The sequence below is a fragment of the Sphaerisporangium perillae genome (assembly GCF_023276435.1).
GTDB lineage: Bacteria > Actinomycetota > Actinomycetes > Streptosporangiales > Streptosporangiaceae > Sphaerisporangium > Sphaerisporangium perillae.
In genome coordinates, this window is the sequence record NZ_JALLPO010000055.1 from 1 (window position 1) to 49,176 (window position 49,176).

45 protein-coding genes and 2 pseudogenes are annotated in these 49,176 nt (G+C 70.6%); 12 read left to right on the forward strand and 35 right to left on the reverse strand.

All coding sequences use genetic code 11. The annotated features are described in order from the left end of the window. From MYF83_RS36980 to MYF83_RS37005, 6 genes are all read right to left on the reverse strand, one after another. The coding region (locus MYF83_RS36980; RefSeq protein WP_248965464.1) for a DUF222 domain-containing protein at nt 1–1,716 on the reverse strand (1,716 nt) is incomplete at its 3' end. Nucleotides 1,717–2,262: 546 nt separating this feature from the next. Next, complete coding sequence (locus MYF83_RS36985) at nt 2,263–2,883, reverse strand: hypothetical protein (protein WP_248965465.1); 621 nt, start codon at nt 2,881–2,883, stop codon at nt 2,263–2,265. A gap of 268 nt (nt 2,884–3,151) precedes the next feature. Then, the gene (locus tag MYF83_RS36990) at nt 3,152–4,228 is read right to left on the reverse strand and encodes an adenosine deaminase (protein WP_248965466.1); all 1,077 of its coding nucleotides are present in this window, start codon (nt 4,226–4,228) and stop codon (nt 3,152–3,154) included. 99 nt (nt 4,229–4,327) lie between these two features. After that, nucleotides 4,328–4,681, reverse strand: a complete 354-nt coding sequence (locus tag MYF83_RS36995; RefSeq protein ID WP_248965467.1) for a cupin domain-containing protein — start codon at nt 4,679–4,681, stop codon at nt 4,328–4,330. Between the two features lie 60 nt (nt 4,682–4,741). Next, nucleotides 4,742–5,452 (reverse strand): AMIN-like domain-containing (lipo)protein, encoded by a 711-nt coding sequence (locus tag MYF83_RS37000; protein ID WP_248965468.1) that lies wholly within the window; start codon nt 5,450–5,452, stop codon nt 4,742–4,744. A 274-nt stretch (nt 5,453–5,726) separates the two neighbouring features. Next, a complete protein-coding gene (locus MYF83_RS37005) occupies nt 5,727–7,199 on the reverse strand; it encodes an MFS transporter (protein WP_248965469.1) in 1,473 nt (490 codons plus the stop codon). A gap of 59 nt (nt 7,200–7,258) precedes the next feature. On the opposite strand from MYF83_RS37005, the gene MYF83_RS37010 reads away from it, so the two are divergent. Then, the gene (locus tag MYF83_RS37010) at nt 7,259–7,639 is read left to right on the forward strand and encodes a MarR family winged helix-turn-helix transcriptional regulator (protein ID WP_248965470.1); all 381 of its coding nucleotides are present in this window, start codon (nt 7,259–7,261) and stop codon (nt 7,637–7,639) included. A gap of 46 nt (nt 7,640–7,685) precedes the next feature. Here MYF83_RS37010 and MYF83_RS37015 read toward each other — a convergent pair whose 3' ends face one another. From MYF83_RS37015 to MYF83_RS37055, 9 genes are all read right to left on the reverse strand, one after another. Next, nucleotides 7,686–8,963 carry a thymidine phosphorylase gene (locus MYF83_RS37015; protein ID WP_248965471.1) on the reverse strand — a complete coding sequence of 426 codons (1,278 nt, stop codon included), beginning with the start codon at nt 8,961–8,963 and terminating at the stop codon, nt 7,686–7,688. Nucleotides 8,964–9,061: 98 nt separating this feature from the next. Beyond that, entirely contained in the window at nt 9,062–9,529 is a 468-nt protein-coding gene (locus MYF83_RS37020) for a cytidine deaminase (RefSeq protein WP_279340589.1), read from the reverse strand. A gap of 49 nt (nt 9,530–9,578) precedes the next feature. Then, a complete protein-coding gene (locus MYF83_RS37025) occupies nt 9,579–10,856 on the reverse strand; it encodes an ABC transporter permease (RefSeq protein ID WP_248965472.1) in 1,278 nt (425 codons plus the stop codon). Beyond that, nucleotides 10,853–11,995, reverse strand: a complete 1,143-nt coding sequence (locus MYF83_RS37030) for an ABC transporter permease (RefSeq protein WP_248965473.1) — start codon at nt 11,993–11,995, stop codon at nt 10,853–10,855. The genes MYF83_RS37025 and MYF83_RS37030 overlap by 4 nt, the downstream gene beginning before the upstream one ends. After that, complete coding sequence (locus MYF83_RS37035) at nt 11,992–13,647, reverse strand: ABC transporter ATP-binding protein (protein WP_248965507.1); 1,656 nt, start codon at nt 13,645–13,647, stop codon at nt 11,992–11,994. The genes MYF83_RS37030 and MYF83_RS37035 overlap by 4 nt, the downstream gene beginning before the upstream one ends. Before the next feature lie 195 nt (nt 13,648–13,842). Further along, nucleotides 13,843–14,916: a BMP family lipoprotein gene (locus tag MYF83_RS37040; protein ID WP_248965474.1), complete on the reverse strand. Its 1,074-nt coding sequence runs from the start codon at nt 14,914–14,916 to the stop codon at nt 13,843–13,845. Nucleotides 14,917–15,137: 221 nt separating this feature from the next. Further along, nucleotides 15,138–16,379 carry a M20 family metallopeptidase gene (locus tag MYF83_RS37045; protein ID WP_248965475.1) on the reverse strand — a complete coding sequence of 414 codons (1,242 nt, stop codon included), beginning with the start codon at nt 16,377–16,379 and terminating at the stop codon, nt 15,138–15,140. Further along, the gene (locus tag MYF83_RS37050; RefSeq protein ID WP_248965476.1) at nt 16,366–17,547 is read right to left on the reverse strand and encodes a glutamate--cysteine ligase; all 1,182 of its coding nucleotides are present in this window, start codon (nt 17,545–17,547) and stop codon (nt 16,366–16,368) included. The genes MYF83_RS37045 and MYF83_RS37050 overlap by 14 nt, the downstream gene beginning before the upstream one ends. A gap of 205 nt (nt 17,548–17,752) precedes the next feature. Then, nucleotides 17,753–17,977, reverse strand: a complete 225-nt coding sequence (locus MYF83_RS37055) for an SCO4848 family membrane protein (RefSeq protein ID WP_248965477.1) — start codon at nt 17,975–17,977, stop codon at nt 17,753–17,755. A gap of 111 nt (nt 17,978–18,088) precedes the next feature. On the opposite strand from MYF83_RS37055, the gene MYF83_RS37060 reads away from it, so the two are divergent. After that, nucleotides 18,089–19,213, forward strand: a complete 1,125-nt coding sequence (locus MYF83_RS37060) for a D-alanyl-D-alanine carboxypeptidase family protein (RefSeq protein WP_248965478.1) — start codon at nt 18,089–18,091, stop codon at nt 19,211–19,213. Nucleotides 19,214–19,258: 45 nt separating this feature from the next. On the opposite strand, the gene MYF83_RS37065 is transcribed toward MYF83_RS37060, so the two are convergent. The 6 genes from MYF83_RS37065 to MYF83_RS37090 form a co-directional block, all read right to left on the reverse strand. Next, nucleotides 19,259–20,200, reverse strand: coding sequence for a YihY/virulence factor BrkB family protein (locus MYF83_RS37065; RefSeq protein ID WP_248965479.1), 942 nt, complete (start codon nt 20,198–20,200; stop codon nt 19,259–19,261). 94 nt (nt 20,201–20,294) lie between these two features. Beyond that, on the reverse strand, nt 20,295–21,299 hold the full coding sequence (gene trpS / locus MYF83_RS37070) for a tryptophan--tRNA ligase (RefSeq protein WP_248965480.1): 1,005 nt from the start codon (nt 21,297–21,299) through the stop codon (nt 20,295–20,297). A 117-nt stretch (nt 21,300–21,416) separates the two neighbouring features. Continuing rightward, the gene (locus tag MYF83_RS37075) at nt 21,417–22,694 is read right to left on the reverse strand and encodes an SGNH/GDSL hydrolase family protein (RefSeq protein WP_248965481.1); all 1,278 of its coding nucleotides are present in this window, start codon (nt 22,692–22,694) and stop codon (nt 21,417–21,419) included. Between the two features lie 96 nt (nt 22,695–22,790). Continuing rightward, nucleotides 22,791–23,621: an SRPBCC family protein gene (locus MYF83_RS37080; protein ID WP_248965482.1), complete on the reverse strand. Its 831-nt coding sequence runs from the start codon at nt 23,619–23,621 to the stop codon at nt 22,791–22,793. Then, a complete protein-coding gene (locus MYF83_RS37085) occupies nt 23,614–24,171 on the reverse strand; it encodes an ArsR/SmtB family transcription factor (RefSeq protein ID WP_248965483.1) in 558 nt (185 codons plus the stop codon). Before MYF83_RS37085 ends, MYF83_RS37080 begins: the two co-directional genes overlap by 8 nt. A 96-nt stretch (nt 24,172–24,267) precedes the next feature. Next, nucleotides 24,268–25,617 (reverse strand): hemolysin family protein, encoded by a 1,350-nt coding sequence (locus MYF83_RS37090; RefSeq protein WP_248965484.1) that lies wholly within the window; start codon nt 25,615–25,617, stop codon nt 24,268–24,270. A gap of 120 nt (nt 25,618–25,737) precedes the next feature. Between MYF83_RS37090 and galE the strand changes: the two genes are divergently transcribed. Then, the gene (gene galE, locus MYF83_RS37095) at nt 25,738–26,700 is read left to right on the forward strand and encodes a UDP-glucose 4-epimerase GalE (RefSeq protein ID WP_248965485.1); all 963 of its coding nucleotides are present in this window, start codon (nt 25,738–25,740) and stop codon (nt 26,698–26,700) included. Between the two features lie 231 nt (nt 26,701–26,931). On the opposite strand, the gene MYF83_RS37100 is transcribed toward galE, so the two are convergent. Together MYF83_RS37100 and MYF83_RS37105 are read right to left on the reverse strand one after the other, a co-directional pair. Beyond that, on the reverse strand, nt 26,932–27,783 hold the full coding sequence (locus MYF83_RS37100; protein ID WP_248965486.1) for a DUF11 domain-containing protein: 852 nt from the start codon (nt 27,781–27,783) through the stop codon (nt 26,932–26,934). Nucleotides 27,784–27,896: 113 nt separating this feature from the next. Continuing rightward, nucleotides 27,897–29,348 carry an MDR family MFS transporter gene (locus tag MYF83_RS37105; RefSeq protein ID WP_248965487.1) on the reverse strand — a complete coding sequence of 484 codons (1,452 nt, stop codon included), beginning with the start codon at nt 29,346–29,348 and terminating at the stop codon, nt 27,897–27,899. 127 nt (nt 29,349–29,475) lie between these two features. On the opposite strand from MYF83_RS37105, the gene MYF83_RS37110 reads away from it, so the two are divergent. Then, nucleotides 29,476–30,012, forward strand: coding sequence for a PadR family transcriptional regulator (locus MYF83_RS37110; RefSeq protein WP_248965488.1), 537 nt, complete (start codon nt 29,476–29,478; stop codon nt 30,010–30,012). Nucleotides 30,013–30,019: 7 nt separating this feature from the next. Here the strand turns inward: MYF83_RS37110 and MYF83_RS37115 are convergent, their stop codons facing one another. The 4 genes from MYF83_RS37115 to MYF83_RS37130 form a co-directional block, all read right to left on the reverse strand. Next, nucleotides 30,020–31,894, reverse strand: coding sequence for a serine/threonine-protein kinase (locus MYF83_RS37115; protein WP_248965489.1), 1,875 nt, complete (start codon nt 31,892–31,894; stop codon nt 30,020–30,022). 172 nt (nt 31,895–32,066) lie between these two features. Then, nucleotides 32,067–33,284: an NADP-dependent isocitrate dehydrogenase gene (locus MYF83_RS37120; RefSeq protein WP_248965490.1), complete on the reverse strand. Its 1,218-nt coding sequence runs from the start codon at nt 33,282–33,284 to the stop codon at nt 32,067–32,069. A gap of 103 nt (nt 33,285–33,387) precedes the next feature. Further along, nucleotides 33,388–33,669 carry a DUF3017 domain-containing protein gene (locus MYF83_RS37125; protein ID WP_248965491.1) on the reverse strand — a complete coding sequence of 94 codons (282 nt, stop codon included), beginning with the start codon at nt 33,667–33,669 and terminating at the stop codon, nt 33,388–33,390. After that, nucleotides 33,656–34,777 carry a citrate/2-methylcitrate synthase gene (locus tag MYF83_RS37130; protein WP_248965492.1) on the reverse strand — a complete coding sequence of 374 codons (1,122 nt, stop codon included), beginning with the start codon at nt 34,775–34,777 and terminating at the stop codon, nt 33,656–33,658. Before MYF83_RS37130 ends, MYF83_RS37125 begins: the two co-directional genes overlap by 14 nt. A 182-nt stretch (nt 34,778–34,959) precedes the next feature. Here MYF83_RS37130 and MYF83_RS37135 point away from each other — a divergent pair, with 182 nt between their 5' ends. Then, entirely contained in the window at nt 34,960–35,610 is a 651-nt protein-coding gene (locus MYF83_RS37135; protein WP_248965493.1) for an FHA domain-containing protein, read from the forward strand. 188 nt (nt 35,611–35,798) lie between these two features. Continuing rightward, entirely contained in the window at nt 35,799–36,377 is a 579-nt protein-coding gene (locus MYF83_RS37140) for a Uma2 family endonuclease (RefSeq protein WP_248965494.1), read from the forward strand. Nucleotides 36,378–36,485: 108 nt separating this feature from the next. On the opposite strand, the gene MYF83_RS37145 is transcribed toward MYF83_RS37140, so the two are convergent. From MYF83_RS37145 to MYF83_RS37155, 3 genes are read right to left on the reverse strand one after another with little or no spacing between them, the layout of a single operon-like run. Next, the gene (locus tag MYF83_RS37145) at nt 36,486–37,535 is read right to left on the reverse strand and encodes an ABC transporter substrate-binding protein (protein ID WP_248965495.1); all 1,050 of its coding nucleotides are present in this window, start codon (nt 37,533–37,535) and stop codon (nt 36,486–36,488) included. 17 nt (nt 37,536–37,552) lie between these two features. Next, a complete protein-coding gene (locus MYF83_RS37150; protein WP_248965496.1) occupies nt 37,553–38,431 on the reverse strand; it encodes an ABC transporter permease in 879 nt (292 codons plus the stop codon). Next, the gene (locus tag MYF83_RS37155; RefSeq protein WP_248965497.1) at nt 38,421–39,311 is read right to left on the reverse strand and encodes an ABC transporter ATP-binding protein; all 891 of its coding nucleotides are present in this window, start codon (nt 39,309–39,311) and stop codon (nt 38,421–38,423) included. Before MYF83_RS37155 ends, MYF83_RS37150 begins: the two co-directional genes overlap by 11 nt. Nucleotides 39,312–39,525: 214 nt before the next feature. On the opposite strand from MYF83_RS37155, the gene MYF83_RS37160 reads away from it, so the two are divergent. Beyond that, nucleotides 39,526–41,208 carry a sensor histidine kinase gene (locus MYF83_RS37160; RefSeq protein ID WP_248965498.1) on the forward strand — a complete coding sequence of 561 codons (1,683 nt, stop codon included), beginning with the start codon at nt 39,526–39,528 and terminating at the stop codon, nt 41,206–41,208. After that, complete coding sequence (locus MYF83_RS37165; protein WP_248965499.1) at nt 41,205–41,885, forward strand: response regulator; 681 nt, start codon at nt 41,205–41,207, stop codon at nt 41,883–41,885. Before MYF83_RS37160 ends, MYF83_RS37165 begins: the two co-directional genes overlap by 4 nt. A 34-nt stretch (nt 41,886–41,919) precedes the next feature. Here the strand turns inward: MYF83_RS37165 and MYF83_RS37170 are convergent, their stop codons facing one another. Further along, entirely contained in the window at nt 41,920–42,771 is an 852-nt protein-coding gene (locus MYF83_RS37170) for a bifunctional methylenetetrahydrofolate dehydrogenase/methenyltetrahydrofolate cyclohydrolase (protein WP_248965500.1), read from the reverse strand. Nucleotides 42,772–42,867: 96 nt separating this feature from the next. Here MYF83_RS37170 and MYF83_RS37175 point away from each other — a divergent pair, with 96 nt between their 5' ends. Next, nucleotides 42,868–43,347, forward strand: a complete 480-nt coding sequence (locus MYF83_RS37175; protein WP_248965501.1) for a sensor histidine kinase — start codon at nt 42,868–42,870, stop codon at nt 43,345–43,347. Beyond that, nucleotides 43,335–43,547, forward strand: a pseudogene (locus MYF83_RS37180) (response regulator transcription factor); the annotation flags it as partial. The gene MYF83_RS37175 and the pseudogene MYF83_RS37180, both read left to right, overlap by 13 nt. A gap of 93 nt (nt 43,548–43,640) precedes the next feature. Here the strand turns inward: MYF83_RS37180 and purH are convergent. Further along, nucleotides 43,641–45,188 (reverse strand): bifunctional phosphoribosylaminoimidazolecarboxamide formyltransferase/IMP cyclohydrolase, encoded by a 1,548-nt coding sequence (purH, locus tag MYF83_RS37185; protein ID WP_248965502.1) that lies wholly within the window; start codon nt 45,186–45,188, stop codon nt 43,641–43,643. After that, entirely contained in the window at nt 45,185–45,865 is a 681-nt protein-coding gene (gene purN, locus MYF83_RS37190) for a phosphoribosylglycinamide formyltransferase (protein ID WP_248965508.1), read from the reverse strand. The genes purH and purN overlap by 4 nt, the downstream gene beginning before the upstream one ends. A gap of 81 nt (nt 45,866–45,946) precedes the next feature. Between purN and MYF83_RS37195 the strand changes: the two genes are divergently transcribed. Beyond that, on the forward strand, nt 45,947–46,354 hold the full coding sequence (locus tag MYF83_RS37195) for a hypothetical protein (protein WP_248965503.1): 408 nt from the start codon (nt 45,947–45,949) through the stop codon (nt 46,352–46,354). A gap of 125 nt (nt 46,355–46,479) precedes the next feature. Then, entirely contained in the window at nt 46,480–46,776 is a 297-nt protein-coding gene (locus MYF83_RS37200; RefSeq protein ID WP_248965504.1) for a UBP-type zinc finger domain-containing protein, read from the forward strand. 81 nt (nt 46,777–46,857) lie between these two features. Here MYF83_RS37200 and MYF83_RS37205 read toward each other — a convergent pair whose 3' ends face one another. After that, entirely contained in the window at nt 46,858–48,564 is a 1,707-nt protein-coding gene (locus MYF83_RS37205; RefSeq protein WP_248965505.1) for a cell division protein PerM, read from the reverse strand. Between the two features lie 499 nt (nt 48,565–49,063). Next, a pseudogene (locus MYF83_RS37210) lies at nt 49,064–49,176 on the reverse strand (succinate--CoA ligase subunit alpha); the annotation flags it as partial.

Sequence of the window (49,176 nt, forward strand, 5' to 3'; positions counted from 1 at the left end):
CACCTGCCCCTCGGCGTCCATCACGATCCGCACCAAAGTGGAAGTGCGCGCCAGCCGGTGCACATCGCCTACCGGCAGCAGCTGCCCGGTGGCGGCCAGCAGCCCGGGAAACCACCGATCAGCCCGATGCCCACACCTGCCACAGCCATCATCAACCTCCCTGGCAGCTTCGGCCGGCTCCGCAGCTCCAGCAGGTGCCCCTACCGGCTCGTTACCTTCGACCCGCCCCCCGAAAGGTTCGGCCCGTCCTTCGGGTGCTTCGGCCCGTCCTTCGTATGCTTCGGCCGGCTCCGCAGCTCCAGCAGGTGCCCCTACCGGCTCGTTACCTTCGACCCGCCCCCCGAAAGGTTCGCCCCGTCCTTCGTGTGCTTCGGCCCGTCCTTCGTGTGCTTTGGTTCGTCCCTCAGGAAGTACGACCCGTCCTCCCGGCGATTCGACCCGTCCTCCCGGCGATTCGACCCGTCCTCCGGATGGTTCGAGAGCTTCGGTGGGTTCCGCGATCTTGGCATGCTGGGCAGGTTGACCGGGGCGCCCCACACCCGCGGCGCACGCTGCAGCAGGGCCGGCGCCTTGAAGCGGAGTGGGGCAAGTGGGGCCGGGGATGTCGTCGGGCAGGGAACCGGCGTTGACCAGCACCAGCAGCTCGGTGCTGATCTCCTTCTCCAGAAACCCGATCAACGCATCGGCGTTGCGTACACGCAGCGGACGGTCATCCCCCTCGGCACGAGGCTTGGCATAGGCGTCCAGCAACGCCCGCAACCGGCCCGCGGCCTCACGCGGCAGCCGGAACTCCCCCTCCACCCCACCCGAACAGCTCTCTCGCACGATCAGAAAACGCCCCGCATAATCGGCATCCGCCTCCCCGGCGAGCCCACCAGGGCACAACACCTCACGCAGGTAACGGCCGGCCCGAGTGACCTCCGCCACCGTCGCCTCATCGGCCAGAGCCACCAGGATCGGCTCGGCCAGCTCTGTCTGCCGGTCGGTCAACGGCGCGGTGGCCGCGCAGATCGCCGACACCATCCCCTCAGCCAGAGCTCCCGACGCGAACCGACCGCGTACCACCGGCAGACGCGCCAACTCCACCGCCATACCCACCAGACGCCCCGCCCCGGCCATGCTCATCCCGCACGCCGACCGCAGCCACGTCTTCGTCGAAGCATGCCCGCCGCTTTTGACCTCACCAGTCGCATGCACCCGACCCACCCGCGCCGCGATCGCCGAACTCAGCCGATCCCGCGCCCAAACCAGATCCTCCACCTCGGCCATACAAATCGCCGCCGACTCCGGCACCCCCGCCACAGCCAACTCCCCAGCAGCCTCCCGCACCCGCCCCACCAACACCCACGATGCCCGGCCACCCACCCCGGGACCGGGACCACTCGAGCCGGTCTCGCTGGTCGCGTCATCACCCGGAGCTATGCCGTCGCAGGGAGCTGAACTGTCTTCGGCGCCTGCGCTGCCACGGGGATCCCACATGTGAGGATCCCGTACATGGGGTTGCGCGTCACGTGGATCCGGGTCATGGGGATCCGGGTCATGGGGATCGCAGGCATGGGCGTAATCCAGCGGATCGATGTCGCGGGCGGCCGAGCCGTCGCTGGAGTATCCGGAGGAACGCGCGACGACCGCTGCCCACCAGTCCGGGCCGAGCACGTCCCGAGCCGGTGGCCGCGACCGGCCGCGCATCGACAGGTCGGCCGCGTCCGCCTTCATTCCTCCCCCACTCCTTCAATGATTCGAAAGTCTGTACGAATCATTTCATGCGCCCAAGCTGATCGCAACTCGAATTCCGTTAGTAATAAATGCCTGCAATGTGAAATTGAATCCATACGCCGCGAGCAAGTTAATTGTCGGAAATTGGCGGTATCCGGGTGGACACAGCCCCTGCTGCGGCCGATTCCAAGGGTGGCGGCAAGGACGGGGCGAGGCCGGCCAAAAGGGGCAGCGCCCGGCTATCGACGCACACACGCAGCGCGAGTGCGCCCGTTGCCCGTTGCCCGTTGCCCGTTGCCCCTACGACAGCCCCGCCTGGCCCGCCGCCCTGTCGGCGTGGATGGCGTTCACCCGGCCACCCTGCCACCGGCTCTCCCACACGAAGGACACATGGCCGTCCAAGGGCGCTATCCGAGGCCCCAACTGGGCGGCGTACGCGAAGTGGCCGGCAACCACCGGTGAACCGAACCGCCGGTGGAGATACCCCCCGACCAGGCTGCCGGCGAGCCGGAACCTGTCAGGGGACCGCGGAGTCGTCGGTGGGCGTCAGGAGAGGATCAGGGCGGCGATCACCAGGGTTAGGGCGGCGGCCAGGGCGACCAGGGCTGAGGGGGACCAGGTGGCGATCAGGGGGCGCTTCTCGCCGGCCTCGCGGGACTTCTTCTCGGCCATCTCGGTGAGCTGCTGGGCGACCCAGTCGGCGTGCGTTCGGCCCGCCATGGCCTCCGCCGCCTTCTGCTCCGCCTTGGAGACCTGCGGCTGAGTGGTCGGGTAGCGGCTGGAGCCGGCGGGGACGTTCGGAGTGCCGCGTCGCACCGCCTTGGCCCGTTCGCGCGCCGACGCCTGGGGCGTCCAGCAGCGGACGCTGTCGTCGCCCGACTCGATGATGATCGCGTGGGAGACGTGGATGCCGTCGACGGCCTTCCAGGGCACGAGGACGTTGCGCAGCGGGTTGCGCACCATGATGCCGTCCTCGCGGGGCAGGATGCCGGGGCGCAGGCAGCCGACGAACACGGCCGCCGTCAGCACGGCGAGCACGGCGCCGGCGACCAGAGCGGACGGGATCGTGCCGTTGGCGACCAGGTCGACGGCATTGAATGCGGCGAACACCATCCACACCCAGCCGAGCACCCAAGCCGTCTTGGACCGGAAGACTTGTGGCTTCACCGCTCGCTCACCGCTACCTCTCCGTTCACCTGGCGGTCACCACGGTAACGCCTCCGGCGCTGTGCTCAAGCCTGCCACTCAGGAGAGCTCGAACCGCAGCCCAGCAACGTTCTCAACCTGCGCTCACCAGAGCGCGGACCGCACCGGCGAACGACTCAAGCCTGCCGGTGGCCAATGCTCACACCCCGGACCCGCGGCACTCAAGGGTGCCGGTCAGAAACCGCCGCTCACACCCCGGGCCCAGTAGGGGGCGAGGCTGTCGGGGTGGTCAGGCCTGCCATTTCAGTTGGGCGAAGCCTGGCTTGATCACGCCGTTGATCAGTGCCAGCCGTTCGTCGAACGGGATGAAGGCCGACTTCATGGCGTTGACCGTGAACCACTGCAGATCGTCCCACCCGTAGCCGAAGGTTTCGACGAGGTTGGCGAATTCCTGGGAGACGCTGGTGTCGCTCATCAACCTGTTGTCGGTGTTGACGGTCACCCGGAAGTGCAGGCGGCGAAGCAGGCCGATGGGGTGCTCGGCGAGCGAGGAGGCCGCGCCGGTCTGGAGGTTGGACGTGGGGCACATCTCCAGCGGGATGCGCTTGTCGCGCACGTACGCCGCGAGCCGCCCCAGCTTGGCGGTGCCGTCCGAGGCGACCTGGATGTCGTCGATGATGCGCACGCCGTGGCCGAGCCGGTCGGCGCCGCACCACTGGATGGCCTGCCAGATCGACGGGAGCCCGAAGCCCTCGCCCGCGTGGATGGTGAAGTGGGCGTTCTCCCGCTGGAGGTACTCGAAGGCGTCCAGGTGACGGGTGGGAGGGTACCCGGCCTCGGCGCCGGCGATGTCGAACCCGGCGACGCCCACGTCGCGGTAGCGGACGGCCAGCTCGGCGATCTCCATGGAGCGTGCCTGATGGCGCATCGCGGTGAGCAGCGTTCCGACCCGGATGTCGCGCCCCTCGGAGCCGACCCGGAAGCCTTCCAGGACGGCCTCGACCGCCTCGTCGAGCGTGAGCCCGCCGGAGGTGTGCTGTTCGGGCGCGTACCGGACCTCGGCGTAGACGACCCCGTCGTTGGCCAGGTCCTCCGCGCATTCGGCGGCGACCCGGATCAGGGACTCGCGGGTCTGCATGACCCCGACGGTGTGGTCGAAGGTCTCGAGGTAGCGCTCCAGCGACCCGGAGTCGGACGCCTCGCGGAACCAGGTGCGCAGGTTGCCGGCGTCCGTGCTGGGCAGCCTGTCGTAGCCGGTCTCGCGGGCCAGGTCGATGATCGTCTCAGGTCGCAGGCCACCGTCGAGATGGTCGTGGAGGAGGACCTTGGGAGCTTTGCGGATCTCGTCACGTGTGGGCTGCGTCATCGGAACATCCTAAGCAGTCGTGCGCCGGAGCCCACGCTCATTCGTCGCGGTTCGCGGTGTCCGGAAAATCCTTAAGCGGTCGTGGGCCGGCGGCCCGGATCACTCCTCCCGGTTCACGGTGTCGGGCGAGAAGGCCGGCAGGCACACGGCGACGTACTCGGCGCCCTCGGGGCCCACGGTGTAGCGGATCTTCTCGCCGGGGAGGGTCACGAACGCCTCGCCCTCGTGCACCTCGGCCACGCCCTCCTCGTGCTCGACGATGACGGTGCCACGCAGCACGAGGGTGTACTCGGTGAACTGCGGCGTCTGGGCCGGTTCCTCCCAGCCCGCCGGGGCCACCATGTGCGCGATGGACACCTGGTCGTCGCCGGTGTTGACCCGCCCGACGTACTCGTCGATGATCTTGCCGCCCGGGACCGGAATGCGGGTCGCGCCCGCGATTTTACGTACCACGCGATAAGTCTAGTGAGTCGTGCCCGCCCGGTACGCCCCAGGTCATCCCCTCGCAACCAGTCAGTGTGCGATGTCGATCACCAGGCGGTAGGGGTCGGACTGCTCGATGACCCGGAACCCGGCGCGCCGGCGCAGCACCAGGGCGACGGTGACGACGCCTTCGAAGTCGCCGGACCGCACGACGGTCCGCAGGTTGGCGAGACCGGGTCGCAGGACGCGCGACCTCGTCCAGGTGGGCTTGCCGTCCTCGGTGTGGGCGTTGGCGGGCGTGAGCATGACCTGCAGGTAGGCCCCGCCCTTGATGTCGATGAGCTTGCCCGAGCCGTCCTCGTACAGCTTGCGCACCCAGTCGACGGTGTACCCGGTCTTCTCGCCCTGCAGGTCGATGACCACCCGGTCGTACCCCTGGTGCGTGGCGAACCTGGCCCCCTTGACCAGCGGCGGCCGGGCGGGCGTACGTGTGACCCGGACCTGCCCGGTGCTCGTGGGCGGCGGCAGGTCGGTGGAGCCGGGGGACGGCCGCAGCGTGGAGGGCACACCGGACGGGGACAGGGTGACCGGCGGGCGGCCGGACGGGGGCGTGGTGTCCGTGCCGGACGGCGGTGCGGACGCGGAGGGGGCCGGGGACGAACCGGTGGGGACCGGACCGGTCGAAGACGGAGCCGGGCCGTCCGGGGTGCTCGTCGGCGAGGATCCGGGAGCCGGCTCCGTGCCGCACGCCGCGACGAGCGCGAGGGACATGAGGACTGTGGCGACGGCGATCCTCTTCATGGCTCGGCTCCTCGGCTGGTCTCACCAACTCCTTAGACCCCGAGAATGCCTCACAGGTTCGCGGAGAAACTCCTTAACCCGAAATTGTGTCCGATGCGCCCCTTCGGCCCCGGTGGCGCACGCGAGGAGCCCCCGGCACGCGCACGCGCCGGGGGCTCGGTCCAGGACGGACAGCGGTTCGAAAGTGGGGGCCGGGGGCCTCTGGCCCGGGGCGAAGGGACCTCCCCGGGTGCCGGGTCCGGCGTCGGCCGTCCCACGGGCGGAGCCCCAGCGATCAGATCGTCTCCAGGACCTTCAGGTCGCCGTCCTGGGCCTCGTCCTCGTCCGTGGCCTTCGCGCGGCCGGCGAGCAGTCCGGTCAGGGCGATGCCCAGCCCGAGGATCGCGATGGCGGCGCAGACCGCGAACGAGGATCGGATGGCCGGCATGGTGACCACGCCCCCGTGGGAGGTCGCCACGGCGGCCACGATCGCGAGCACGAGGGCTCCGCCGACCTGACCCGAGGTGTTGAGCAGGCCGGAGGCCAGCCCCTGCTCGTCGTCGGCCACTCCCGCGGTGGCCTGGATGTTCAGCGAGGGGAACGACAGCGCGAACGCGACGCCCAGCAGCAGCATCCCAGGAATGATCATGGTGGCCAGGGCGGGGTGCTCGCCGGCGTTCAGGAAGACGGCGTACCCGGCGGCCAGGGCGAACGACCCGATGGTGATCAGGAGGCCGGTGCCGAACCGGTCGGCGAGGTCGCCCATCTTGGTGGAGGTGAGGGCGACGAGCAGGCCCGCTGGGAGGAACGCCAGCGCGGTGTGCAGGGCGGACCAGCCGAGGAGGTTCTGGAAGTACTGCATGGCGACGAACTGGAAGCCGACGTAGGAGCCGAACAGGATCACCAGGCCGAGGTTGGCCCGGACGAGCGGCCCCGACCGCAGGATGGCCAGCCGGACGAGCGGGTGCTTGACGCGCAGCTCGGTGACGATGAACAGCGCCATCAGGGCGACGGCGCCGGCGATGCTCGCCAGCGTGCGGACCGAGCCCCAGCCGGCCTCGGGCGCCTGGACGACGGCGAACACGAACAGCAGCATGGAGCCGGTGATGGTGGCCGCGCCGATGAGGTCGTGGCCTCCGGTGGCACGCTCTTCGCCGCTGTGGCGCGGCAGGAGCTTCAGGCCGGCCACCAGCGCGATGATCGCGACCGGCACCGGCGACAGGAAGGTCCAGCGCCAGCCGAGCTCGGTCAGGAACCCGGACAGGACCAGCCCGAGGGAGAAGCCGCTCGCGCCGCAGGCGGTGAAGATGCTGAGCGCCCGGTTGCGCGCCGGTCCTTCGGCGAAGGTGGTGGTGATGATCGACAGTGCCGCCGGGGCGGTGAAGGCCGCGCTGATGCCCTTGATGAACCGGGCGACGATGAGCAGGCCGCCGTCGTCGACCAGCCCGCCGAGCAGCGAGGCGACGGAGAAGACCGCGAGCGCCACGAGGAAGACCCTGCGGCGGCCGAGCAGGTCGGCGGTGCGCCCGCCGAGCAGGAGCAGGCCGCCGTAGCCGAGGACGTATCCGCTGACGACCCATTGGAGCGTAGATGTGGACAGGCCGAGGTCGGCCTGGATGGACGGCAGGGCCACTCCCACCATCGAGACATCGAGGGCATCGAGGAACACGACGGCGCAGAGGACGGTGAGCGCCCCCCAGAGGCGCGCATCCCATCGTTCGTCATGTGAGGAGGGGAACATGGAAGAGGACAGTACATGCACATGCATTCAATGCACAAGCAAATAATTCGTGTGCATTTATTGACGACGCATGCTATAGTCTGCACATGAACGACGTCGATGTCGTGAGCTCATGGCGCGACCTGATGGCCTGCCACGCCACCACGTGGTGCGCGCTCGAACGCGAGCTCGGCGAGAAGCACGGCCTGGGTGTGAGCGACTTCGAGGTCCTCGACCGCATGGCCGAGTCCGATCACGGCAAGTACCGCGTCCAGGAGCTCGCCGACGCCGTTCACCTCAGCCAGAGCGCGCTGTCACGCCTGATCTCACGCCTGGAGAGATCAGGGCTCGTGTGCCGCAACATGTGCGCCGAAGACCGGCGCGGCGTCTTCGTCCAGATCACCGAGGCCGGCGTCGAGCGCCACCGCGAGGCCCTCCCCACCCACCGCGCCGTACTCAACGCCTCTCTGGCCGGCTCTCACCGCTGAGCGCACCACCCCGAGGGTCCCGCGGCACCCCCGCCGGCGCCCCCGCTCAGGCGGTGATGCGGTCGATCACCAGGGGGAGCAGGTCGGGGTCGGGGGTCTCGCCGATGACGTAGGACCCGGACAGCGCCTCCAGGGCGCGGGCGAAGCGGGCGGGCTCGTCGGCGTGCAGGGTCATCAGCGCCTGGCCTTCGCGAACGGTGTCGCCTGGCCGGGCGTGCAGCGTGATCCCCGCGCCGAACGACACCGCGTCCTCCTTGCGGGCCCGGCCTGCGCCGAGCCGCCAGGCCGCGAGGCCGACCTGGTAGGCGTCCAGCTTTCCCAGCACGCCGGACGCGGGTGCCGGTACCTCGACGCTCTCCGCGGCCACGGGCAGGGCCGCGTCGGGGTCGCCGCCCTGTGCGACGATCATGCGCCGCCAGGCGTCCATCGCCGATCCGTCCTTGAGCGCGTCCTCGGGGTCCTTGCCGGACACCCCGGCCGCGGCCAGCATCTCCCGCGCGAGCCGCACGGTCAGCTCCACCACGTCGGACGGGCCGCCTCCGGCGAGGACCTCGACCGCCTCGGCGACCTCCAGCGCGTTGCCGACGGCGCGGCCGAGCGGGCGGTCCATGGCGGTGAGCAGCGCCACCGTGGTGACCCCGTGGTCGGTGCCGAGGTCGACCATCGTGCGCGCCAGCTCGCGGGCCGCCTCGACGTTCTTCATGAACGCCCCCGAGCCGACCTTGACGTCGAGCACCAGCGCGCCCGTACCCTCGGCGATCTTCTTGGACATGATCGACGACGCGATCAGCGGGATGGACTCCACCGTGCCGGTGACGTCGCGCAGCGCGTACAGCTTCTTGTCGGCGGGCGCGAGCCCGTCGCCGGCCGCGCACACGACCGCGCCGGCCTCGCGCAGCACGGCGAGCATCTCGTCGTTGGACAGGGACGCCCGCCAGCCGGGGATGGACTCCAGCTTGTCCAGCGTGCCGCCGGTGTGGCCGAGACCCCGTCCGGACAGCTGCGGGACGTACGCGCCGCACGCGGCCACCAGCGGCGCCAGCGGCAGGGTGATCTTGTCGCCGACGCCGCCCGTCGAGTGCTTGTCCGTGGTCGGCCGGTCGAGCGCCGACCAGTCCATGCGGGCCCCGGAGCGGATCATCGCCTCCGTCCACCGGCCGATCTCGCGCCGGTCCATCCCGTTGAGCAGGATGGCCATGGCCAGCGCGGACATCTGCTCGTCGGCGACCTCGCCGCGCGTGTAGGCGTCGACCACCCAGGCGATCTGCTCGGCGGACAGCTCGCGGCCGTCCCGCTTGGTGACGATGACGTCGATCGCGTCCATGAAGATCAGGCTCCCCGGTGAGGGTGGTCGGGCATGAGGATCGGGCTCCGCGCCGATCGGGCACGAGAGCGGGGCCGCGGTGATCGGCCAGGTGGGGGTCAGGCTCCCCGCGACAGGTCGTCGGGGCCGAAGGCCTGAGGCAGTACCTCGGCCATCCGCCACGGCCCCTCGGGGGTCTCGACCAGCAGGTCCGGGCCGCCGTGCTCGAAGAGCAGCTGGCGGCACCGCCCGCAGGGCATGAGCAGCTCGCCGTGGCCGTCCACGCAGGTGAACGCCACGAGCCTGCCGCCGCCCGACGCGTGCAGCGCGGAGACCAGGCCGCACTCGGCGCACAGCCCGAGGCCGTAGGAGGCGTTCTCGACGTTGCACCCGGTGATGACGCGGCCGTCGTCCACGAGCGCCGCGGCGCCGACCGGGAACTTCGAGTACGGCGCGTACGCGTTGGCCATGGCCTCGGTGGCGAGCTCGCGCAGCGCGTCCCAGTCGACGACGGGCGCGCCGCCCCCCGGGCTCACGGTCTCCCCGCCGTGACCCGCGGTCTCCCTGCCGATGTCCTTGTCGCTCATATGGTTCATCCCCCGTCGTGCTGGTTATCTCGGTCGCGGTGTCGCGGCCTCACGTGGCCTGGCCCTTGCGGTACGGAAGGCCGTCGGTCGCCGGCATGCGCAGCCTCTGGGAGGCCAGCGACAGCACCAGCAGCGTGGTCAGGTGGGGCGTGAACGAGGTGAACTGCTCCGGCACGGTGTCGGTCGTCGCGAACACCGCGAACACCGCGATCGCGAAGATGCCGCTGATCAGGGCCGCACGGTTCCTATGCTGCCGCACGAGCTGGTAGACGGCGAAGGCGGCGAGCAGCATCGCGACGACCAGGAGCAGGGCGTGGACCGAAGTGCCGCCCTGGCGGAGCTGGAGGGCGTCGGTGTATCCGAACAGCAGCGCGCCGCCCGCGAGGCCGCCGGGCCGCCAGTTGCCGAAGATCATGGCCGCGAGGCCGATGAAGCCGCGCCCGCCGGTCTGGCCCTCCCGGTAGATGCCGGAGGCCACGATCGACAGGAAGGCGCCGCCGAGCCCGGCCAGCGCTCCGGAGATCACGACGGCGACGTACTTGTAGAGGTACACGTTGACGCCGAGGGACTCGGCCGCCACCGGGCTCTCGCCGCAGGAGCGCAGCCGCAGGCCGAAGGCGGTGCGCCAGAGCACGTAGAAGCTGAGCGGCACGAGCAGGATGGCCACGATCGTGAACAGCGACACGTTCTGCGTCACGCCGTAGAGGAGGCCGGCCACGTCCGACAGCAGGAAGACGTGGGTGTTCGCGAGGTCCCGCAGCGGCACGCCGATGCCGGGGATGCTGACGACCTCGATCGGCGGGATGCGGGGCGACTGGGTCTCGCCGCCGCCCTTCATACCGACGAACACCAGCTTGGAGAGGTACTGGGTGACGCCCGTCCCGAGCAGGGTGATCGCGACACCGGAGATGATGTGGTCGACGCCGAAGCTGACGGTCGCGATGGCGTGCAGCAGCCCGCCCAGCGCACCGCCGATGGCTCCGGCGATCACCCCGGCCCATGGGGTGCCGAAGGCCAGCGCGCCCCAGGCTCCGCACCAGGTGCCGAGGATCATCATGCCCTCGAGGCCGATGTTGACGACGCCGGACCGCTCGGACCACAGGCCGCCGAGCGCCGCGAGGCCGATCGGGACGGCGAGGCCGATGGCCGCGCCGATGGTGCCGCCCGAGGTGATGTCGTTGGCCCCGGTGACGACCCTGGCGAGGGACATCATGACCAGCATGACCAGGACGCCGAGCAGGGCGACCTGCCAGTTCAGCCGGAACCGGCGGGCCGCCGGCGGCGCGGGGGGCGCCGGGGAGGCGATGGAGATGTCGGAGACCGTCACGCCGCCGCTCCTTCGGCCGGGGCGGGGGTGCCCGCGGAGAGCTGCCGGCTCACCCTGCGCTGCTCCGCCACCGAGCGGTACCGGTGGACCAGCTCGTAGGCGATGATGACCGAGAGCACGATGGTGCCCTGCATGATGATCACGATCTCCTTGGGGATGCCATTGAAATCGAGGATGTCGTTGGAGTTGTCGAGGAAACTCCAGAGCAGCGCGCCCACGCCGATGCCGATCGGGTTGTTGCGGCCCATGAGGGCGATCGCGATGCCGGTGAAGCCGAGGCCCGGCGGGAAGTCCAGGCTGTAGGAGTACGACGCGCCGAGCAGCTGCGGGATGCCGACCATGCCGGCGACCGCGCCGGAGAGGATCATCGTGAGCACGACCATCTTCTTGACGTTGACGCCGCTGGCGACGGCCGCCGACTCCGACCTGCCGGTGGCCCGGAGGTCGAAGCCGAACCGGGTGCGGTTGAGCAGGACGTAGTAGGCCACGCCGAGCACGATCGCCACGATGACCATCCCGTACACCTTGGTCGTGGTGCCGGGGATGAGCGACAGCCCGGGGAACTGCCCGGAGGGCCCGATGGGCTTGGTGCCGATGTTGTTGCTGCCCGCCACGGGGACGGCGAGCCGCTCGGGGGTGAGCAGCCAGGCGCCGAAGCCGGTGGCGATGGCGTTCAGCATGATCGTGGAGATGACCTCGCTGACGCCGCGCGTCGCCTTGAGCACGGCGGCGATCGCGGCCCACAGGCCGCCGATCACCACGGCGACCAGCATGATCGCGGCGACGTGCAGCGGTGCGGGGAGCGTCAGCGCGCCACCGACCGCGGCCGCGATCAGGGCGGCCAGGCGGTACTGGCCGTCCACGCCGATGTTGAAGAGGTTCATCCGGAACCCGATCGCGACGGCGAGCGCGGAGATGTAGTAGGTCGTGGCGGTGTTGAGGATCATCACCTGCGTGCGCGGGGTCGCGCTGAAGTCCAGCAGCAGCCCGAGCGTCTTGAACGGCTCATTGCCGTTCAGCAGCAGGATGATCGAGGTGACGATACCGGCGAACACGATGGCCAGGATCGGGGCGGCGATCGCCAGCAGGCCACCGAGCCTGACCCTGCCGAGCAACCGGTCGGTGAAGGACGAACTCATGCTTCCTCCCCGGCCTCGGCCGCTGCCGAGCCGAGTCGCTCAGGGGATGTGTCGTCATGGGCACCGGCCGCCGCGGATCCGGGCCGCTCGGCGGAGGTGTCTTCCCGGGCGCCGGTCATCGCGGAGCCGAGCTGCTCGGGGGTCACGCTGCCGGGGTCCACGTCGGCGACCATCCGGCCGCGCAGGATGACCTTCAGCGAGTCGGACAGGCCGATCAGCTCGTCCAGGTCCGCCGAGATCAGCAGGACCGCCAGGCCCGCGGCGCGCGCGGCCCTCAGGTGGTCCCAGATGGCGGCCTGGGCGCCGACGTCCACGCCGCGCGTCGGGTGTGAGGCGATGAGGACGACCGGGTCGCTGCTCATCTCCCGCCCGACGATGAGCTTCTGCTGGTTGCCGCCGGACAGGGCCGCCGCGTCCACGTCGATGCCGGGGGTGCGGACGTCGTACTCCCTGACGATCCGCTCGGTGTCCGCGCGGGCGCCGGCCCGGTCGATCCACGGCCCCTTGACGTTGGGCTTTCGGGTCTGGTGGCCGAGGATGCGGTTCTCCCAGAGCGGGGCGCCGAGCAGGAGGCCGTGCCGCTGCCGGTCCTCCGGGATGTACCCGATGCCGCCTTCGCGCCTGCGCAGCGTCGACCACCCCGAGATGTCGGCGTCGCCGAGGATGATCGTGCCCTGCGCGGGGCGCATGCCCATGATGGCCTCGACCAGTTCGGCCTGCCCGTTGCCCTCGACGCCGGCGATGCCGAGCACCTCGCCCTTGTGGATCTCGAACGAGACGTCCTCCACGACCGCCCGTCCGTCGTCGCTTCGCACGGTCAGGCCGCGCACGGCCAGCGCCACCTCGGCGGTGACCGTCGACTCGCGCGTCTCGGGGCTCGGCAGCTCGCTGCCCACCATCAGCTCGGCGAGCTTCCTGGCGCTGACGTCCTTGGGCAGGACGCTCGCCACGGTGGTGCCGCGCCGGATCACCGTGATGGCGTCGGCGACCGACAGCACCTCGTCGAGCTTGTGCGAGATGAAGATGATCGTCAGGCCCTCGCGGACCAGGCCGCGCAGGTTGTCGAAGAGCTCGTCGACCTCGTGCGGCACCAGCACGGCGGTCGGCTCGTCCAGGATGAGGATGCGCGCCCCCCGGTAGAGCACCTTGAGGATCTCGACGCGCTGCCGCGCGCCCACGCCCAGGTCCTCGACGAGGGTGTCGGGGTCGACGCCGAGGCCGTAGGCGTCGGAGATCTGCTTGATCTTCCGGCGGGCCGCGGCGAAGTCGATGCCGAGCCCGCGCCTGCGCGGCTCGCTGCCCAGGATGATGTTCTCGAGGACCGTCAGGTTGTCCGCGAGCATGAAGTGCTGGTGGACCATGCCGATGCCGGCGGCGATGGCGTCGCCCGGCGTGCGGAAGGAGACGGGCGATCCGTTGACGCGGATCACGCCTTCGTCCGGCCGCTGCATGCCGTATAGGATCTTCATGAGCGTGGACTTGCCCGCGCCGTTCTCGCCGACGATGGCATGCACATGCCCGGGGAGCACGGTCAGACGGATGTCACGGTTGGCGACGACGCCCGGGAACCTCTTGGTGATCCCCTCGAGCTCGACGGCGGGCTCCGTGGCGGTAGCCGAAGAAGTCGGAGTGCTGATGGCGGCCTCCTCCATGCGGACGGCCTCGGTGGCGGGACTGGTGGGCCTCGTAGGCACGGGGGCCCGCCTCGGCGGCGGATCCGGTAAGCCTTTCGGACACCGCGGCCGGCCTCGTGGGCGGGAGCATGGGCCTCGTAGGGCGGAGCGGGTGAACCGACACTAGTCCAAGGGGCCCGGTGGCAAGACCTCCGGGCCCCTTGGATCAGTGGGTCACTCGGTGGGAACCTTGATCTCGCCGCTGATGATCTTCTGCTTGTACTCGTCCAGCTTGTTCTTGATGTCGTCGACCTGGCCACCGGTGGTGGAGAAGTCGACGCCGCCGGCCTTGAGGTCGTAGGTCGTCGGACCGGCCTTGACCGTGCCGTCGGCGAAGCTCTTCAGGAAGTCGAAGACGGCGACGTCGACCTTCTTGAGCATGGAGGTCATGATGACGTCGCGCACGCTCGCGTCGGCCGTGAGGGCCTGGTCGGAGTCGACGCCGATGGCGAGGGTCTTCGAGCTCTTCGCGGCCTCGAAGACGCCGCCGCCCGAGCCGCCGGCGGCCTGGTAGACGACGTCGGCGCCGGCGTCGTACATGCCCTGGGCCGCGGTCTTGCCCTTGGCCGGGTCGTTGAACCCGCCGAAGTCCGGCGGCTGCGTGAGGTACTTCACGTCGATCTTGATGTCCGGCTTCACGGCCTGCGCGCCCTTGGTGAAGCCGACCTCGAACTTCTTGATCAGCGGCACCTGCACCCCGCCGACGAAGCCGATGTGGTCCTTCTTGGTCTTCAGCGCCGCCGCGGCGCCCACCAGGAACGAGCCCTCGTTCTCGGCGAAGACCAGGTTGGAGATGTTCGGCCCCTGGGCGGCGTCGTCGATGATCGCGAACTTGGTGTCGGGGAACTCCGCCGCCACCTTCTTGATCGCCTCGGAGTAGGCGAAGCCCACCGCGATGACGGGGTTGTACTGGCTCTGGGCGAGCAGGCGGAGCCGCTGCTCCTTCTGGGCGCCCGTCTCGCCGGCGCCGGCCTCGAGCTCCTTGGTGTCGGCGAGCTTGAGCTCGGCCTTGGCCTTCTCCAGGCCCGCGGCGGCGGCGTCGTTGAACGACTGGTCCCCCCGGCCGCCGATGTCGTACGCCAGGCCTACCTTGGCGCCGGCCGGAGCCGCCGCGCTGGACGCGCTGGACGCGCCCGGTGTCGCCGTGTCGGTGCCTGAGCCACCGCTACCTCCACATGCCGCGACGGCCATGAGCATGGCGCTCACCGCGGTCGTGGCGGCCAACTTGCTTGCGTGATTGCGGAGCAAGATGACTCCTTCCGTGTCTTCGCCGTCCAACTCGTGTGCACGCGCGAAGGAACGCACGGCAACCCTGCACGGAAGATAGTTGTTTGACCGGTGTAGGCCAAACCGCAGCCCGGCTCCGAAATAGGTCCGTTATGCAGCTCACGCCACCCTGTGACCTGCGAAACCGCGAGATAGGGGGACGGGGACCCCTGTTCCGGGCGTCCCCGTGGGCTATCGGACCGTCAGGCGGTCACCGGCTGGACGTCCGGCTGCTCGGCGGAGGCGCGGCATCCGTCCCACAGGGCGGTCAGCGCCGTGGCCGCCAGCACGCGCACCCCGACGCCGATGCAGCGCTCGTCCACATCGAAGGTGCCCTGGTGGATGTCGATCTGCCGGGTCTCGCCGGGCGCGCGCACTCCGAGCCGCGCGTACGCCCCCGGGACCGACTCCAGGTACCACCCGAAGTCCTCGCCGCCGAGGGACTGCGGCGTCGGCACCGTGGAGTCCATGCCGAGCACCCGGTGGGCCGCCTCGCGCAGCATGTGCACGCTGGTGCCCTCGTTGATGGTCGGCGGGACGCCGCGGATGTAGTTCATCTCGGCCTCCACCCCGTAGGCGGTCGCGACCGAGTCCAGCAGCGACTTGAACAGGTCGGGGGCCTCGTGCCAGGCCTGCTCGTCCAGGCAGCGGACGGTGCCCTCGGCCAGGCCGTCGTCGGGGATGGCGTTGGCGACCGAGCCCGCCTGGACGCGGCCCCACACCAGCGACAGGGACGAACGGGGGTCGACTCGCCTGCTGAGGGCGGCGGGCAGCTCGGTGACGATCTTGGCGAGGGCGAAGACGAGGTCGGCGGTCAGGTGAGGGCGGGCGGTGTGGCCGCCGGGACCGGCGACGCGGACGCTGACCTTGTCGCAGGCGCCGGTGATCGGCCCGACGCGCAGGCCGAGCTTGCCGACCTCCACGCGGGGGTCGCAGTGCAGGCCGAAGATGCGGTCGACGCCGTTGATGCCACCGGCCTCCAGCACCTTCAGCGCCCCGCCGGGCATGACCTCCTCGGCGGGCTGGAAGATCAGGCGGACCCGCCCGGGCAGCAATCCGGCCGCGGCCTGCTCGGCGAGGAACAGCCCGGTGCCGAGGACGATCGCGGTGTGCACGTCGTGGCCGCAGGCGTGGCACACGCCCGGGACGGTCGAGCGGTAGGGCACGTCCTTCTCGTCGGGGAGCGGCAGCGCGTCGATGTCGGCGCGCAGCGCGACGGTGGGGCCGTCGCCGCTGCCGATGTCGCAGATGAGCCCGGTGCCCCGGGGCAGCGGCGTCGGGACGAGCCCGGCCGCGGCGAGCCGCTCGGCGATGCGCTCGGTGGTGCGGTGCTCGACGAACCCGAGCTCGGGGTGGGCGTGCAGGTCACGCCGGAAGCCGATCAGGGATTCGTTATGGACGTGCAGGAACGCCTCGAGTTCCCCCTGTAGATCACTTGCCGGCATGACCTATCGCCCCGTTCGACGTCCTCGGATTGCTTGTGACGAAGCGGTCTTCCGCCAGCTCGATGATCGTCGCGTCGACGATGTCATCGAGGGTGCCGCCTCCGGAAAGAATCGCGCGCTGGCGCTCGCAGGAGTTGCCCTGCTCCACCACATCGGCGATGGTCGCGAGCTCCTCGGGGCAGCCGAGCCGCTCGGCCACCGGCGCGAGCTCGCGCGTCAGCTCGTACAGCATGTCGCGCATGGGCGCGGTCGAGCCGTGATCGTCGGTGATGACGTAGGCGTCCAGCCCGTAGCGCGTGGCGCGCCACTTGTTGTCGCGTACGACCCACGGCGCGGGGTGCGGCAGGCGGTATCCGCGGTCGAGCTGCTGGTCGAACTGCTGCACCAGACACTGCGACAACGCCGTCACCATTCCGACCTCCCGTGGGGTCGGTATACCGTCGAACATTCGAATCTCAATCGTGCCGAAGTCGGGGTGTGGCCGGATGTCCCACCACACCTCCTTGATGCTTTTGATGGTCCCCGCGCGCTTCAGGGTGTCCATGTAGTCCTCGAACTCGGCCCAGTCCGCCAGCATCTGCGGTGGTCCCGCTGTTGGCAGTGCGCCGAAGACGATGGCCCGGCTGGAGGCGAGCCCGGTGTCTTGGCCGCCCCAGTACGGGCTGGAGGCCGTCAGCGCGAGGAAATGCGGCAGGTAGGCCGCAAGTGCGTTGACGATGGGGATGACTTTATCCCTTTCCCGCACCCCGACGTGGACATGTACGCCAAATGTTTGGATCCTCCATGCCAGCCACTGCATTTCCTCGACGAGCTCGGTGTAACGCTGGACGGGAGCGTAGACGGCGTCACGCCAGTCGCTGATGGCATGGGTGCCCGTGCAGGCCAGGGCCATCCCGTGCGGGTCGACCACCTTGCGCAGGCGCTCGATGGTGGTCTTGAGGTCCCGCACGGCCTCCGACACCGTGTGGCACACGTCGGTGATCACTTCGAGTTGCGACTGCATCAGCTCGTGCATGACCTTCGGCCGCGGGCTCTCGCTCAGCTCCGGGATCGCGTCGAGCACCAGGCGCGCGTCCTGGCGGAGGCGGCGGGTGTGCGTGTCGACGAGCTGGAGTTCCCATTCGACGCCCAGCGTCGGGCCGCGCGATGGATTGAACGCGATTGGCACAGCACGCCTCCATGAGCAATGGTCCCAAGGCCGAGTTTCCGCCCCGCGGCGAAAATGGCCAACCCTACGGCCACCCCAGTACGCCCCGACTTACGGCTTTGCGTGCCTTGGCCACCGAACCGGAGACGGAACCCACTCGTGCATGGTCAACCGCAAAACGGTCGTTTACCGTCTCTGCCCGCGAAAGGGGGCTTATATGCGGGCCTCACGCCGGCCGATCACGCGGCCCCGCGGTCGGTGACGCGCGCCACGCCCGCCAGCCGATGACCCCGACCACCAGGGCGAGGATCAGATTGACGGCGATCAAGATGCCGTGCACCACATAGAACCCCGTGGGATGCCCGTCGGCGAGGTTGAAGCCGAGGTTGATCCACTCGAAGACCATGAAGGCGGCCAGGGCCAGCAGAAAGCCGGCTACGCGTCGTGTCATCTTCACCGCCTCCATGGTACCTCCCTGATTCCTGACCAGGCACCTTCGCGATCTTTGTCGTGTCTTGCCCCATGTGAAAAGTGACAAAGCTACGCTGAGTGCCCTATGGGGATGAAGCACGTAGCAACAGTCAGCGCACTCGCGCTCGCCGGGGGCCTGACGCTGGTCACCCCGCCGGCTCACGCGCGTCCCGCGTCCGACGACACCACAGCCATCGGCGGCACCCTGCTCGGGAGGCACGGCCTGGTGGTCGACCCGGCGTCCCAGGCCCTGCCCAAGAGCGAGGCCTCCGCCTTCGTGGTCGCCGACGCCGACACCGGCCAGGTCCTGGCGGCGAAGGATCCCCACGGGCGCTATCTTCCCGCCAGCACCCTGAAGATCCTCACCGCCGTCACGCTCATCCCCCGGCTCGACAAGAACAAGATCATCAAGCCCAGCGCCGACGCGTGCAACGTCGAAGGGAGCGCCGTCGGCCTGACCCAGCACAAGATCTACAAGGTGGACGACCTGTTCCGGGCGCTGATGATGGTCTCCGGCAACGACGCGGCCGTGGCGCTCGCCGAGACCAACGGCGGCCTCGCCCGCACGCTCGCCGACATGAACGCCGAAGCCAAGCGGCTCCAGGCGCTGGACACCGTCGCCAAGACGCCGAACGGCCTGGACAAGCCCGGCCAGAGCAGCTCCGCGTACGACCTGGCGCTGATCGCCCGGGCCGGGCTGGCCAACACCGACTTCCGCGAGTACGTCGGCACCAAGGTGGCGAACTTCCCGGCTCCCGGGGGCAAGCACTACGAGATGGCGAACCACAACCGGCTCCTCGGCCGCTACCCCGGCATGATCGGGGTGAAGAACGGCTGGACGACCAAGGCGCTGGGCAGCTTCGTCGGGGCCGCCAAGCGGGACGGGCACACGATCATCGTCTCGGTCATGCACCACGAGGGGTCGTTCTGGGAGGAGGTCAAGGAGCTGCTCGACTGGGGCTTCGCGTCCAGGGGCCGCGTGGCCGCCGTCGGCACGCTGGTAGGGCCGGTCCCCCAGGTGAAGCCGACCAAGCCCGTGGGCGGCCCTCCTGTGGCCGCTCCAGCGCCCGCCAGGCCCGCCGCGGCGCAGGACTCTCCCGTGGTCGGCATCGGCGCCCTGGTGGTGGCCGTAGGGCTGCTCGGCGGCGTCGTGTGGGTGGTCTACGGGATGCGCCGCCGATCCCGCGTCCGGCGCGAGGACCCGCTGGAGCCGTAGCGACGGCTCCCGCGCACCGGCCCGCTCCGGAGCCCTCGGCGAAGGCTAGACGTACTGGCTGGTGGGGACGGGGGTGGGCTCGGGCGGGGGCGCGCCGCCGGCGGTGGACGTCCAGGCCGCCACGTACAGAGCCCACCGGGCGGCGAAGTTCAGCCACAGGAGCAGGCCGACGACCACGGCGAAGGTGCCGTAGATCGGGTTGGTGAGGGTGTGCGAGAGCAGCAGGGTGGCGACCTGCTTGAGCACGCCGAACCCGGCGGCGCCGAGCAGCGCTCCCCTGAGCGTGGTCGCGAGGGGCTTGCCCACCCTGGCCAGCCAGCCGAGGAGGACCAGGAACACCAGCATGTCCGCGCCGACGCTGATCAGCACTCCGGCCGTGCGCACCAGCGCCGCGGCCACCACCGAGTCGGCGAGCCCCAGCCAGCCGAGGATGGAGCCGGTGGCCTGGACGGCGAACCCGCCGACCGCCACCGACACCACGAGCGTGAGGCCCATCAGCAGCAGGGCGACCAGGTCGCGCAGCTTGCCGGCGAACCAGTTCATCGGCGGCTCGCAGCTGACGCACATTTCGTGCAGCGCGTCCCGCAGGGCGTCCATGACGCCGAGGCCGGCGTAGAACAGGCCCAGCAGGCCGATCACCCCCGCGCTCGTGCGCGCCTCGGCGAGGTCCGCGATGCGCAACCGCCCCGCCAGCCCGGGAAGCTGCTGGTTGACGGCCGTCTCCAGCGTCTTCAACGCGCCCGGGCTGACCGTGACGACGTAGCCGAACAGCGCGAAGGCCAGCGCCAGCAGGGGGAAGAACGACAGGAACGCGAAGTAGGTCACCGCGCCCGCCAGCCGGTCACCGCGCTGGCTCTGGTAGCGGTGGAGGCTGCGGATCAGATGGTCGAACCAGCGCATGCGGACGCGGTAACGCTCGGTCCTGGCCCTGCCCCACTGTTTGACGGCCTCCACGCCACGGAGGATCGAGGCCCACGCGCTTTTCATCCTGCACATCTACCCCGCGGGCGTACGGTATGCGAGCACCCGCGGGGAACGGGGTCCAGACCCGGGCACGAGGCTCAGGACCCGGGCGCGAGGCTCAAGGCTTGGGCAGGAAGCCGATGTGGTCGCGGACCAGTTCCATGGTCTCCCGGGCGACGGCCGAGGCCCGCGCGGCGCCGGCCGCGAGCAGGCGGTCGAGCTCCGCCTCGTTCGTCAGGAGCTTCTCGGTGCGCTCGCGGATCGGCGCCAGGGCCTCGATGACGACCTCGGCGACGTCCTTCTTGAACGCGCCGTAGCCGAGGCCGGCGTAACGGGCCTCCAGCTCGGGGATCGGCGTGCCGGTGAAGACCGACTGGATGCGCAGCAGGTTGGTGACGCCGGGCTTGTTCTCGGGGTCGGCGACGACCTCCGAGCCGGTGTCGGTCACCGCGCGCATGATCTTCTTGCGCAGCGGGCCCGGCTCCTCCATCACCTCGATGATGCCCTGGGGGCTGGAGGACGACTTCGACATCTTCGCCAGCGGCTCCTGCAGGTCGCCGATCTTCTCGACCTCCTTGAGGATGTACGGCGCGGGCACGTTGAAGGTCTCGCCGTACCTGGCGTTGAAGCGCTGGGCGAGGTCGCGGGTGAGCTCGAGGTGCTGCTTCTGGTCGCCGCCCACCGGCACGTAGTCGGCCTGGTACATCAGGATGTCGGCCGCCTGGAGGATGGGGTAGGTGAAGAGGCCGACCCCCGCGGAGGTCTCGCCGTACTTAGCCGACTTGTCCTTGAACTGCGTCATGCGGGCGGCCTCGCCCATGCCGGTGTTGCACATGAGGATCCAGGCCAGCTCGCTGTGCTCGCGGACGTGGCTCTGCACGAACAGGGTGCTGCGCTCGGGGTCGATGCCCGCGCCGAAGAGCTGGGCGGCCGAAACGCGGGTACGGCGCCGCAGCTCGGCGGGCGAGGGGTTCACCGTGATCGCGTGCAGGTCGGCGATGAAGTAGAACGCGTCGTGCGTCTCCTGGAGCGCGACCCATTGCCGGACGGCGCCGAGATAGTTGCCGAGGTGGAAGGAGTCGCCGGTGGGCTGGATGCCGGAGAGGACACGAGGACTGGCCATAGCACACAATTGTGTCAGGACTTGGGGCCGGTCTGCGACTCGGACCGTGACCGGCACCGGCCGATGTCGTCCAACGCGAAGAGCGGCGCGCCGCGTACGGCGCCGCTCTCCACCGGTTCACAGACGATCGAGGTCCACGGCCGCCGCCATGGCCTTCATGCCGGCGTCGTTGGGGTGCAGCCGGTCTCCCCCGTCGTAGGCGGGGTTCAGCGCGTCGCGGTCGGCGGGGTCGGCGAGGACCCTGTCGAGGTCGACCACCTGGTCGTACTCCCCGCTGCGGCGTATCCACCGGTTCACCGCGTCGCGGACGGCCTCGTTGCGCGGGCTGTCGTAGTACTCGTTGCCCTTGAACGGGGTGATGGTCGCGCCGATGATCGTGATGCCGCGGGCGTGCGCGGCGCGGATCAGCGCCCGGTGCCCCTCGATGAGCCGATCGGGGGTCATCAGCGGGGGCGTGCCGCACCCGAGGTCGAGCCCGCCGAGGCCGATGTCGTTGACCCCCATCAGGACGATCGCGGTGCGCACCCCGGGCTGCTCCAGCACGTCGCGGGAGAACCTCGCCACCCCCCTGACGCCGGAGAAGCACGGCGAGTCGGTGAGCAGCATGTTGCCGTTGATGCCGGCGTTCAGCACGCCCATCGGCCTGCCCGCGGCGACGAGCCGCTCGGCCAGTTCGTCCGGGTAACGGTTGTCGGCGCCGGGCGTCGAGACGGCGCCGTCGGTGATGGAGTCGCCGAAGGCCACGACGGCGCCCCCGAACGGGCGGGGCCCGCCGGAGACGTCCACTCCGGTCAGGAAGTACCACGAGTGGCTGGTCTCGCCGAACGCCCCGCCGGCGCCGTCGAACAGTTGATCTCCGGCGGCACGGTAGGTCGTGGTCAGCCCGCCCTCGTGGAAGGTGGCGGCGCCCGTGGGCTCGGCGAAGTAGGCGGTGACCGTCAGTTTGTCGAGAGGTGCGGTGGACAGCGGCGCGGTGTCGGAGGTCGCGGCCCCGCCGGGCGCGATCGTGGCCGACGGCGAGCGGCCGAACGTCAGCCGGCGCACGGTCTCCTGCCGGACCGCCGCGCCCTCGCCCGCCTTGGCGATCGTCGCCCCGGCCAGGCGCAGCGGCCGGGTGCCGTACGCGTTGGACAGGCGGATGCGCACCTGCGAGCCGCCGGCGCTGACCCGGACCACCTGCCTGATCGACTGGCCGGCGAAACCGGCTTGCGACCAGTTCGGCTCCGCCTCTCCCCCCATCGGGGGCTGCGGAGCGGTGCTCCAGGCGCCGGACCAGCCACGCCCGTCGCCGCCGGGACCGCCCGCGGCGGCGGCCGCGGGTGCGAGTGACACGGCCGCCGCCAGGGCCGCCGCCACACCGGCGGCGAAGAGTGATCTACGTCGTGATGAGGTCACCAGGTCGTCCTTTCGAGCCATGCGGAAGGTGCGATCGGATGCCGGCCGGACCGCCCCCAGGGCAGGCCGCCAGCGGTCGGCCCCGGCGGGGCGGTCTCAGACCCACATGGGTTGCCAGCCGGGCACCTCGTGGAAGCGGCGCAGCTCGGCCAGGCCGCTGAGCCAGCCCATCCAGGCGCCGTAGGGCGGCCGAGAGGTGTCGAAGCCGCTCTGGACGAAGGTGAGCCGCGTCTTTCCGCCGGTGCCTTCCAGCTCCCAGGTGGTCACACCGGTGGGGCCCCAGTCGGTGACCAGCTTGCGGCCGGGGTCGAGATCGATGATCCGCGCGGCATCGCCGGCGTCGAGGCCTCCCATGGCGAAGCGCCCGCCGACGTGGGGTTCGATCCCGACGGGGAACCCGAACCACCGGGTGACCTTCTCCGAGTCGATGAGGGAGTCGTACACCGCCTCGGGCGAGGCGTCGATGACGAACCGGCCCTCCATCCGCGAGGAGGTGAAGTCGCACCTCGGGAGGAGCTCGCGGCCTTCCAGGTGGTCGGCCAGGTTGGCGATCGCCATCGCCCAGAACGTGTGCAGCAGCCCGAGATCGCTGTCACCGCTCATCATCGCCTCGTGGGAGAAGTGGGTCTGGGTCAACGTCACGATGGTCGACTCCGCGCCCTCCTCTTCGAGGCTGAACTCCACCGTGGTGTCCTCGCCGCCGAGCCGCCACGAGAAGCGCACCGTGTGGTCGTCGACATGCAGGGGACGCTGGTGGGGGTCCTCGCCGCCGGGCGTGTGACGGCCCCAGAACGCGTACCGGTCCGGGAGGTCGACCTCGGCGTGCTCGGCGAGCCAGACGCGCAGCGCCTCGGCGTCCGTCAGCGCGTGGTGGACCTCCTTCATCGGCGTGGCGATGCGGGCGCTCAGCTTCAACGGTTCACTCATGGGGGGTCTCCTTGGGGTAGCAGGCCACGACGAGCTTGAAGGCGTCTCCTTCTGCTCCGCCGTAGCGGGTGAAAAGGTCCTGCAACGCGGTCTGCAGGTCGTTCAGGAACTCCTGGCGGCGTTCCGGTGGCACGTGGATCTCGCCGGACACGCCGACGGACGGCAGTTCGGGAGCGGCCCGGTCGAGCCCGGCGATGTCGCTCTGGACCTCTTCCATGAGGTCGAGCAGGTAGCCGAGGCTCAGCTCGTCCTGCGCCTTTCGCAGGCCGATCCGGCCGACCAGGCGGGGCGACAGCCAGTAGGACCGCGCACTCGCCCGGTAGATGCCCTCGTGGATGCCGCGCACCTTGCGCTCGGACACCTGGTCGACGAGGCCCGCCTCGACCAGGCGTTTGACGTGGTAGTAGACCCGCTGGGGGGTCTGGCCGAGCCGGGCCGCGACCTCACCGCAGGTGCGCGGCTCGGCCAGCTGCCGCAGCACCTCGATGCGCTGCGGCTTGAGCAGGGCCTCGGCCTGCTCGATCTGCTCTAGGTACAGGACGTCTCTCATCGCAAAATCATTATTTTACGTAAAACTGTTTTTTGTCAATGGGCACCCGCAATCTTGGCCGTGGCGGCGGCGATGCGCGTGCGTGGTGGCGGCGGCTCAGGAATCCGGGCCGGTGGGCGCCTGCGGCGGGTCGGCGGGGACGATCTTCCTGATCACCCGGATGCGCGCGGCGCGGCGGCCGTCCATCTCGGTGACGATCAGCGTGCAGGACGGCCTCTCCACCCGCTCGCCGATCTCCGGAAGGTGGCCGAGCGCGGCCATGACGTAGCCGCCGAGCGTCTCGTACGGCCCTTCATCCAGCCGGATGCCGGTCTCGGTGGCGAAGTCCTCGAGGTTGACCAGCCCGTCGATCTCCATCTCGCCCGCGACCAGGCGCACGGCCTCCCCGTCGGCGTCGTACTCGTCACGGATGTCGCCGGTGAGCTGCTCGACCAGGTCTTCCAGGGTCACGATGCCGGCCGTGCCCCCGTACTCGTCCACGACGATGGCGAGGTGCTGGCCGTCGTCGCGCATCTCGGTCAGCGTGGGCAGCACCCGTTTGGTGGCGGGCAGCAGCTTGACGGGCCGGATGGGCACCAGCTCGCCGATCGGCTCGATGCGCCCGGTGAGCACCGGATCCAGCAGGTCACGGACGTGGACGAACCCCACTATGTCGTCGTACGAGTCGCGGTAGACCGGGAACCGGGAGTGCGGCATCGCCGCGGCCAGGATCGCCGCCTCGGCCAGTGGCGTGTCGAGCGCCATGAACTCCACCTCGGTGCGCGGCAGCATCACCTCGCGGAGATGGCGCTTGCCCGCCGTGAACACCTCGTCGATCAGGTCCCGCTCGTCCTTGGTGAGCTCCTGGTGGCCGACGACCATGTCCCGCAGTTCCTCGGTCGTCATCTCGGCGCGGTCGGCCTCCGGGTCGCCGCCGAGCAGCCGCACCACGAGGTCGGTCGACTTGGACAGGATCCAGATCACCGGCCGCGAGAGCAGGGCCACCCGGTCGAGGAACGGCGCCACCAGCAGCGAGAGGCCTTCGGCCCGTTGCCGGGCGAGGCGCTTCGGCGCGAGCTCGCCGAGCACCAGGGTCACGTACGCGATCGCCAGGGTGACCACCACGAGCGACAGCGGCCGGACGGCCCCCCGGGGCAGCCAGGATCCGGCGATCAGCGGCTCGAGCTGGCCCGCCAGCGTGTCCGCGCCGACGGCGGCCGACAGCACGGTGGCCACCGTGACGCCGATCTGCACGGCCGACAGGAAGCGGTTCGGATCGCGGGCCAGCTTGGCGACGCGCGCGCCGCGCCGGCCTTCCCCCGCCAGCCGGCGGATCTGGCTCTCGCGCAGGGAGACCATGGCCATCTCGGCTGCCGCGAAGAACCCGCCGATCAGGACCAAGACGAGGACGAGGACGATGTTGGCCGCGACGTTGTGCACGTCGATGTCCGTTCGGGTGAGGCTCACACGATGATCTGGTCAGCGTACCCGCTGCCGTTTATCCCGACAGTGCCGAGAGGCGCGTAAGCTAGTCACTAGCGTACAAAATCAAACACGATCGCACACGATCGAACGGAGGCAAGGCACGTGAAGCTGCTGGTAACCGGGGGCGCGGGCTACATCGGAAGCGCCGTGGCGGCACAGCTCGTCGAGGCCGGGCACGAGGTCACCGTCCTGGACGACCTGTCGACCGGCCACGCCGACGCGGTGCCGACCGGCGCCGCGTTCGTCGAAGGTTCCATCACCGAGGCGGCGGGCGTCCTGGACCAGGGTTTCGACGGGGTGCTCCACTTCGCCGCCCGGTCGCTCGTCGGGGAGTCGGTGGAGAAGCCCTCCCTCTACTGGTCCAACAACCTCGGCGGCACGCTCGCGCTGCTGGAGGCCATGCGCGTGAACGGCGTGCGCCGCATCGTCTTCTCCTCCACGGCCGCCACGTACGGCGAGCCGGAGAACACCCCGATCACCGAGACCGACCCGACGCGGCCCACCAACCCCTACGGCGCCTCCAAGCTCGCGGTCGACACGGCGCTGACCGCCTTCGCCGGCCTGCACGACCTCGGCGCCGTCAGCCTGCGGTACTTCAACGTGGCCGGCGCCTACACCGCGGCCGACGGGCGCGTGTACGGCGAGCGCCACGCCGTGGAGACCCACCTCATCCCGAACGTCCTGGCCGTCGCCCTCGGCCGGCGCGACTCGGTGAGCGTCTTCGGCACCGACTACCCCACCCCCGATGGCAGCTGCGTCCGCGACTACATCCACATCGACGACCTCGCACGGGCCCATCTGCTGGCCCTGGAGGCCTGCCGGCCCGGCACCCACAAGATCTACAACCTGGGCAGCGGCACGGGCTTCTCGGTGCAGGAGGTCATCTCGGTCTGCCGCGAGGTCACCGGCCACCCGATCCCGGTGGTCATCGGCGAACGCCGGGCCGGCGACCCGGCGGTGCTGGTGGCCTCCTCCGAGCGCATCCAGCGCGAGCTGGGCTGGAAGGCCGAACACGCCGATCTCCACGGCATCGTCACCGACGCCTGGACCGCCCTTAACCGGTAATGCATCACGTTCCGCGAAAAAGGTGTCTCGCTGCGTCATCTATGGTGAGATCTCCTACGTGATGAAAGCTGGAAGCTTTTCACCTTTTGCGCTGAAGATGGCGCTCGCCGTCGCCATCCTGCTGTGCGCCATGCTGGCCGCGGCCGGCGCGGTGTTCGCCACGGCGACCCCGGGTGGAGCTCCCGCCGGCGCGACCTGCACCGCGCGTCCACAGTGAACGGGGGACGGCTGTCAGCCGTGCCGCATCGACACCCGCATGCGGGCCTGGTTGTTGGCCGGTCGGCGGTCTCCGACATGCGTGGAGTAGACCGTCGCCTCCGTCCCCACCTCGGCCGCCCTGCCACGGGGCATGCGGAACACGACGCTGAACGTCCCGCGCGCCCCCGACTTGATGGGTTCCAGCGCGCAGCCCACCTGGTCATGCCGCGCCGCGCACCGGGCGCCCTGCGCCGAGACGAACCGCGCGCCGTTCTCGGTGAAGTAGACGTGCGCGTCGCGCACGACCCTCGGCCCCCGGTTGCGCACCGTGGCCTTCACCGTGAAACGCTCCCCCGGCTCCGCGCTCCGCGCCGAGGGCGAGAGCCGTACGGCGAGATCGGCGCCCTCGTCGACCCGCGTCACCACTTCGGCGCGGTTGTCGGCCTCGTTCCCGTCGACCACCTCCGACGACAGGCCCGCCGAGGCGCGCAGCGGTCCGCGCGCGCCGGCGCGGACGACTCCGAGGACGGTCACCGCTCCGCTGCCACCGGCCGCGATGTCCGTCGGGGACGGGCACACCACCTCGTTCCTGGACGCTCCGGGCCGGCAGGACGCGACGTTGACGGCGGCGATGTCCACCTCGGCGGGCAGGCGGATCGTGAGGACGGGCAGCACCGCCTCACCCGGGCCGGCGTTGCGCACCTTCACCTCGTAGGACAGCCATTGGCCCGGCTGCGCGACCCTCGGCGAGGCGGCGACGCGCACCGACAGATCCGCCCCTCCCCACCGCCCCGGCGCGTGCCCGGACGAGGCGTTCACCACCACCGGAGCGGCGGCGACGAAGAAGACGAGACCGGCGGCGATTCCCGCCGAGAACAGACCCATTGATGTGCGACCCCCATGCGCTCGGGATCAATTGAACGCCGTGGGGGTCGCACCCCGCTCGCCCGACACGCGCCCCCCGTTCCAGGCGAATCCCACGCGAGCGCAAAGTTCTTTCACCGAGCGGCCGGCGCGGGCGCCTCGGCGAGGGGGCGCCGCGGCAGTAAGACCAGCGCCGCCAGCGCGATCACCGCGCCGGCCGTGGCGAGCCAAGGGATGACCGTGGCCGCCGCGGCCGCGTGCGCCTCCGCCAGCGGCCGGGTGACCGCCTGGTCGCGGACGACCGAGGTGTAGGCCGTGCCGGCGACGGCCAGGGCCACCGACCCGCCGATCTGGCGGAAGAAGGTCAGCTTGGCGGTGGCCGTGCCGATGTAGCTCGGCGGCACGGAGGACTGGACCGCCACCGTCAGGCCCGAGAGCATCGGCCCGACGCCGAGCCCCATGAGCGCCATCCAGGCGACCAGCCACCAGATCGAGGTGCCCACGGCCAGGCCGGTGCACAGTACGGCCCCGGCGGCGATCAGGAACGGCGCGGCCACCAGCCACGGCTTGTAGCGGCGCGTCCTTGCGATCAGGGCGCCCGTGAGGATGCTGCCCACCAGCATGCCGAGCATGAAGGGGTAGATGTGCAGGCCGGAGGAGGTGGCGCTCAGGCCCCGCGCCTCCTGGAAGTAGCGCGGGAGGAACACGGCCCCCGCGTACAGGCACGCCGCGGTGAAGAACGAGGCGATGTTGACGATCGTGTAGGTGGGGTTGCGGAACAGGTGCATCGGCATGATGGGCTGCTCGGCGCGCGACTCCACCGGGACGAACACCCCGAGCAGCACGGCCGCCGCGAGCAGCGGGCCGATGACCGGCGGGCTGGTCCAGGTGTGGCCGGAAAGGCCCTTCTCGGTGAGGCCGATCAGCAGCGCGCTGATCGCGACCGTGAACACGGCGATGCCGAGGTAGTCGGGCCTGGCCCGCCCGGTGCCCGGCGTACGGGGCAGCCGCAGCGCGATGATCGCCAGGAGCACCGCGCCGACCGGGAGGTTGACGAAGAACGCCCAGCGCCAGCTCGCCTGGTCGGTGAAGAACCCGCCGAGGATCGGCCCGGCGATGTAGCTGGCCGCCATGACGCCTCCGACCGCGCCCTGCACCTTGCCGCTCTTCTCGGGCGGGAACATGTCGGCGACCAGGGCGAGCGACAGCGGTATGAGCGCGCCCGCGCCGAGGCCCTGCAGGCCGCGGAAGGCGATGAGCTGGCCCATGTCCTGCGCGAGGCCGCACAGGACCGATCCGAGCAGGAAGACCGTGACGCCGATGAGCAGCAGCGGCCTGCGCCCGTAGGCGTCCGACAGCCTGCCGTACAGGGGGACCGTGACCGTGGAGGTCAGCAGGTAGGCCGTCACGACCCAGGTGTACAGGCCCGCGCCGCCGAACTCCGCGACGATGCGGGGTAACGCGGTGCCGACGATCGTCTGGTCGAGCATCGCCAGGAACATCCCGCCGAGCACGCCGGCCAGCAGGAGGCCGTTCCCCCTGGCCTTGGGCTCCATCTGCGCCGGAGCGGCGGTGGTCGCCGTCATCGCTGGTCCTTTCACTTTGACATGGCCGGTCCCGGGTCCACAGTGTGTGCGACCTGTTATGTCGGGCTAGACGTGTAGAAGATGACATGTATGAACTTACATGTCAATTCTTGGATATCATGACACCATGTCCCTGCGGATCGCCCTTCTCGGCCTGCTGTCGTCCTCCGGGCCGGCCAGCGGCTACGACCTGACCAAGAAGTTCGAGAGGTCGATCAACCACGTGTGGCAGGCGGGGCACAGCCAGATCTATCCCGAGCTGGCCAAGATGGTCATCGACGGCCTGGTCACCGTGGGGGCCGAGGGGGCGCGCGGGCGCAAGACCTACACGATCACGCGCGAGGGCACGGCCGAGGTGCGCCGCTGGCTGACCGAGCGGACGCCCACCGAGGCGACGCGCAGCGAGAGCGCGCTTGAGGCCTTCTTGCTTCCCCTGCTGGACGGGCCGGAGGCCCTCGCCGCGCTCGCGAGGATGACCTCCGCGATCGAGGCGAAGCTCAAGGGCCTGGAGGAGCTACAGGCCACCCACCGCCGCGAGGCCGCGACCGGGCGCACCCACCTCGGCCACTACGCCCTCAACCTCGGCATCATGCAGACCAAAACGGCCCTCACCTGGGCGAAGGAGACCGCCGCCGACCTCGAGGCCCGCATGCCGCCCACCTAAGAGATGCTCAGTCGCAGGCGGCCGGGGCGGGCGTCGTCCGGTCCGGCTTGAAGTCCACCTTCGAGAAGTACTTCTTCAGCAGGTCGTTTACCGTGCCGTCGCTGTACATCTGGGCGATGGCGCCGCGCACCGCCCGGCAGGCCCTGACGTCGCCCCTCTTCACCGCCACGGCGTACCGCTCGTCGGTCAGCCGGGCGCCCAGCACCTTGTACCGGCTCTGCTCGCGGTTGGCGAACCCGGCGAGGAGCAGGTCGTCGCCGGGCACGGCGTCCACGTCGCCCCGGCGCATCAGGTCCATGCAGTCGGCGTAGGTCCCCACGGGAACGAGTTGCACGTCGACCGCGGACTGGATGACGCGGACCGACGCGTTCGACCCAGGGGCGCACAACTTGCGCCCCTTCAGGTCGGCCACCTTCGCGAACGGGGCGCCCTCGCGCACGAGCACGTCCACGTGGGCGGTGTAGTACGGCCCCGCGAACGTGACCGGGTCGGCGGAGTTGACCGAGTAGGTCGCGATGACCAGGTCGGCCTTGCCCGAGTCGAGCAGGGACACCCGCTCGGCCATGCTGGAGGCCCTGAACGTGACGCCGCTCGCCGGGACGCCGAGCTGCCTGGCGATGTAGGTGCCGACCTCCACCTCGAAGCCGTGCCACCCGTCCTGGCCGTGGAGGGCGACCCCGGGCACCAGGTCGCGCATGGCGATGGTCAGCTTGCGGGTCTTGGCCGTCTTGTCGACGACGGAGAAGAACCGCACCGCCTGCGCCGGCGGGCTCGGCGTGGGGGTTCGGTGGGATGTGCCGCCCGTCGAGGGAGTGGGAGACGCCGGCGGCCCGCCACCCGTTCCCAGCGCGAAGCCCGGCCCCCAAAAACGCTGGACGGCGAAGGCGCCGCCGGCCAGGGCCAGGACGGCCGCCGCCGCCACGGCCCACCGGCGCCTGCGCGACCTCCCGGAGGGCACGCGGACGGCCCGCGTGCCGTTCTCCGGGGTCTGCCACGCCGGGACGGGGGGCATGGTGTCCCCGCCCGCCACCTCGGCGCCCTGGCTGAGCACGGCCGTGGACGCGTCTGCCGCCTCGGCGTGGCCGAGGAGCCGCAGCAGGACCCGGTCCGCCGTCGGCCGGGCGCCTGGAGACTTGTTCAGGCAGGCGCGCACCACGCCGCGCAGCGGCTCGGGCATGGTGCTCAGGTCGGCCTCGTGGTTGAGCACGCGGTTCAGCACCACGGCGATGGAGGTGCCGCCGAAGGGCGCCGAACCCGTGGCGGCGAAGGCGATGGTCGAGCCCCACGCGAACACGTCCGCGGCCGGTCCTACCTCCCCACCGGAGATCTGCTCGGGGGCCATGTAGGCGGGGGTGCCGACGGCCCTGCTGGTGATCGTGCCTGTCGAGTCGAGGATGCGGGCGATGCCGAAGTCGACCACCCGGGGCCCGTCGGCCGCCATCAGCACGTTGTCGGGCTTGAAGTCGCGATGCACGATGCCGGCGTGGTGGATGGCGGTCAGCGCCGTGGCGGTGCCGATCGCGAGGCGCTCCAGCGCGCTTCCCGACATCGGCCCGCCGGCCTCGACGGCCTCCCGGAGCGACCAGCCCTCGATGTACTCGCTGGCGATGTACGGCGTGTCTCCGTCGAGGTCGGCGGAGATCACCCGGGCCGTGCAGAACGACGCCACGCGCTCGGCGGCCTTCAGCTCCCGGGCGAAGCGCGACCGCGCCGTCAGGTCACCGGTGAACTTGACGTGCAGCAGTTTGACCGCGGCACGTTCCCCGGCGTCGTTCTGGCCGAGGTACACCACTCCCTGACCGCCCTCCCCGAGGCGGCCGATGAGTCTGAAAGGGCCAAGCTGCTGGGGATCTCCCCGTCCGAGCGGCCCGATCTCCGGCATTCATGTCCCCGTGGTCTCGTCAGGTGTCGACCATGAAGACTTTACGGCCCCTTGGGGTGCAAACCGGCAGCCGAGACCACGCCGTAATCTCCCGAGTCGCCCGGCTCGCGCAGATGGCGAAGGGCCGCCCACCGCGATCGCGGTGGGCGGCCCTTCGGAGGCCTGACGGTCGTCAGCCGGCCATCTTCTTCTTGAGGTTCTCGTCCAGGGCCGCGAGGAAGTCCTGGGTGGTGAGCCACTTGGCGTCGGCGCCGACGATGAGGGCCAGGTCCTTGGTCATCTGGCCGCCCTCGACGGTCTCGATGCAGACCTTCTCCAGCGTCTCGGCGAACGCGGTCACCTCGGGCTGGTTGTCCAGCTTGCCGCGGTGCGCCAGACCCCGGGTCCAGGCGAAGATCGAGGCGATCGGGTTGGTGGAGGTGGGGTTGCCCTTCTGGTGCTCGCGGTAGTGGCGCGTCACCGTGCCGTGCGCGGCCTCCGCCTCGACCGTGCGGCCGTCGGGCGTCATGAGCACCGAGGTCATCAGCCCGAGCGAGCCGAAGCCCTGAGCGATCGTGTCGGACTGCACGTCACCGTCGTAGTTCTTGCAGGCCCAGACGTAGCCGCCCTCCCACTTCATCGCCGCGGCGACCATGTCGTCGATGAGGCGGTGCTCGTAGGTGATGCCGGCGGCCTCGAAGTCGGCCTTGAACTCGCTCTCGAAGATCTCGGCGAAGATGTCCTTGAACCGGCCGTCGTAGGCCTTGAGGATCGTGTTCTTCGTCGACAGGTAGACCGGGTACTTACGGGCCAGGCCGTACCGCATCGAGGCCCGCGCGAAGTCGCGGATCGACTCGTCCAGGTTGTACATCGCCATGGCGACACCGCTGCCGGGGAAGTCGTAGACGTCCAGCTCGATGGGCTCGGAGCCGTCCTTCGGCGTGAAGGTCAGGGTCAGCGTGCCCTCGCCGGGGATCTTCAGGTCGGTCGCGCGGTACTGGTCGCCGAAGGCGTGACGGCCGATGACGATCGGCTTGGTCCAGCCCGGGACGAGCCTCGGCACGTTCGACATGATGATCGGCTCGCGGAAGATGACGCCGCCGAGGATGTTGCGGAGCGTCCCGTTCGGGGACTTCCACATCTTCTTGAGACCGAACTCCTCCACCCGAGCCTCGTCAGGGGTGATGGTGGCGCACTTGACGCCGACGCCGTACTGCTTGATGGCGTTGGCGGCGTCGATCGTCACCTGGTCGTCGGTCGCGTCGCGATGCTCGATCCCCAGGTCGTAGTACTTGAGGTCGACGTCGAGGTAGGGCAGGATCAGCTGGTCCTTGATGAATTTCCAGATGATCCGGGTCATCTCGTCGCCGTCGAGTTCGACGACGGGACCCGCTACCTTGATCTTGGGCATGCTTGGGGTTCCCCTTCTTACAACTTCTTACGACTAGGCTGATCAAACCGGTCTTTTACGAACGCGATGGCCGTGAGGCTACCCGACCGGGTATGAGGGGCCACTACCTGCCCGTCATCCACTGCACGGCGACGCTGACGGCGACCACGGCGAGAACGCCGCCGAGGATGCCGAAGGTGACGGCGTCGGTGCGTCTTCTGCGCACCGCGAGAAGGCCCTCCTCGCCGTCGGGGACGAGCAGCCGCAGAACGGCGCCGACCAGCACGGAGCCGGCAACGACCAATGAGCCCGCCCATGCGGGCAGGCCCATCGCGATCGCCCCCAAGCCGACGGCCGCACCCGCCAGGATCAGCAGGTACGGCCTCCAGCCCTTACCGTTCGTCAATAGGTGTCCACTTCTGGTCGCGCTCCCCGATGTACTCGCTGTCCGGGCGGATCAGCCGGTTGTCGGCGTGCTGCTCGATCACGTGGGCCGTCCAGCCGGACATCCTGCTGACCGAGAAGACCGGGGTGAACAGGTCGGTCGGGATGCCGAGGTAGTGGTAGACCGTCGCGGCGTAGAAGTCGACGTTCGGGTACAGACCCTTCTCCGCGAAGACGACCTCCTCCATCTCCTTCGACATCCGATAGTAAGTGTCGTCGCCACCGGCCTCCGCCAACTCGCGCGACATCTTGCGCAGGTGGGTCGCCCTCGGGTCCTCGGTCTTGTAGACCCGGTGGCCGAAGCCCATGATCTTCTCGCCGCGCGCCAGCTTCTCGCGTACGGCCTGCGCGACGCCGTCCGCCGGGATGCTCTCAAGGGTGCGCATGACCTGCTCGTTCGCGCCGCCGTGCAGCGGGCCCTTGAGCGTGCCGATCGCGGCCACGATCGCCGAGTGCATGTCCGACAGCGTCGCCGCGCACACGCGGGCGGCGAAGGTCGAGGCGTTCATGGTGTGGTCGGCGTGCAGCACCAGGCAGGCGTCGAAGAAGTCGACCTCGTGCTGGTCGGGCACGCGCCCCGTGATCTGCATCAGGAAGTTCGCCGCGATGCTCAGCGACGGGTCGGGCTCGGGCAGGGGGGCGCCGGTGCGCGCCGCGTGGTAGCGGGCGACGAGGATGGGCTGCTGGGCCGTCAGCCGCGCGGCCTTGCGGCAGTTGGCCTCGGGCTCGTTGGAGTCCTTGTCCGGGTCCTCGGCGCTCGCCAGCGAGACCAGCGTCCGCAGCGCCTCCATGGGGGCCTGTTTCTCGGCGATCTCGGCGACGTTGGCCTCGACGAGGCCTCCGAGGGTGCGGCCCCGGACGAGCTCGGCTCCGTAGTCGGCCAGCTGCTGACGCGTGGGGAGCGTGCCATGCTGAAGCAGGTGCGCGGTCTCTTCGAAGCTGGTGCGGCCGGCTAGCTCGTGAATGTCGTAGCCGCGGTAGAAGAGGCGACCGGCTTTGCCGTCGATGTCGCTGAGCGCTGTAGACGCGGCGACGACATCGGCGAGGCCTTTGGTGGGGTTGTCCGCCATGTGTTGTTTCCTCCGCTTATCTTCGTCCGCAGTCTACCTGTGAGCAGGTAAAACCGGCCGAGGAGGTCCAGACCAATTTCTGCAGTGATTCTCGTTATGGCAAAGGCGATTCCCCAACCCCTCGTTTGGGTAAGCCGGAGCTGTAGCGGAAGTAACGGCGGGCTACCTGGGGAGGAACTGCCGTGGAGGGGCCGTTCATACGCGTCGAGGACACCGGTGAGGTGGTCCCGTTGCGCCCCGAGATCACGACGATCGGCCGAGGCCGAGGCGTCGACGTCAGGCTGGCCGATCCGAGCGTGTCACGGTTGCACGCCGAGTTCGTCCGCCGTGGACCCTACCTGTATGTCGTTGACCTGGGCCTGTCCCGCAACGGCACCCGGGTGAACGGCAGGCCGATCGCCCGGAGGGTGCTGGACGACGGCGACGTCGTCTCCTTCGGAGCGGCGCGCTGTCGTGTGGGCGGCGTCCCAAGGGAGGACTTCGCGCCGGAGGTCGAGCTCCGCCGTGCGGCGGCGCCCGAGCTGACCAGGCGAGAGGTCGACGTGCTGACCTCCCTGTGCAGGCCCGCGCTGTCCGACGAGGCGTTCGTCGCCCCGGCGACCGCCCGGGAGATCGCCGACGACCTGGTGGTGACGGAGGCGGCCGTCAAGCAGCACCTGCTGCGCCTGTACCAGAAGTTCCGCATCCCCGAGGGCATCAACCGGCGCACCAGGCTCGCCAACGAGGTCGTCGCCCTCGGCCTGGTCCGCCCCACGCCCGTGGTGCCCCCGCAACGCACCTCGGGGCCCGGCGAGTCCCCACCCCCGCAGGCGGCCAACCGCCGCGCCTCCTGACGCTCGCGGTCACCGTTCTCCTCAGCCGAGGAGAACGGTGCGTGACCATCCGCCCGCCTCGCGGGCGGGCCGCACAAGCCATGGCGACCGTGATGTGTTCGGCCCCCGGAAGTACGGGCAAACCCACTGGAGAGAAGGGGTGCGATTGCTAGCGTGAGAGCATGACAGTCCAGGTCCGGAGCGAAATCATGACAGACCCGCAGCTTCCCGGCTGGTTGGTCCCGCCGCCCGGTGGTTTCACGGCCGAGGACCTCGATCACATTCCGGATTTGCCTGCGCACACAGAGTTGCTCGATGGAAGCTTGGTCTTCGTAAGCCCCCAGAAAGACTTCCACTCTGTGATCACCGATGTGCTCGTCACCGCTCTCCGCAGGCTGACGCCCGCAGACCTCCGGGTGCGCAGAGAGATGAGCGTCGTCCTCGGGCCTCGGCAACGTCCGGAGCCGGATGTGGTGGTCATACGCGCCGAAGCACTGGCGGGCCCCGACGTCACCGCGTACCAGGCCGCCGACGTCGTGCTGGTGGTGGAGGTCGTCAGTCCCGACTCCGAGACGCGTGACCGGGAGCGTAAGCCGCAGTTGTACGCCGCCGCCGGGATCCGGCACTTCTGGCGGGTCGAGCAGAACGACGGGAAGGCCACGGTCTACGTCTACGAGCTGGACCCGGCCACCAGCGCGTACGCCCTGATGGGGATCCACCACGACAAGCTGCAGCTCTCGCTTCCGTTCGAGGTCGGCATCGATCTGACGGAGATCGAGCGGCTCTGAGGGTCCCGCCGTTCCGGCGAGGATGCCGCCCGGACCTGCGGTCCGGCCCGTCCTGGCGGCGGCGTCCCGCTCACCGGCCTCGACGAGGCCGGTGAGCGGGATCCGGTCTCAGCTGGTCTTGGCGGCCTTCACGAACTCGGTGGTGTAGGTCTTGGACAGGTCGATGGTGTCCTTCTTGCCCTTCACGTTCGGGGAGAAGGAGCTGAGCACCTCCAGGACGTTCTTCGCGCCTTCCTCGTCCATCACGCCGTCGGGGCGGAAGATGCTCTTGGTGTCGTTGATCGACTTGGCGTAGAGCTTGGGGTCTCCCCCGGCGTACTCGGCGGGCATCTTCGCGGCAATGTCCTCCGCGGAGTTGTCGTTGATGTACTTCAGCGTCTTCACGAGGGCATTGGCGAGCTTCTGCACGGTCTGCTTGTTGTTCTGGACCCAGGCGCAGTCCATGTACAGCGAGCTCGCCGGGTAGAGGCCGCCGAGGGCGGCCCTGGTGCCCTCCTCCGTACGCATGTCGATGATGACCTTGCCCTTGCCGGTCGAGATCAGCTGGGCCGCGGTGGGGTCGGTGGTCATGCCGGCGTCGATGCCGCCGTTCTCGATCGCGGAGATGAAGGTCGGACCGGCGCCCGCCTTCACCCGGGTGAAGTCCTCGGTGGAGACCCCGTTCTTCACGGCGAGCGCCTGGGTGAGGAAGTCGGTGGACGATCCGGGGCTGGTGATGCCGAGCTTCTTGCCCTTGAAGTCCTTGGCCGACTGGATCTTGTCCGCCTGGGTGGTCGAGACGATCTCCACCTCTCCGGGCACATCGGCGAACTGTACGACGCTCTGGATGCACTTGCCCTTGGTCTGCAGGTCGATCGTGTGGTCGTAGAACCCGACGACGCCCTGGACGTCGCCGCTGATCAGGACGTTCTCGGCCTGCGCGCCCGACGGCTCGGTCATCAGCCGGACATCGAGGCCCTCCTGCTTGAAGTAGCCCAGCTGCTCGGTCAGCTTGGGCGGCAGGTAGATCACCTTGTCGATGCCACCGATCATGATGGTGACCTGGGGGGTGCCGCCTGAGGAGGCCGCGGTCGTACGGGAGTCGCGGCAGCCGGTGGCGGCGACGGCCACCGCGAGGCCGACGGCGGCGGTGATGATGAGGCGGGATGGGGCTTTCATGGTTCGGGTGGCTCCGATCAGATCCGGGCTTCGGTGGCGATGGACGGCGGACGCCAGGCGAGGAGCCGGCGTTCGAGGAGGGTGAGCAGCCACTCGGCGAGCAGCGCCATGACCGTGATGATGATCATTCCGGCGTAGATCCCGGCCGAGTCGAAGGTTCCTTGCGCGTGGTTGATGAGCAGGCCGAGGCCCTTGTCCGCGCCGGTGTACTCGCCGACGATCGCGCCGATCAGCGCGAACCCGAAGGCGACGTGCAGGCTGGCGAGGATCCACGAGGTCGCGCTGGGCAGCACGATCGTCGTGAGGATCTGGCGGGGACCGGCGCCCAGGATGCGGGCGTTGTCGATGAGGGTCTTGTCGACCTCGCGGGCGCCCTGGAAGGCGTTGAAGAAGACGGCGAAGAAGACGAGGACGACGGCGGTGGCGACCTTGGACTGCATGCCGAGACCGAACCAGATCACGAAGAGCGACGCGAGCACGATGCGCGGGATCGCGTTCGCGGCCTTGATGAACGGCGCGCACACCTCGGCGAGGAAGCGGCCCCGGCCGAGCAGTACGCCGAGCACGACTCCGGCCAGCGAGCCGATCACGAAGCCGGCGACGGCCTCCTCCAGGGTGACGGCCATCTGCTCCCAGATCGACCCGAACGCCGTCCCGGAGGTGAACCAGTCGACGATCCGGCCCCCGATGGCGCTCGGCTTCGAGTAGTAGAAGGGGTCGAGGAAGGTGCTCGCGGACAGCTCCCAGCTCCCGAGCCACAGCACGATCAGGAGCACCCGCGTTGCGGTGATCTTGGGGGCGCGCACGCCGCGCGGGCGGCGCCGTGCGGGAGCGTCGGCCTCGGCCACGGCGCCCGGCGGGGCGGCGGCCACGGGTGTTCGGACATCAGGCGACATTGCCGGCTCCTCGGGCGCGGGTGATCTCGACCTCTTGGCGCAAGGAGTTCCAGACCTCGCGGTAGACGGCGAGGAACGACTCCTCCAACCGGATCTCCTCGACGCGGCGAGGGCGCTCGAGATCGACGGGGATGACGTTCTTGGTGGTGGCCGGGGCGGCGGTCATGACGACGACCGTGTCCGCGAGGGCGATCGCCTCGGTCAGGTCGTGCGTGACGAACACCACGGCGGCCCCCGTACCGGACCAGAGATCCAGCAACAGGTCCTGCATGTGCTCGCGCGTCTGCACGTCGAGCGCGCTGAACGGCTCGTCCATGAGCAGGATGGACGGCTCGTTGATCAGCGTCTGGGCCAGGGCGACGCGCTTGCGCATGCCGCCGGAGAGCTGGTGCGGGTAGTACCGCTCGAAGCCGGCCAGCCCGACCTTCGCCACCCACTCCTTCGCCTTCTCGCGGGCCTCCTTCTTGCCCGCGCCCCGGTAACGGGGGCCGGCGGCGACGTTGTCGAGCACGGAGCGCCAAGGCAGCACGGCATCCTGCTGGAACATGTAGCCCAGGCCGTCGGGGATGCCGGTCACGGGCCTGCCCTCGACGAGCACGTCACCGTCGCTGGCGGCCGCCAGCCCGGAGATCATCGACAGGCTGGTGGACTTGCCGCAGCCCGTGGGGCCGACGACGCTCACGAACTCGCCCCGGCCCACGGTCAGGGTCATGTCGCGGGCGGCGGTGTAGTCGCGGCCGTCGCGGGTCGGGAAACGCTTGGTGACACCGCGCAGCTCGATGGCGTGACCGTCCGCCGCCGGCCTGCCTGCGGCAAGGGACGCGGGGGCGGAGGACACCGCCTGCGACCCGGCGGCCGCTGAGGGGCCTGGGCTCGTCATGGCGTTCGACTCCTTCGAATTTCGGTGCGTGACATATCTCGGCAACATCGGCCTGATAGTCAGTTGGGGGGAACGGGAAAACGCTCCCCGGACCGTAGGCCGGTGTGACGGGTATCACTAGGCTTGTGCCAGTTGTGGGAGCAATGCGCATAGTTCGCGTTTTGCGCTTTTTGCGCGCGAGGCCATGCGCGGTGCGCGGAGGTATCGTGCTGCCATGCCCTGGCCCGAGAAGAGGCCCCGTCTGCGCTTCGCGACACAGGCCCTGCTCGTCCAGGTCGCCGTGCTCCTGCTCATCATGGGGAGCGGCTTCGGGCTGGTGGCCTACCTGCTCCACGCGGAGCTGGAGAAGCAGTACGAGCAGCGGGCCCTCGCCGTCGCACGCTCGGTGGCGGCCGACGAGCAGATAATCCAGCACGTCGCCGCCCACGACCGATCGAACAGTGTGCAGCGGCGCGCGGAGGCGGCCCGCCGCCGCACGGGCGTGCTCTTCGTGGTCGTCGCCGACGATCACGGCATCCGCTACTCCCACCCCGACGCCACCCGCCTCGGGCAGCGGGTCAGCACCGAGCCGGAAGCCCTCAACGGTCACGAGGTCGTCACCTTCGAACGCGGCACGCTCGGGCTCTCCGCCCGGGGCAAGGTTCCGCTGATCACCGGGGCCGGTCGCGTGGTCGGCCAGGTCAGCGTCGGCATCGCGGCCGGCGAGGTGTCCCGGCGCGTCGGCGACCTGATGCGGGCCGCCGCCGGGTTCACCGGGCTCGCGCTGGCCCTCGGCGTGGTGGCCGCCGCCGGGCTGGCCCGCCGCCTCAAGCGCCAGACCCTCGGGCTGGAGCCGGCCGACCTCTCCGACCTGCTCCGCGAACGCGAGGCCGTGCTGCACGGCATCGACGAGGGCGTACTGGCCATCGACCCTGCCGGGCGCATCACCATCTGCAACGACGCGGCGGCCCGCCTCATCGGCGACAGCCCGGCGCAAGGCTCCTCCGTCGCGGACGCCGGCCTGCCGCCCGGCCTGCGCACCCTGCTGGCCGACCGCACCAGCGCGCGCGGCGTGCTGGTGGCCACCGAGGAGCGCATGCTGGTCGTCGCGGCCGCGCCCGTACGCCGCGGCGACCAGGATCTCGGCCACGTGCTGACCATGCGCGACCGTACGGACCTGGACGCGATGGCGCGGGAGCTCGATGTGGTGCGCGCGCTGTCGGACGCCCTGCGCGCACAGGCCCACGAGTACACCAACCGCCTGCACACGCTCTCCGGCCTGCTCAGCCTGGGACACCGGGAAGAGGCGATCACATACCTTCGGGAGCTGGCCGACGACCCGCTGGCCACCGAGTACGGTGACGGCGGGCGGCTGCGTGACCCCTACATCCGCGGGCTGCTCGCCGCCAAGACCGCCGTCGCGTCCGAGTGCGGGGTCGACCTGCGGCTCAGCGCCGACTCCTTCGTCCCCGCCCAGCTCAGGGCCCCGCTGGACGTCGTCACGATCCTCGGCAACCTGGTCGACAACGCCACGGCCGCTGCTCAGGCCGGCGCGCGGCGTCCCGCCTGGGTGGAGGTCTCCCTGCTCGCCGAGGCCGACATCCTGCACCTCGTCGTGGTCGACAGCGGGGACGGCGTGCCCCCGGAGGCCGCGGACCGGCTGTTCGACCAGGACTACACGACCGCCGCCGACGACGCCCGGCCGCACGGCGTGGGCCTGGCGCTCGCCCGGCGGCTGACCCGCCGCCACTGCGGCGAGCTGTCCCTCACCCGGCCCTCGGGCGCCGACTGCGGCGCCGTCTTCGTGGCACGGCTCCCCGGCGCGATCGACCCACCGGCCGGCCCCGGCACGGCCTGCGAGCCCGGCCCCGATTCCCGTTCGCCGTTCTCCGCCCTGCCGTCCGGAGGTGCGCCATGATCCGTGTGCTGGTCGTCGACGACGACTTCCGGGTGGCGGACGTGCACGCGCGGTACGTCCGCCGGGTGCCGGGCTTCGAGGTCGTCGGCGTCGCGCACACGGCCGCCGAGGCGGTCGAGCTGGCCGAGCGCCTGCGCCCCCACCTCGCGCTTCTCGACCAGTACCTCCCGGACAGCCCCGGCATGTCCATCGCCCCGCGGCTCGGATGCGACGTCATCATGCTGACCGCCGCCGCCGAACGTGCCGTCGTACGGGAGGCGCTCCGGCGGGGCGTCGTCAACTACCTGGTCAAGCCGTTCTCCGAGACCGACCTGGCCGAGCGGCTGCGGGCGTACGCGCGGTTCCACGGGCAGCTGGGCGGCGACCAGCACACCCTCGACCAGTCGGAGATCGACCGCGCCGTCCGGGTGCTCCACGAGGGCGACCGCGTCGACGCGGCCATCCGCAAGGGACGGTCGAGCCAGACGGCGCACCTGGTCATCGACGCCGTACGGACGGCGGCCGAGCCCGTCACGGCCGCCGACGTCGCCGCCCGGCTCGGGCTGTCGCGCGCGACGGCGCAGCGCTACCTCTCCGACCTCGCGGCGGACGGGCGGGTCACCGTGGGCCTGAGGTACGGCACCACCGGCCGTCCCGAGCATCTCTACCGCTGGCCCACCCAGCCCCCGAGGTCATAGGGCGGGAGAACGCGCCCCCGAGCGCGTCACGGCCCTAGCGGGCGCGGTGCTCGGCGGCCTCGACGACGTTGGTGAGCAGCATCGCCCGCGTCATGGGGCCGACACCGCCCGGGTTGGGCGCCACGAACCCGGCGACGTCCTTCACACCCGGCGCCACGTCGCCCGCCAGCTTGCCGTCCACGCGGGAGACGCCCACATCGAGCACGGCGGCCCCGGGCTTCACCATGTCGGGCGTGATCAGCCCGGGCACGCCGGCGGCCGCCACGACGATGTCGGCCTCGCGCACGCGAGCGGGAAGGTTGTGGGTGCCGGTGTGGCAGAGGGTCACGGTGGCGTTCTCGGTGCGGCGGGTCAGCAGCAGCCCGAGCGGGCGGCCGACGGTGATGCCGCGGCCGATGACGGTGACGTCGGCCCCCTTGATCGGCACGCCGTACTCCTGCAGGAGCACCACGATGCCCCGGGGCGTGCACGGCAGCGGGGCGTCCACCATGTGCACGAGCCGGCCGAGGTTGACCGGGTGCAGGCCGTCGGCGTCCTTGCCGGGGTCCATGCGCTCGATCAGCGACTGGGTGTCGAGGTGGCGGGGCAGCGGGAGCTGCACGATGTAACCCGTGCAGGCCGGGTCGGCGTTGAGCTCGTCGATCGCGGCCTCCACCTCGGCCTGCGAGGCCGTCTCGGGAAGGTCCTTGCGGATCGAGGCGATGCCGACCTCCGCGCAGTCGCGGTGCTTGCCGGCCACATAGATCTGGCTGCCCGGATCGTCGCCGACCAGGATCGTGCCGAGGCCGGGGGTGATCCCCTGGGCGGCGAGCCTGCTCACCCGCTCCGCCAGGTCGGCCTTGATCTTCGCTGCTGTGGCCTTGCCGTCGAGAATCTGCGCGCTCACAACTCGCCATCCTTCCATGCCGTCCCGCCGGGCCGTGCCCTGAGGGAGGTATACCTGGCACTACCGTGGCCTGGAGGGCGCGCGGGATAGCTTCTGATGGTGCGCACCCGGACCGCCCTGGAGGCCCTGTCACGGCATCCGCCGTCCTTCCTGCGGTCCCCGTGGCCGTGGAGATCGCTCGCCTACCTGCTGTCCAGCGCCCTTCCCGGCCGCGGCCTGGCCGCCGCCGTCCGGGAGGCCGCCGGCCGCTCCCCCGTCCCGGTGGAGGTGGAGATCGACCTGCCCCGGCGGCCGCCCGAGGCCGTGGAGACGACGGCCTACTACGTCGTCACCGAAGCGCTCGCCAACCTCGCGAGGCACAGCCGGGCCTCCCGGGCCCGGGTACACGGCCTGCTGGACGGTGACATGCTGGTCGTCGAGATCCGCGACGACGGGATCGGCGGCGCCGATCCGGCGCGCGGCACCGGGCTGACCGGGCTCGCCGACCGGGTCGCGCTCATGGAGGGCACGCTCTCCATGTCGAGCCCGCCGGGCGGGCCGACATCGATACGAGCGGAGATCCCGTGCGCGTGGTGATCGCCGAGGACGCCGTCCTCCTGCGCGAGGGGCTGACCAGCCTGCTGGAGCGCTTCGGGCACGAGGTCCTCGCCTCGGTCGGCGACGCCGCCTCACTGGTCGCCGCGGTGGAGGAGCACCGGCCCGACCTGGTGGTCGCCGACGTCCGCATGCCGCCCCGCCACACCGACGAGGGCCTGCGCGCCGCGATCGAGCTGCGCGCGCTCCCGGCGTCCACCGGACCGGCCCGGAGCGCCCGGCATGCCGCCGCCGGCTCCGGGCCTTGAAGAGCCCAGGAGCCGGCGTCCGGGTGGTCAGTGGAAGAAGTGGCGGGTGCCGGTGAAGTACAGCGTGATGCCGGCCTTGGCCGCGGCCTCGATGACCTCCTCGTCGCGGATGGACCCGCCGGGCTCGACGACGGCCTTCACCCCGGCGTCGATGAGGATCTGAAGCCCATCGGCGAAGGGGAAGAACGCGTCCGAGGCCGCGACGGAGCCCTCAGCGCGATCCCCGGCGCGCGACACCGCGAGCCGCGCGGAGTCGACGCGGTTCACCTGGCCCATGCCGACGCCCACGGTGGCCCCGCCGGCGGCGAGCAGGATCGCGTTCGACTTGACCGAACGGCAGGCCTTCCACGCGAAGGCGAGGTCGGCCAGCATCTCGGGCGAGGCGGCCGAACCGGCCTTGAGCTCCCAGGCGGCCGGGTCGTCACCGGGCGCGTCCACCCGGTCGACGGTCTGGACGAGCAGGCCGCCGTCGATGCGGCGGTACTCGGCGGGGTTGGACGGCCCCGCCGGGCAGCGCAGCAGCCGGATGTTCTTCTTCTTGGTGAGCACGGCCAGCGCCTCTTCGGTGTACGAGGGCGCCACCACGACCTCGGTGAAGATCGGCGCGATCTGCTCGGCGAGCTCCTCGGTCACCTCGGCGTTCACCGCGATCACGCCGCCGTACGCCGACACCGGGTCGCAGGCGTGCGCCTTGCGGTGCGCCTCGGCCACGTCGGCGCCGACGGCCAGGCCGCACGGGTTGGCGTGCTTGATGATCGCGACGGCCGGCTCGCCGAAGTCCCACGCGGCACGCCAGGCGGCGTCCGCGTCGACGTAGTTGTTGTACGACATCTCCTTGCCGTGCAGCTGCTCGGCGTTCGCCAGGCCGTCGGTGCCGCCGGTGTACAGCGCCGCGCCCTGGTGGGGGTTCTCCCCGTACCGCAGCACGGCCCGGCGCTTCCAGGAGGCGCCCATGAAGCCCGGCCAGGCGGTGTCCTCCTCGGGGGCGTAGACGCTCGCGAACCACGAGGCCACCGCGGTGTCGTAGGCCGCGGTGTGGGCGTAGGCCTGGGCGGCGAGGCGGCGGCGCTCCGGCTCGGTGAAGCCGCCCTCCTCGATCGCCCGCAGTACGTCGCCGTACCCGCGGGGGTCGACGACCACGGCCACCGTGCCGTGGTTCTTCGCCGCCGCCCGGATCATCGCCGGCCCGCCGATGTCGATCTGCTCGACGCACTCGGCCTCCGAGGCGCCGGAGGACACCGTCTCCTGGAACGGATACAGGTTGACCACGACGAGCTGGAACGGCTCGATCTCGAGCTCTTCGAGCTGCTTGACGTGGGAGGGGTTCGACCCGTCGGCCAGCAGGCCCGCGTGCACGCGCGGGTGCAGGGTCTTGACCCGGCCGCCGAGGCACTCGGGGAAGCCGGTCAACGACTCCACCGGGGTCACCGGCACGCCGAACGAGGCGATCTTCGACGCCGTGCCCCCCGTGGACACGATCTCGACGCCGGCGGCGTCCAGAGCCCGGGCCAGCTCCTCCAGCCCGGACTTGTCGTATACCGTGATCAGCGCGCGCCGGATGGCGATGCGGGTCACTTCGTGCTCCTCCCTGTGTCCGGGCGTCCGGGAGTTCCCGGCCGGCCCGGAGGTTGCGACTGGCTCAGACGGTCTCGATCGCCCAGGCGGACGTGGCGGCCGGTCACCGTCCAGCCGTCCCGGGCCATGCGGCCCACGACCTCGACGAGCAGGCGGCGCTCGACGACCTTGATGCGCTCGTGGAGCGAGGTCTCGTCGTCCCCATCCTCTACGGCGACCGCCTCCTGCGCGATCACCGGACCGGTGTCCACACCCGCGTCGACGAGGTGCACGGTGCAGCCGGTCACCCGGACGCCGTACGCGAGGGCGTCGGGGACGGCGTGCGCCCCCGGGAAGGACGGCAGCAGGGCGGGATGGGTGTTGACCACCGGGAAGGCGCCGAGGACCTCCGGGCCGAGGATCTTCATGAAGCCCGCCGAGACGACGAGGTCGGGTTCGTGCGCGGCGATCGCCGCGCGGAGGGCATGGTCCCAGGCCGCGCGCGCCGGGTGGTCGGCCAGCTTGACGACGAAGGTGGGCAGGCCCGCGCGCTGTGCGCGGGCGAGGCCCTCGATGCCGTCGCGGTCGGCGCCGACGGCGACGATGCGGGCGCCGTATGCGTCATCAGCGGCGGCATCCATGAGGGCCTGTAGGTTGGTCCCCGAACCGGAGACGAGGACCACGAGCCGAGCCGACAGGGCTGCACTCCTTCGGGGCGACGTTGACGGTAAGGCTGTCAGCGTATCGGCCCGCCCGCTCCACGACGCAGAGGAGGTCAGGTGCAACCACCCGCGGAGACCTCGGGAGGCGAGGTCGGGCGCCGCGCGCTGCTGCTCTCCATCGGCGCGCTGGCCCTGACTCTGCTGGTGCCGGTGTTCGGCCTGGCTCTCGGCGTGTTCTCGATCGTCGTGAGCTTCCGGGCGTGGCGCGTCCTTTCCGGACGGCGCCGGCCGGTCGTGCTGCCGATCTTGGGGTTGCTGCTCTCGGTCGCGTCGATCTGCGTGGCGGCCGGGGTGTTGTGGGTGCAGATGTACTTCACCGGCGAGCTGAGCGCCTACACCGAGTGCATGAAGGGCGCGGGGACGGCCACCTCGCAGCAGGTGTGCGTCAGCGAGCTCGAGCGGGCGGTGGAGCACCGGCTCCCGTTCATGCCGAAGGGCAGCGTGAAGATCCCGTTCCCACCGTGAGACCGGCCGCATATCGGCCTATATCGTGAAATATATCGGCGGTATGCCTGGCGTCTCCTGCCGAGCGGCCGGGCCTGGGGGCGATCGCACCGCCGGACGCGTCCCCGCGAATCCCAAGGAGAACCATGAACGCCTGCACCCACCTCACCTTCATCCGCGACGTCGAGCCGCACACCCCTCTCGGCTGCGAGGACTGCCTGGCCTCCGGATCGCGCTGGGTCCACCTGCGCACCTGCCTGACCTGCGGGCACGTCGGCTGCTGCGACTCCAGCCCCAACCGCCACGCCAGCCGGCACTACACCACCGCCGGGCACCCGATCGCCGAGTCGTTCGAACCCGGCGAGGACTGGGCGTGGTGCTTCCCCGACGAGATCCTGTTCGAGCCCTCCCCCAGCGGCCGGGGGGCACGCTCGCACGTGTAGCGCGCCGGCCGTCCCGCCGTCGCCTCCCGTCCCCGCCCTCCCTGGACGGGGCGAGGAGCCGGGTGCCCGGCGAGGCGACGATCAGGAATCCCGGTCCCACGCGTAGGGGTCGAGATAGATGATGTGACCCCCGCGGTCGTCGGACTCGTCCACGATGTCGCGGCGCGGAGGCCGCGGCTCCTCGCGCTTCGCCGCCGCGCGGTCCTTTCCCGCGGCCGCTCCGGCTCCGGCCTGGCTCTTGCCCCCAGGCGCCTTCCCGGTGCGAAGCCCCTTCGCGGGAGGCGGTTCCAAGCTCTCCACGGCCGCCGAGGCGTGCTCGTCGGTCCAGTCGGCGCGGATCACCGGGATGGGCTGGGTGTCGGCCTCCGTGGCGTCCATCCAGTGGCCGGGCAGCTCGCTGGTGACCGGTGGCGCGGCGGGCTTCACCTTGCTCGCCACCCTGACGATGACTTCCCCTGCCCTGCGTACCGGCGTCGCCGGGACGCCGGCGCCGTGGAACACCAGCCACCAGTTGGTCAGCCCCGCCGAGATGCCGGCGGCGACGCCGACCTCCAGGGTCACCGACAGCGCCACCTCCCACGCGGAGGGGCCCACGGCCGACAGCCGGGTGCCGCCGAGCGGGCCTCCCGCGAGCGCCGCGAGCAGCCCCGCCGACAGGCCGGTGGCCAGGCCGCAGACGAAGCCCCAGAGCGGCGCGGACTCGAAGTGCGGCGTCGGGGCGATGCGCGCGACGAACACGCCGGCGACCGCGCCCGCGATGAAGGGGATCGCCAGCACGCCCATGAGCCACGGGGACATGACCCCCGAGTCGGGCAGGGCGCCGAGGATCGGCAGGGCCGGCACGGCGCCGAGCTGGACCCCGGTGGGCGCGACCAGCGTACCCGTGCCCAGCGCGAAACCGGGGCCACTGATGTACGCCATGCCCCAGATGACGAAGTTGAACAGGTACAGCGTCTCCACCAGCAGGAGGAGCGAGCCGCCGACGAACCCCGGCGCCAGGAGATCCGAGAGCCGCTGGATCTGCCCGAAGTCGGCGACGACCGCCACGAGCACGAGCACGAGCCCCGCCGCCAGCAAGGTCGACAGCGCGACCGCCGTGCCGACGACGACCGACCTCGCGCGCTCGGGAAGCAGGCGCAGCATCGAACGCCAGGGGCCGATGGTGCGGGCGGTGGCCAGCGATCCGGCGACGAACGCCAGCACGAGATGGCTCAGCAGCGCCTCACCGACGAACGGCTGGGTCACGTTGTTCTGCGCGACCAGCGCGATCACCCCGGCGAGCAGGGCGTACGGCGCGGCCAGCGAGATGCCCGCCTGCGCGATCAGCACGAGCTGGGCGCGGCGGCGGGCGTTGGCGAGGTCTTTGGGGCTCCCCTTCGGCAACCGGGCCGGCAGCCGCAGCCGCAGGTCGGCGTCCCGGGCCATCCACATCGCGGCGCGGTACAGCAGGGCGGCGGGCAGCACCGTCAGGCCGAGCGGCAGCAGGCCGACGCGCCCGCCCGGGATCGCGAAACCGGCGTGGTGGGCGGCCAGCCAGACCTGGCAGGCGGCCCGGAACACGCCGGGAAGCCCCTGCCCGAAGGCTCCGCGGGGCGCGGCGATCCACCCGACCAGGGTCAGCGTGGTCAGGACGGCGAGGCCGACGCCGAGGGTCCAGGCGGCGGCGAGCATCCCGGAGACGGGCAGCGGACGGCGCGCCTCGTCGTCGTCACCTGCGCTCCCCGCGAGGGGGATGCGGCTGAGGACGGTGCGGGGGGCCGCCCGGAGCTGGTCGAAAAGGGCCGTCACAATAGTCGATGGTCTCAGCCTCAGCCGCCGTCGGGGGCGTACCGAGCCCGCGTGTCGCCCCGTTTGTCCCCGCGACGATCAACGGACCACGTGGCATGCTCCGCATGGAGGGGTGTCCGCAAAGGCTCGCCGGGTTGCTCATCGTACGGCGGCGCCGGCATCGCCGTACCACCTCGCGCCGACCCGGCGCCGGTTGGAAGCACCATGCAGGGCGGAAAGGAACGGCACCCGGCGAAGGTAAGTGGTCACCGCTAGAGCGGGAAAGAGAGGGACGCCCGGCCGGCAGCCGGGCGTCCCTTGGTCTCGCTATGTCGCGGTCTCGCGGTCTCGCGGTCTCGCGGTCTCGCGGTCTCGCGGTCTCGCGGTCTCGCGGTGTCGCGGTGTCGCGGTCTCGCGGTGTCGCGGTGTCGCGGTGTCGCGGTGTCGCGGTGTCGCGGTCTCGCGGTCTCGCGGTCTCGCGGTCTCGCGGTCTCGCGGTCTCGCGGTCTCGCGGTGGGTCTTAGCGGGAGCGCATGACCTCGCGCATGAGGCGGGCGGTCTCGCTCGGGGTCTTGCCGACCCGGACACCGACCTTCTCCAGCGCCTCCTTCTTGGCCTGCGCCGTACCCGCCG

Bases quoted from the DNA above. Each gene is read 5' to 3' on its own strand.
- MYF83_RS36990 (WP_248965466.1), bottom strand. From the start codon at position 4,228: ATGACGCAGCCCACACGTGACGAGATCCGCAAAGCTCCCAAGGTCCTC.
- MYF83_RS37000 (WP_248965468.1), bottom strand. From the start codon at position 5,452: ATGAAGAGGATCGCCGTCGCCACAGTCCTCATGTCCCTCGCGCTCGTC.
- MYF83_RS37005 (WP_248965469.1), bottom strand. From the start codon at position 7,199: ATGCATGTGCATGTACTGTCCTCTTCCATGTTCCCCTCCTCACATGAC.
- MYF83_RS37010 (WP_248965470.1), top strand. From the start codon at position 7,259: ATGAACGACGTCGATGTCGTGAGCTCATGGCGCGACCTGATGGCCTGC.
- MYF83_RS37015 (WP_248965471.1), bottom strand. From the start codon at position 8,963: ATGGACGCGATCGACGTCATCGTCACCAAGCGGGACGGCCGCGAGCTG.
- MYF83_RS37020 (WP_279340589.1), bottom strand. From the start codon at position 9,529: ATGAGCGACAAGGACATCGGCAGGGAGACCGCGGGTCACGGCGGGGAG.
- MYF83_RS37030 (WP_248965473.1), bottom strand. From the start codon at position 11,995: ATGAGTTCGTCCTTCACCGACCGGTTGCTCGGCAGGGTCAGGCTCGGT.
- MYF83_RS37035 (WP_248965507.1), bottom strand. From the start codon at position 13,647: ATGGAGGAGGCCGCCATCAGCACTCCGACTTCTTCGGCTACCGCCACG.
- MYF83_RS37045 (WP_248965475.1), bottom strand. From the start codon at position 16,379: ATGCCGGCAAGTGATCTACAGGGGGAACTCGAGGCGTTCCTGCACGTC.
- MYF83_RS37055 (WP_248965477.1), bottom strand. From the start codon at position 17,977: ATGACACGACGCGTAGCCGGCTTTCTGCTGGCCCTGGCCGCCTTCATG.
- MYF83_RS37060 (WP_248965478.1), top strand. From the start codon at position 18,089: ATGAAGCACGTAGCAACAGTCAGCGCACTCGCGCTCGCCGGGGGCCTG.
- MYF83_RS37065 (WP_248965479.1), bottom strand. From the start codon at position 20,200: ATGAAAAGCGCGTGGGCCTCGATCCTCCGTGGCGTGGAGGCCGTCAAA.
- trpS (WP_248965480.1), bottom strand. From the start codon at position 21,299: ATGGCCAGTCCTCGTGTCCTCTCCGGCATCCAGCCCACCGGCGACTCC.
- MYF83_RS37080 (WP_248965482.1), bottom strand. From the start codon at position 23,621: ATGAGTGAACCGTTGAAGCTGAGCGCCCGCATCGCCACGCCGATGAAG.
- MYF83_RS37085 (WP_248965483.1), bottom strand. From the start codon at position 24,171: ATGAGAGACGTCCTGTACCTAGAGCAGATCGAGCAGGCCGAGGCCCTG.
- MYF83_RS37100 (WP_248965486.1), bottom strand. From the start codon at position 27,783: ATGGGTCTGTTCTCGGCGGGAATCGCCGCCGGTCTCGTCTTCTTCGTC.
- MYF83_RS37105 (WP_248965487.1), bottom strand. From the start codon at position 29,348: ATGACGGCGACCACCGCCGCTCCGGCGCAGATGGAGCCCAAGGCCAGG.
- MYF83_RS37110 (WP_248965488.1), top strand. From the start codon at position 29,476: ATGTCCCTGCGGATCGCCCTTCTCGGCCTGCTGTCGTCCTCCGGGCCG.
- MYF83_RS37115 (WP_248965489.1), bottom strand. From the start codon at position 31,894: ATGCCGGAGATCGGGCCGCTCGGACGGGGAGATCCCCAGCAGCTTGGC.
- MYF83_RS37120 (WP_248965490.1), bottom strand. From the start codon at position 33,284: ATGCCCAAGATCAAGGTAGCGGGTCCCGTCGTCGAACTCGACGGCGAC.
- MYF83_RS37130 (WP_248965492.1), bottom strand. From the start codon at position 34,777: ATGGCGGACAACCCCACCAAAGGCCTCGCCGATGTCGTCGCCGCGTCT.
- MYF83_RS37140 (WP_248965494.1), top strand. From the start codon at position 35,799: ATGACAGACCCGCAGCTTCCCGGCTGGTTGGTCCCGCCGCCCGGTGGT.
- MYF83_RS37145 (WP_248965495.1), bottom strand. From the start codon at position 37,535: ATGAAAGCCCCATCCCGCCTCATCATCACCGCCGCCGTCGGCCTCGCG.
- MYF83_RS37150 (WP_248965496.1), bottom strand. From the start codon at position 38,431: ATGTCGCCTGATGTCCGAACACCCGTGGCCGCCGCCCCGCCGGGCGCC.
- MYF83_RS37155 (WP_248965497.1), bottom strand. From the start codon at position 39,311: ATGACGAGCCCAGGCCCCTCAGCGGCCGCCGGGTCGCAGGCGGTGTCC.
- MYF83_RS37160 (WP_248965498.1), top strand. From the start codon at position 39,526: ATGCCCTGGCCCGAGAAGAGGCCCCGTCTGCGCTTCGCGACACAGGCC.
- MYF83_RS37165 (WP_248965499.1), top strand. From the start codon at position 41,205: ATGATCCGTGTGCTGGTCGTCGACGACGACTTCCGGGTGGCGGACGTG.
- MYF83_RS37175 (WP_248965501.1), top strand. From the start codon at position 42,868: ATGGTGCGCACCCGGACCGCCCTGGAGGCCCTGTCACGGCATCCGCCG.
- MYF83_RS37200 (WP_248965504.1), top strand. From the start codon at position 46,480: ATGAACGCCTGCACCCACCTCACCTTCATCCGCGACGTCGAGCCGCAC.